Origin of the sequence: Bradyrhizobium sp. IC4060 (genome assembly GCF_020193715.1) — a bacterium.
Lineage (GTDB): Bacteria > Pseudomonadota > Alphaproteobacteria > Rhizobiales > Xanthobacteraceae > Bradyrhizobium > Bradyrhizobium yuanmingense.
Map to the genome: position 1 here is coordinate 224,522 of NZ_JADYVJ010000007.1, position 57,671 is coordinate 282,192.

General features: G+C 58.6%; 42 protein-coding genes and 1 pseudogene (2 of these 43 running past the window's edge). 15 read left to right on the top strand and 28 right to left on the bottom strand.

Annotated elements, in window-relative coordinates; all coding sequences use genetic code 11:
- The 3 genes in view from I6F16_RS23480 to I6F16_RS23490 are tightly spaced (at most 37 nt apart) and all read left to right on the top strand, a layout consistent with a single transcriptional unit that may run on beyond the window.
- A protein-coding gene (locus tag I6F16_RS23480; RefSeq protein ID WP_225174015.1) for a polysaccharide biosynthesis tyrosine autokinase crosses the window boundary here: on the top strand, window positions 1–2,225 show its 3' portion. Its footprint begins 31 nt before the window's first position; the window shows 2,225 of its 2,256 coding nt (coding positions 32–2,256); its start codon lies beyond the left edge, outside the window; its stop codon occupies window positions 2,223–2,225.
- A 37-nt stretch (window positions 2,226–2,262) separates the two neighbouring features.
- Complete coding sequence (locus I6F16_RS23485) at window positions 2,263–2,982, top strand: hypothetical protein (protein ID WP_225174016.1); 720 nt, start codon at window positions 2,263–2,265, stop codon at window positions 2,980–2,982.
- A complete protein-coding gene (locus I6F16_RS23490; protein ID WP_141697671.1) occupies window positions 2,979–3,386 on the top strand; it encodes a hypothetical protein in 408 nt (135 codons plus the stop codon). The genes I6F16_RS23485 and I6F16_RS23490 overlap by 4 nt, the downstream gene beginning before the upstream one ends.
- Window positions 3,387–3,401: 15 nt before the next feature.
- Here I6F16_RS23490 and I6F16_RS23495 read toward each other — a convergent pair whose 3' ends face one another.
- The 6 genes from I6F16_RS23495 to I6F16_RS23520 all read right to left on the bottom strand — a co-directional run bounded on the left by I6F16_RS23495 (window position 3,402) and on the right by I6F16_RS23520 (window position 11,047).
- A complete protein-coding gene (locus I6F16_RS23495) occupies window positions 3,402–4,448 on the bottom strand; it encodes a glycosyltransferase family 2 protein (RefSeq protein WP_225174017.1) in 1,047 nt (348 codons plus the stop codon).
- A gap of 81 nt (window positions 4,449–4,529) precedes the next feature.
- Window positions 4,530–5,579 (bottom strand): glycosyltransferase family 2 protein, encoded by a 1,050-nt coding sequence (locus tag I6F16_RS23500; RefSeq protein WP_225174018.1) that lies wholly within the window; start codon window positions 5,577–5,579, stop codon window positions 4,530–4,532.
- Between the two features lie 122 nt (window positions 5,580–5,701).
- Window positions 5,702–7,144 (bottom strand): oligosaccharide flippase family protein, encoded by a 1,443-nt coding sequence (locus I6F16_RS23505; RefSeq protein WP_036011231.1) that lies wholly within the window; start codon window positions 7,142–7,144, stop codon window positions 5,702–5,704.
- 268 nt (window positions 7,145–7,412) lie between these two features.
- Window positions 7,413–8,720: a hypothetical protein gene (locus tag I6F16_RS23510; protein ID WP_225174019.1), complete on the bottom strand. Its 1,308-nt coding sequence runs from the start codon at window positions 8,718–8,720 to the stop codon at window positions 7,413–7,415.
- A 74-nt stretch (window positions 8,721–8,794) separates the two neighbouring features.
- Entirely contained in the window at window positions 8,795–9,967 is a 1,173-nt protein-coding gene (locus tag I6F16_RS23515; RefSeq protein ID WP_225174020.1) for a glycosyltransferase, read from the bottom strand.
- Between the two features lie 18 nt (window positions 9,968–9,985).
- Window positions 9,986–11,047, bottom strand: coding sequence for a glycosyltransferase (locus I6F16_RS23520; RefSeq protein WP_074448108.1), 1,062 nt, complete (start codon window positions 11,045–11,047; stop codon window positions 9,986–9,988).
- Between the two features lie 322 nt (window positions 11,048–11,369).
- Here I6F16_RS23520 and I6F16_RS23525 point away from each other — a divergent pair, with 322 nt between their 5' ends.
- Window positions 11,370–12,620, top strand: coding sequence for a glycoside hydrolase family 16 protein (locus tag I6F16_RS23525; RefSeq protein WP_074448109.1), 1,251 nt, complete (start codon window positions 11,370–11,372; stop codon window positions 12,618–12,620).
- 41 nt (window positions 12,621–12,661) lie between these two features.
- On the opposite strand, the gene I6F16_RS23530 is transcribed toward I6F16_RS23525, so the two are convergent.
- Window positions 12,662–14,161, bottom strand: coding sequence for an undecaprenyl-phosphate glucose phosphotransferase (locus I6F16_RS23530; RefSeq protein WP_225174021.1), 1,500 nt, complete (start codon window positions 14,159–14,161; stop codon window positions 12,662–12,664).
- Window positions 14,162–14,412: 251 nt separating this feature from the next.
- Here I6F16_RS23530 and I6F16_RS23535 point away from each other — a divergent pair, with 251 nt between their 5' ends.
- The 4 genes from I6F16_RS23535 to I6F16_RS23550 all read left to right on the top strand — a co-directional run bounded on the left by I6F16_RS23535 (window position 14,413) and on the right by I6F16_RS23550 (window position 19,407).
- Window positions 14,413–15,414 carry an ABC transporter substrate-binding protein gene (locus I6F16_RS23535; protein WP_225174022.1) on the top strand — a complete coding sequence of 334 codons (1,002 nt, stop codon included), beginning with the start codon at window positions 14,413–14,415 and terminating at the stop codon, window positions 15,412–15,414.
- Window positions 15,415–16,188: 774 nt separating this feature from the next.
- Complete coding sequence (locus I6F16_RS23540) at window positions 16,189–17,163, top strand: GDP-L-fucose synthase (protein WP_225174023.1); 975 nt, start codon at window positions 16,189–16,191, stop codon at window positions 17,161–17,163.
- A gap of 32 nt (window positions 17,164–17,195) precedes the next feature.
- Window positions 17,196–18,392: a glycosyltransferase family 4 protein gene (locus tag I6F16_RS23545; RefSeq protein WP_225174024.1), complete on the top strand. Its 1,197-nt coding sequence runs from the start codon at window positions 17,196–17,198 to the stop codon at window positions 18,390–18,392.
- Between the two features lie 25 nt (window positions 18,393–18,417).
- Complete coding sequence (locus I6F16_RS23550; protein ID WP_036011210.1) at window positions 18,418–19,407, top strand: NAD-dependent epimerase/dehydratase family protein; 990 nt, start codon at window positions 18,418–18,420, stop codon at window positions 19,405–19,407.
- A gap of 225 nt (window positions 19,408–19,632) precedes the next feature.
- Here I6F16_RS23550 and I6F16_RS23555 read toward each other — a convergent pair.
- A pseudogene (locus I6F16_RS23555) lies at window positions 19,633–20,186 on the bottom strand (GDP-mannose 4,6-dehydratase); the annotation flags it as partial.
- Window positions 20,187–20,646: 460 nt separating this feature from the next.
- Here I6F16_RS23555 and I6F16_RS23560 point away from each other — a divergent pair.
- Window positions 20,647–24,843: a cadherin-like domain-containing protein gene (locus I6F16_RS23560; RefSeq protein ID WP_225174025.1), complete on the top strand. Its 4,197-nt coding sequence runs from the start codon at window positions 20,647–20,649 to the stop codon at window positions 24,841–24,843.
- A 305-nt stretch (window positions 24,844–25,148) separates the two neighbouring features.
- Here I6F16_RS23560 and I6F16_RS23565 read toward each other — a convergent pair whose 3' ends face one another.
- Both I6F16_RS23565 and gmd read right to left on the bottom strand, forming a co-directional pair.
- Window positions 25,149–25,388 (bottom strand): hypothetical protein, encoded by a 240-nt coding sequence (locus I6F16_RS23565; RefSeq protein WP_225174026.1) that lies wholly within the window; start codon window positions 25,386–25,388, stop codon window positions 25,149–25,151.
- Window positions 25,389–25,460: 72 nt separating this feature from the next.
- Window positions 25,461–26,552 carry a GDP-mannose 4,6-dehydratase gene (gene gmd, locus I6F16_RS23570; protein ID WP_225174027.1) on the bottom strand — a complete coding sequence of 364 codons (1,092 nt, stop codon included), beginning with the start codon at window positions 26,550–26,552 and terminating at the stop codon, window positions 25,461–25,463.
- Window positions 26,553–26,778: 226 nt separating this feature from the next.
- On the opposite strand from gmd, the gene I6F16_RS23575 reads away from it, so the two are divergent.
- Entirely contained in the window at window positions 26,779–28,191 is a 1,413-nt protein-coding gene (locus I6F16_RS23575) for a mannose-1-phosphate guanylyltransferase/mannose-6-phosphate isomerase (RefSeq protein WP_225174028.1), read from the top strand.
- Window positions 28,192–28,265: 74 nt separating this feature from the next.
- Here the strand turns inward: I6F16_RS23575 and I6F16_RS23580 are convergent, their stop codons facing one another.
- Complete coding sequence (locus I6F16_RS23580) at window positions 28,266–28,811, bottom strand: transglutaminase-like cysteine peptidase (RefSeq protein WP_225174029.1); 546 nt, start codon at window positions 28,809–28,811, stop codon at window positions 28,266–28,268.
- Window positions 28,812–30,149: 1,338 nt separating this feature from the next.
- On the opposite strand from I6F16_RS23580, the gene I6F16_RS23585 reads away from it, so the two are divergent.
- Entirely contained in the window at window positions 30,150–30,872 is a 723-nt protein-coding gene (locus I6F16_RS23585) for a hypothetical protein (RefSeq protein WP_225174030.1), read from the top strand.
- A gap of 73 nt (window positions 30,873–30,945) precedes the next feature.
- Here I6F16_RS23585 and I6F16_RS23590 read toward each other — a convergent pair whose 3' ends face one another.
- The 3 genes from I6F16_RS23590 to I6F16_RS23600 are packed head-to-tail and all read right to left on the bottom strand — an operon-like array spanning window position 30,946 to window position 33,516.
- Complete coding sequence (locus tag I6F16_RS23590) at window positions 30,946–31,521, bottom strand: hypothetical protein (RefSeq protein WP_225174031.1); 576 nt, start codon at window positions 31,519–31,521, stop codon at window positions 30,946–30,948.
- Window positions 31,518–32,672 carry an ERF family protein gene (locus I6F16_RS23595; protein WP_225174032.1) on the bottom strand — a complete coding sequence of 385 codons (1,155 nt, stop codon included), beginning with the start codon at window positions 32,670–32,672 and terminating at the stop codon, window positions 31,518–31,520. The genes I6F16_RS23590 and I6F16_RS23595 overlap by 4 nt, the downstream gene beginning before the upstream one ends.
- Entirely contained in the window at window positions 32,656–33,516 is an 861-nt protein-coding gene (locus I6F16_RS23600; protein WP_225174033.1) for a YqaJ viral recombinase family protein, read from the bottom strand. The genes I6F16_RS23595 and I6F16_RS23600 overlap by 17 nt, the downstream gene beginning before the upstream one ends.
- Before the next feature lie 240 nt (window positions 33,517–33,756).
- On the opposite strand from I6F16_RS23600, the gene I6F16_RS23605 reads away from it, so the two are divergent.
- A complete protein-coding gene (locus I6F16_RS23605) occupies window positions 33,757–34,152 on the top strand; it encodes a hypothetical protein (protein ID WP_225174034.1) in 396 nt (131 codons plus the stop codon).
- A gap of 64 nt (window positions 34,153–34,216) precedes the next feature.
- Here I6F16_RS23605 and terL read toward each other — a convergent pair whose 3' ends face one another.
- The 10 genes from terL to I6F16_RS23655 all read right to left on the bottom strand — a co-directional run bounded on the left by terL (window position 34,217) and on the right by I6F16_RS23655 (window position 50,099).
- The gene (gene terL / locus I6F16_RS23610; protein ID WP_225174035.1) at window positions 34,217–35,647 is read right to left on the bottom strand and encodes a phage terminase large subunit; all 1,431 of its coding nucleotides are present in this window, start codon (window positions 35,645–35,647) and stop codon (window positions 34,217–34,219) included.
- A gap of 8 nt (window positions 35,648–35,655) precedes the next feature.
- A complete protein-coding gene (locus I6F16_RS23615; protein WP_225174036.1) occupies window positions 35,656–36,072 on the bottom strand; it encodes a DUF5681 domain-containing protein in 417 nt (138 codons plus the stop codon).
- Complete coding sequence (locus I6F16_RS23620) at window positions 36,065–37,423, bottom strand: DNA methyltransferase (protein WP_225174037.1); 1,359 nt, start codon at window positions 37,421–37,423, stop codon at window positions 36,065–36,067. Before I6F16_RS23620 ends, I6F16_RS23615 begins: the two co-directional genes overlap by 8 nt.
- A gap of 343 nt (window positions 37,424–37,766) precedes the next feature.
- The gene (locus tag I6F16_RS23625) at window positions 37,767–38,075 is read right to left on the bottom strand and encodes a hypothetical protein (RefSeq protein WP_225174038.1); all 309 of its coding nucleotides are present in this window, start codon (window positions 38,073–38,075) and stop codon (window positions 37,767–37,769) included.
- A gap of 53 nt (window positions 38,076–38,128) precedes the next feature.
- Window positions 38,129–38,428, bottom strand: a complete 300-nt coding sequence (locus tag I6F16_RS23630; protein WP_225174039.1) for a hypothetical protein — start codon at window positions 38,426–38,428, stop codon at window positions 38,129–38,131.
- A gap of 634 nt (window positions 38,429–39,062) precedes the next feature.
- Window positions 39,063–39,518 carry a nuclear transport factor 2 family protein gene (locus I6F16_RS23635; RefSeq protein ID WP_225174040.1) on the bottom strand — a complete coding sequence of 152 codons (456 nt, stop codon included), beginning with the start codon at window positions 39,516–39,518 and terminating at the stop codon, window positions 39,063–39,065.
- A gap of 262 nt (window positions 39,519–39,780) precedes the next feature.
- Complete coding sequence (locus I6F16_RS23640) at window positions 39,781–45,813, bottom strand: FG-GAP-like repeat-containing protein (protein ID WP_225174041.1); 6,033 nt, start codon at window positions 45,811–45,813, stop codon at window positions 39,781–39,783.
- Between the two features lie 599 nt (window positions 45,814–46,412).
- Window positions 46,413–47,591, bottom strand: a complete 1,179-nt coding sequence (locus tag I6F16_RS23645) for a helix-turn-helix transcriptional regulator (protein WP_225174042.1) — start codon at window positions 47,589–47,591, stop codon at window positions 46,413–46,415.
- A 17-nt stretch (window positions 47,592–47,608) separates the two neighbouring features.
- Window positions 47,609–48,757, bottom strand: a complete 1,149-nt coding sequence (locus tag I6F16_RS23650; protein WP_225174043.1) for a LuxR C-terminal-related transcriptional regulator — start codon at window positions 48,755–48,757, stop codon at window positions 47,609–47,611.
- A gap of 670 nt (window positions 48,758–49,427) precedes the next feature.
- Window positions 49,428–50,099 (bottom strand): hypothetical protein, encoded by a 672-nt coding sequence (locus I6F16_RS23655; RefSeq protein ID WP_225112403.1) that lies wholly within the window; start codon window positions 50,097–50,099, stop codon window positions 49,428–49,430.
- Between the two features lie 357 nt (window positions 50,100–50,456).
- On the opposite strand from I6F16_RS23655, the gene I6F16_RS23660 reads away from it, so the two are divergent.
- Window positions 50,457–50,876 carry an excalibur calcium-binding domain-containing protein gene (locus tag I6F16_RS23660; RefSeq protein WP_225112404.1) on the top strand — a complete coding sequence of 140 codons (420 nt, stop codon included), beginning with the start codon at window positions 50,457–50,459 and terminating at the stop codon, window positions 50,874–50,876.
- 613 nt (window positions 50,877–51,489) lie between these two features.
- On the opposite strand, the gene I6F16_RS23665 is transcribed toward I6F16_RS23660, so the two are convergent.
- Window positions 51,490–51,753: a hypothetical protein gene (locus I6F16_RS23665; RefSeq protein WP_225112405.1), complete on the bottom strand. Its 264-nt coding sequence runs from the start codon at window positions 51,751–51,753 to the stop codon at window positions 51,490–51,492.
- Between the two features lie 634 nt (window positions 51,754–52,387).
- On the opposite strand from I6F16_RS23665, the gene I6F16_RS23670 reads away from it, so the two are divergent.
- On the top strand, window positions 52,388–52,663 hold the full coding sequence (locus I6F16_RS23670) for a hypothetical protein (protein ID WP_225112406.1): 276 nt from the start codon (window positions 52,388–52,390) through the stop codon (window positions 52,661–52,663).
- A 66-nt stretch (window positions 52,664–52,729) separates the two neighbouring features.
- Here I6F16_RS23670 and I6F16_RS23675 read toward each other — a convergent pair whose 3' ends face one another.
- Window positions 52,730–53,467: a metallophosphoesterase gene (locus I6F16_RS23675; RefSeq protein WP_225112407.1), complete on the bottom strand. Its 738-nt coding sequence runs from the start codon at window positions 53,465–53,467 to the stop codon at window positions 52,730–52,732.
- A gap of 613 nt (window positions 53,468–54,080) precedes the next feature.
- Here I6F16_RS23675 and I6F16_RS23680 point away from each other — a divergent pair.
- A complete protein-coding gene (locus tag I6F16_RS23680) occupies window positions 54,081–55,511 on the top strand; it encodes an undecaprenyl-phosphate glucose phosphotransferase (protein ID WP_225112408.1) in 1,431 nt (476 codons plus the stop codon).
- Between the two features lie 42 nt (window positions 55,512–55,553).
- Here I6F16_RS23680 and I6F16_RS23685 read toward each other — a convergent pair whose 3' ends face one another.
- Together I6F16_RS23685 and I6F16_RS23690 are read right to left on the bottom strand one after the other, a co-directional pair.
- A complete protein-coding gene (locus I6F16_RS23685) occupies window positions 55,554–55,841 on the bottom strand; it encodes a hypothetical protein (RefSeq protein ID WP_225112409.1) in 288 nt (95 codons plus the stop codon).
- Between the two features lie 392 nt (window positions 55,842–56,233).
- On the bottom strand, window positions 56,234–57,671 hold the 3' portion of the coding sequence (locus I6F16_RS23690; protein WP_225112410.1) for a Wzz/FepE/Etk N-terminal domain-containing protein. Its footprint extends 794 nt past the window's final position; the window shows 1,438 of its 2,232 coding nt (coding positions 795–2,232); the start codon falls outside the window, past its right edge; its stop codon occupies window positions 56,234–56,236.

Sequence of the window (57,671 nt, forward strand, 5' to 3'; positions counted from 1 at the left end):
TCAACCGTGATTTCGCCGAGGCTGACGGCTCTCCGTCGCAGACGCTGACTTTCTATCTCGACATTGTCAGGCGCCAGTTCCCGACCATCGTCGCGATCGTCTCGGCCTGCGTGATCCTGGCGCTGCTCTATCTCTTCACCGCCGCGCCGCTGTTCACCTCCACGGCCTCGATGGTCATCGACACCCGCAAGGTGCAGCTGTTTCAGCAGCAATCGATGCTCGGCGATGTTGCGATCGATTCCGCGACGGTAGAAACCCAAGTTGAAATTCTTAAATCCGAGAACATCAGCCTCGCCGTAATTCGCGACCTGCACCTTACGGAAGATCCGGAGTTCACCGGCAGCGGCGCTGGCTTGCTCGGGGCCATCATGAGCTCGGTCACGGGCCTGTTCTCCTCGGCCAGCGCACCATCGGAATTCGAGCTGAGGCGCAAGGCGCTGGAGCGGTTCGCCAGCAACCGCACCATCAGGCGGCTTGGCCTCACCTATGTGATGGAGATCAGCTTTACTTCGCGTGATCCGCAAAAGGCCGAGCGCATCGCGAACGCTATCGCCGACGCCTACATCGTTGATCAGCTCGAGGCGAAATATCAGGCCACTCGTCGCGCCAGCGTCTGGCTCCAGGACCGGATTAAGGAATTGCGGACGCAAGCCTCAGTCGCTCAGAAGGCGGTGGTGGATTTCAAGATCGCCAACAACATTGTCGATAGCGGCGGGCGCCTGATGAACGAGCAGCAACTCGCGGAGGTCAACAGTCAGTTGGTTATGGCGCATGCGGCGACGGCTGAGGCTAAGGCGCGTCTCGACCGCATGAATGACATCGTTAAGCAAGGAATTCCGGATGCTAACGTCGGCGACGCGCTAAAGAACGACACTATCGTCAAGCTGCGGGGGCAATACGTCGACATGGCATCGAAGGAATCGATCTGGGCCATGAAATATGGCGCGGATCACTTGGCTGCAGTCAATCTTCGCCGACAGATGGCAGAAATCAAGAAAAACATTCAAGACGAGCTCAAGCGTATCCAAGAATCCTACAAGAGTGACTACGATATTGCGCAGACTCGCGAGGATGCAATCAAGTCGAGTCTCGCCAGCGTCGTTTCGGAATCGCAGCTCACGAACCAGGCGCAGATCCAGTTGCGCGAGCTCGAGAGCAACGCTCAGTCGTACCAGGCGATGTACGACAACTTCCTACAGCGCTATATGGAATCAGTGCAGCAGCAATCCTTTCCTATAACGGAAGCACGTATCATCAGCGCGGCGACGCCGCCACTGGCGAAGAGCTCTCCAAAGTCCTCAATCATTCTTATTGCGGCACTGGTGGCAGGCCTGGTGCTCGGCTTCGGCGCTGCGATAGCGCGCGAGATCACTGACAATGTGTTCCGAACCACGCGGCAGGTGGAGGAAACGCTTGGTACGAGTTGCATTGCAATGCTCCCGGCCCTTCGCAACGCTGCGCTACTCTCGAGCGTCCCATATAAGTTCGCTAGAAAGACAGATGATCCGCAGTCTGACCTGTTGCGCTACGTCGTGGACAATCCCTTGTCCCGCTTCTCTGAAGCCATACGCTCCCTCAAGGTGGCAGTGGACTTTAATTCTATCGTGCGCGAGAATCGCATACTGGCGGTGACTTCCACACTGCCGAATGAAGGGAAGAGCACTCTTTCTACAAATCTCGCGCAGCTTATGGCGCATGGGGGTGCCCGAGTTATCTTGATCGATGCGGATCTTCGCAATCCGTCGCTGTCGCGTGAGTTGGTGCCGGACGCGCGAGCGGGACTGGTCGATGTTGTAGCGCAGCGGGAGCAACTCGAAAATGTCTTAGTAATCGACCCGGAAACCAAGCTCGCGATTCTACCAGCCGGCGCAACTTCGAAGTTGCTCCATACCAATGAAGTCTTAGGTTCTAAGCCAATGCGCGAGCTCATGGGCTTTCTGCGCTCGAAGTTTGATTATGTGGTACTCGACATGCCGCCAATGGCGCCTGTTGTCGACGCGCGCGTCACCTCCCCCTATGTCGATGGTTATATTTACGTGGTCGAGTGGGGGAAGACGAACAAGAACGTCGTGCTCCATAACCTGCGAAACGCACCAGAGGTCAAGAATAAGCTTCTCGGCGTGGTGTTGAACAAGGCTGATACCAAGCTGCTCGCTCGCTACGAGTCTTATCAAGGACGCTACTACTACCAGAAGTACTACGCTCGGTACGGGTATGGCGAGTAGCGGTCGATACGTCACGCAAGTTGGCGTCCGCGGGGCCTTGCTGCTGCTCGGCTTTGCCGGTTCGCTTTGGTCGTTCTTCGCTTTCCCGTCCTTCTGGCGAGCAGTTCCTGCCCGCAGTGTGATTGAGTCGATCATCGCTGGGCAGCACTTCAAACCAGGGGTTCTAACCAGTGTATTGGTTAATATTGATCGCGACGCTAGACAGACCCTGAATCACCCTGCTCTTGAACGCGCGGAAGCACTTATCAAGCTTCGTATCGCGGAGAAGACAATACAATCACAAAGCCTGGAAGAATCTGAAAGAGAGCTGACGGCTGCCGAGCAGAAGATGAAACTCTCGCTCTGCCTTAACCCTTCCGACGCTTATCTGTGGCTCATGCTCTATTGGGGTAGCAACCTTCAGAACGGTTTTGAGAAGAGGAGCCTGGCCTACCTCCACCAATCATATGATTTGGCTGCGACGGAGGGCTGGATTGCACTACGGCGCAACAAGCTGGCTCTAGCTATTTTCGCGCAATTGAATGAATCATTGCAGGAAAAGGTAGTGTCGGAATTTGCGGCGCTGGTCAATAGCGGCTTCACGGACAGCGCCTCGGCCAACATAGCAACCGTGGGCTGGGCCCACAGGGATCGGCTGCTGGCAAGCCTTTCGCAGGTCGATATCAACTCGCGCGAGACATTTGCCAGAGCGCTTGCCTACGACGGGATCAGCGTGAGTGTGCCGGGCGTCGAAATCAGCGGATTTTCGCGGCGATGACTTTCAATCTCAGTTTGAGAATTGCAGCTTGTATCTTCACTGTTGCGCTTATCATTGCCACGGAAAAACGTGAGGTTCTTGCTCAGACAAGCGGCTCAACCACGCCCAGGTTGACGATGCAGGGCGGTGCCGATCCATCCAACTCACCGATCGCTCGCGATGCACTCGGTCGGCCCTGTTTGAATGTCGAAGCTGCAGCGCGAGCGCATATTGTCAATTCGAGTCTCATCGATCACGTCGTCAGCGTGAAGAACAACTGTTCCAGGACGATCAAGATCAAGGTCTGTTACACCAACTCAGAGCGGTGCACGGATGCAGTTCTCGGCAGCTATGGTAGATCCGACGTGATTTTGGGGACGATGACGGGAGTAAAGATATTTCGATATTCGATTTTGCAGAAATAGCCTGTCAGGCGAGCATTAGGCCGATCGAATAAGCTCCTGAAGCCATCGTGGGCGGGAAAGCGGAGCAAACCTCCAAGAGACGAGATTACGAGCGAACGATCTCGGCAGCAGCGCAACCGAAAAAAGCCAGAGAACCATCCCGACCTGCCTGGCTGCGCTCAATCCCTGAGCCCTTACGCCGGATCTTATCCCATCGGCCAGACATCTGCCGATGCTATCCTTGGCAATCGGATGTTGATCGGGGCCGAGCCGCAGTGACGCCACTCGCATCGCCAAGTTGTAGAAGCCAAACCTCCATCGATTTGAATCCAGTGGGACGCCATACTTGTGAGCAATTCTCGTTGCGTATTCGCAGCGTGTGAGATGTCTCTTGAGGTCACGTCTGATCCTTGACAGATCAAGATCAGTTTGAGCGCCGTCATTCGCACCGTGAACCCGATACGAGACCAGCGGCATGCTAAGGCTAATGACGTCGCCCAGAAACGGAGCTGTAGAGAGGAAATAGCTATCCACCCATCTATCAACGCCTTCTTCCAGTGGGAACAGCCTTGCTAGAAATTTTCGAGACAGAAGATTCCCTGAATTGGGCGGCGTAGGGTAAGAATCTGTTTGCGAGGCCCAATGACGAATCCGATCTGGCGTCGTGCTTGCTAGGTATTTTGGAAAACCAATTCCGAGAGCATTTCCATCTTTGTCGATGACCCTCATTTGGCATTGGATCATTGACCAACCCGGCGTCATGATCTTGGCAGCTTCTTGAGCTATTGACGGATCCAGCAGATCATCCGAATCAAGAAATATGATCCAATCGCCGGAGCTGCACAGGAATCCTTCTTCGGCGGCCCGCGCCTGACCTCTATTGGGGCGCAGGAGAACCTTCACCTCGTCTTCGGCAAACTGCTTAATGATTTCGGGAGAGTCGTCGGTCGAGCCATCATCGACAACTATGACTTCTACGCGAGGCCAATCTATAGCAAGGGCGCTGCGAATTGCGCTCGCTACAAATTGAGCATAGTTGTAGTTGCAGATGATTACCGAAAGCTGCGCACTATCCTTTGACATAGCATCCTGCCCGGCATCAGTAATTCCGAATTGACCGTTGCGCTAGCCTCTTCTTGGTCGATGTTTCGCCGAAGGCCGGCGCTAAGCGGCCTGCATTAATCGGCGCAATAGGTTTGGTCTCGATGATGGGACAAACCGCCAAGAGACGATACGACGTGCAAGAGGTTTGGGAAATAAGGCAACAGCAACAAGCCATATGAAAATTCCAATATGCCGAAATAGAGTTAATCCTTGTGGCGTAATTAACGCAAGAACTGCGTCCCTAAGGCACTTTGCAATTGTATCGTTCGGTATTGGATGATCTGATGGATCTAGTCGCAGAGACGTCAGCCTCATGGCCAAATTGTAGAACCCGTAACGCCATCGATCCGCTGCGATCACTACCCCAAACTTTGCAGCCACTCTCGTCGCATAGTTGCACCGAGTGATGTGCCTTTGCAAATCGGTCGCAACCTTCTTCAAGCTGAGAGTTGTCGACTGAGCTCCCAAATTTCTGCCGTGGATTCTGTATGAGGCGAGCGGCTTACGTACTGTAAGCACGTCCCCCAAGATTGGTGCAGTAGAAAGAAAGTAGCTGTCTGTGGCGCGATCCATGCCTTTCTCTAATGGGAAAATTTTCTCCAAGAAGTCTCGCGCTAAGAAATTTCCTGAATTCGGAGGGGTGGGATAACTGTCAGTATGCGAAACCCAATAGCGAATAAGGTCAGGCGTCACGTCACTCCGGTACTTTGGGAAAATAGTGCCTAAAGAGCGACCGGCTTCATCGATTGTCGACATTTGAAACTGGATCATCGACCAGCCAGGTTTCATCACTCCTACGGCTTCTCGGACGATTGCCGGATGTACTGTATCATCCGCATCGAGGAATAAGATCCAAGCGCCGCGGCTTTCGTTATACGCCCGCTCTGCAGAAGCCGTTTGGCCCTGCTTTGAGCCAAAGATAGCTCGCACTCCGAGCGGAACATACTTTTCGATCACGCGTTGCGAGTTATCGGTGGAGCCATCGTCAATAACGATAACTTCTACATTCGGCCAATCAATCGCAAGGGCGCTAGCGATCGCCTCCCCTACATAATCCGCGTAATTGTAGTTGCAGATGATGACCGTTACGAGCTTGGGTTCAACGCTCATTTAAGCTTGGCTCCCGGCAGCGACATGGCCGATAGCGATCTTAGTCTGCGCTTCATTCCGGGCTCGAAGGCAACTCGAATTTGGTTCAAACATAGGGGCCATTTCGGGTAGAACGCCGGATGCTATTTGGCTCGGACCATCAGGATCGTCCTAGCCAGTTGAAGCGTCGACTTCCTTCCGAATACAGCCAACGATAGGAGATTGGCAAGGAATCCCGCGCAACAGAGCAGGGCTAATACGAGTAGCGGACCGCTTTCCGGTATTTGCGCGCGTGCAGCTTTGACCGCGATGATCATGAGGCATGCAGCGATCGACGATGGCGCAACGTCTGCAACGAACCGAGTGAGCGATATGCCGAAGCGACGGTTCGCGAAGTATTGTAGCAGGAGAAAGTTCAGCACCTCGCTGCTGCACCACGTTGCCAAGGCCCAGGGAATAGAGGGCAAACGAGTCAGGCTAATTGCCAGCGCCATGTAGATGAGAGTAGCAAGGTTTACTGCACTTACAGTCTTTACCTGCCCGCCTACATTCAACAGCGATGTGCAAAATATTCTAGGGCACTGGACGAAAACCAGCAGGCCCAGCCAGAACGCTGGTTCTGCGGCAGGCAACCACTTGGTGCCAAACAGCGCGAGGACAAGTTCAGGTGCAATCAGGCCTATTCCGCAAAAGATCGGAAATAGGGCCAAACATCCTAGCCCCAAAGCCGTCTCGTATGCTTGCAGCATCCTCCGTGCATCTTGTTGCAGATGTGCCATCGTTGGCAGCAGGACTTGGGAAACAGCTGTGGCTGAAATTGCCCAAACCGTATCCACAAGCCTGAAAGCCAAGCTCAAGAATCCAGCTTGCTCGACTCCGAGAAACGTCCCAGCAAAAAATATGAAGGCGCGCTTTGTTAAAAAGTTCGACGCTAGCGAAACTACTGCGCCAAAGCTGTATTCGAGCAGGTCAAAAATTGGCGACAGTTTAGTGGTTAATCGCGGTCGCCAGTCGCTGAACGCGACCAGCGTGATGGTTCCCAGGATCGTCATCGATAAGAATTGGGCAACTAGGGCCCATATCCCAAAATCGAGAAAAGCCGCGAGGATGCCTAGAGTCGCCCCTGCAATGCGGCCCAACAAGCTACGCAGCGCTAAGAGCCTAAAACCGAACTGACGAGCCTGTCGAGCACTCAAGATTGCTGCAGGTGCCGAAAATAGCAATCCTGCGGCCATCATGCGTCCAACTGCTACAATGCGGTGGTCATCGATAAGGAGGGTACAGAATGGGAATGCTGCATAGAGAAGAACAAAAGAGAAGATGCTTATCACGATTGAGAAAGTGAAGGCGCTATTGAAGTGCTCGTCCGTGGCATTGACTTGCCGAACCAGCGCGTCGTGAAAGAACATATTTGTAAAAATGCCGACAACTTCAATAACGGCGAGAGCGATCGAATACACTCCGAAATCGCTCGGACTGAGCAGCTTCGCGAAAATTATCAGTGATAGGAAGGAGACGAGGGCAATACTTCCATTCTCAAGCGCGCTCCATAGGACTGAGCTAATAGCGGCCCGTCGAAGAGACAATTAGAACTCCTATCGCAGCAATCTTCGCAATTCTTCAATATCACGATAGCCGATCAACTAAAGGTTTGCATCTTGTTTTGCGAAATGTAAGTCGCGGCTCTTAGATCAAGGAGGTTAACGTGGACGCTGCCTATGTTGCTGAAGGTGCCAAGACGGTGCGCCGTGACCTCGGACTGTTGGCTTTCGGAGGGAAAATGAGCAGGTGGTGCACTCCTCGATTCCATCGCGGGCCTCAGCTGACTGTGAAATGTGAGACCGCGGCTGCTTCTTAGGAGGCGGTATACGGAGCTCGGCTCGGATCGGGTACGGGAATTTGTCGTTTGACGCTGGTCTTTCTGTCATTTTGAGGAAGCGAGATTAAAGTCAATATCCAGGTCATGAAAACAAAGTCAGGCTTCAGGAGGCTGCCGGCGCTCATCCAGGCATAAAACAGCGCCGCACAGACCTCTCTCCGGAGAGCGCTCGAATAGAGCCGGAGGATGAAGATAATCGAAAAGAAGAAAAAACCGCTGATTCCGTACTCGTAAATCAGCTTGGCCCAAGTGGGATCATTGATCTCATACTTCAGCTGTAGCACAGCTACGGTGCGAAGATAGGTGCCTGCGCCAGCTCCAAGCCAGGTTGATGCTCCATCACCGAGGTTGCGTTCCAACATTTGGAAAGGTGCGACGAAACGCGCGTACCCACTCGATCCAGGAGTTTCAAACTCTGATGTTCGGTCCAACCAAAGGTTTAATACCGGGATCTCGGAGCCGTAAATGAGAACTAAGAATACGAAGAGCAGCCCCAGTACGAACAACGGCAGCTGACGAACACTCGTGGGAAGTAGAAAACCAAAGAGGACGATGAGCAATCCGGAGCCTGAAACCGAAGCGAGCAGGCCTGCTATTAGGATGCAAAGAACAAGCCGTCGCCTTCTAGAGAAGAACTCCAGCATTAGTGCAATGGCGGTCATTACTGATAAAGTAGACGATTCTCGAAGAAAGAATCCGTTCGCTTTGATAATGCCGCCGCCCTCTCGAACGAAAGCATAGTTTCCGGCACCGCGAATTTCTTCCGGCAAAACAAGAGCAATATTCGAAAAGTATGTTGTCCCTCGAAACAGATTAACCAGGACGAGCTGCACGTCTGCGATCACTGCAATGATACAGACGACCAGAATGAACTTAGCTTGAATAACCTTCCCTACCTCCTCGATGCCACTCCTGGATTGTAGGCGCAGACAAAATGGCGCGTAGAGTACAAACAAAAGCGATAAAGACGACCACGATGTGAGACTGTTCGGCGAGAGCATTCGGAAGCAAGCAAGTATTGCCGCGACAAGGAGTAAAAGGAAGGTCTTCGTGCTTATGGTCGCAAATCCTGAGAGGGGCAGATAGGCGGCGAAAAGCAAGTAGCCAATAAAATCGACCGATACAGGAAACTCACCGATGTTGACCGCAATCTGCGAGCAGAACATAATAGATACGATTGAGGCGTTAAGGGCAAAGCCACCAACAATATCTAGTTGGACTTCACGCGCTTCAATCGAACCCCGATTAATCGAGCCATGAGAGGCGGATTGGTTCTCTATCATTGTCAAAGGCAGATGCCGAGCTCGGTTGGAGAATACTAACGTCCGCGATGCTTCGTAGCTTAAGATTGGTCCTTTCAAGCTTTCGCAAAAAAGGCGTCCCTTAAGCGCCGCGTGCCCATTTCCAAGCCATAGCGATTGGAAGCCAGTTCGTGCAGTTTACGTTGGCTGCGGTTCAATCGATCAGTGTTATCGATATTTTCGACGATCCTTGCGCCGAGATCGTCCAAGCTGTCGGCTAGAAACATGCAAGACTGTTCCTCTGCAGTCGTGCCGGCAAGCGCTCCTCGCAGCCCGAATATAGGCAGACCCTGAAACGCATAGTCTAGTACTTTGAGTTTGAAGCCGCCCCCGAGCGTTTCGGCGACAAGGCCGCCGCGAGCGCATTGAAACAATTCTCGAACGTCGTCCACCTGCCCGTGGAACGTCACCATTGAAGCCGTGGAAGAAACGTGCTGCGTCACCTCACGCGGCACTGCGCCCACAACGTCCAGGTGAATATCGCTCTTCTTTAGTTGTGGCCCGACCGTTTTTATTATGCTTTCCAAGTTTCGTTGCTTGGCACGCCATTCGAAGGATCCCAGCAGAAGCAATCTCCTCGGACGAGAGGTGCCAATGGTTATAGAAGGAGTTGATTGGCCCAAATAGACCGGAGGGACGACTTGAACGTTCTTTGCCAACGAGAAATAACCAACGTCAGCATCGGAAATGCAGATGATGGAATCTGCCGCCGAGACTACCGCATTCTCGAGTCTCCGATATTTCTCGGCATCGAGACGCATGGTTGTGCGGACCAGCAAGCCGGTCGCGCTGGCTGCAATCTCGGGGCGAATTTTTCCTTCAGCGTTGTGAGCAATGTAGCAGAGCCGTGCTTTTCCTCGCCTGGCCAGAATTGTTGGAAGGAGCCCGGCCGAGTTAGCGTGATCGACTATTATCCAGTCCCAGTCGCGGGCCAACAGTTCGATAAGTCCCGCTTGCAGATCTGGGGTAGCCAGTTTGAACGCATCTTTTGGAAGGCCGGATAATATGCTCCACGCGTCGGAGCCAAGCGGCGGCGGAAAGTCCACGAACGTAACGCGCTGAGAACCGATTGCCTTCGTAAAATCCGAGGTGCTGTCTCTTCGATTCCCAAGAACGCAAAGCGTTACGTCTTCCATCTTCGCGAGCGCTTTGATCAGGCCAGCAGAGTATAGCGCATCGCCGCTGAAGAGCGGACCCGGTAAGCGGCCGGAGATCCAGAGAATGTTCATTTGTGGTCGGACCCAAGCTTAGGGCGAGGTTGACATGCGGGCAAAGCTAAGAAGCGTGCGAAGATTTGAAAGCGGGTGGGCTCGACTGTAGCGCGCCAGGATCAGGAGTCGCGCTAAACGGTTTGGGAGTGACATCAGTGAGCAGATCCAAACCAAATGCTTCATAGCGGTCCCGTATCCATATGGGCCGTGCCATATTACTAAGATTGCATTCCACCAAAGCTCCATAAGAGGGCGATCTGCGTCTGTCCCATCTTCGCGGTCTAGCTTCCGGGCCATGATTCGGTAGTTCACGAACACCAGTTCATGATCGAGCAAGTCCTTCTGTGGCAGCGGCTTTCCAATCCGGCGTGCGTGTTCGCGCAGCAAGTCAAACTCCTGCTTCCTGATTCGTATGCGCGACGCAAAATCTGGAATGATGTTGATATGCCCAGTGTCGTCGATTCGACTGATGTTGCGATTGTGAAGCCGATATTGGCCAAGTGGCTCGATGATTGTCTCAACCCGTCCATAGAGGGGCGCGATCGTGTTGAGTGCGCCATCGTGGGAAACTGGTGGAGTAAGTGGCATCACTTCTTCCAGAAACGATCGAGAGTAGGCGTTTCCGGACGTGACGGGCCAAGTGTAGGTGCCAAATCGTTCAAAGTATGCAGCGGTCTCAGCCGCGCTTATTGGTCTCGGGAAATTGCAGTAGCGCCGGCCCAGAAATGAGCCATTTTGATCGATCAGATCGAGATCGAATTGAATTTTTGCGACCCCGGGGCTATACATTTTCTCAACTTGCTCGAGGGCATTTGGGTACAGGACGTCATCTGCGTCGAGATAGATGATCAGCATTCCATTCGAGTGGCCGTAGCCAGTGTTTGAAATCGATTTGATACCTTCGTTCGCCTGAAAAATGGGCGTTATCCGGTCTCCATAAGAGCAAATAACCCGGCGGGATCCGTCTGTTGAACCGTCGTCTAAGACGATGATCTCATCAGCGGGTCGCGTCTGGTGAAGAGCGCTCTCAATCGCTTGACCAACGTAGCGCTCATAATTGTAGTTCGTAATTATGATGCTAATTGAAATTCTAGACAATATGACCTCGGTCTACTTTCGTCCGTTGTCGAACCGGATGATTGCGCAGGCTGCGTTGTGCACATCCTTCCTGCAACTCACGCGCCAACCATTGGCGGCTTCGCGACGTAGCTGTCAATGCAAACGCTTGGACAGTTGGGCACGTTAGCATAGTATAGTAAGAACCAGTCGGCAGAGCTAGCTATCGAAGCGTTTCGCTTGTGTCTGGTTGGCCATCGATCGGGGGGCATCTTTGTTAGATTGGGCTAGACGAGCTACCTTCTTTTCTGTCTCGCTTGCATTCTTGGTAAATTCTGCGTCGTCAGCTTTCGGCGGCGGTTGGATGCTCGTGTTTGCGGATGAGTTCGACCGTGACGGTTTGGACCGTACCAAATGGGCCACCAGATACATCTATCAGAACGAGACATTGGATCATTTCAACGACGAGAAGCAACGGTACCGGGACAACAACAACCACATCTTCTCCGCAGGAGTGCTGGATCTGGTGGCGCGGCAAGTCGGCGACGGCTCGTATGAGTCCGGAATGATTCGAAGCCGCCAGACGTTCTACTATGGTTACTTCGAAGCTCGGGTATTTCTGCCAAAGGGACGTGGAATCTGGCCGGCCTTCTGGTTGGTCGGAGATTATGATCGGGATGGGCGGACGTGGCATCCACCGGAAGTTGACATCTTCGAATTTGTGATAAATGGCAAAGATGACACGGAAAAGATGCTGCACTCGGGGCCACAGAAACCAGCTTCAGATACATTCAATTTTGTCGACAACACATTTGAGACTAGGCACGGGGAAATGCGAAGTTCTGCCCCCCTGAATGAAGGGTGGCATGTGGCGGGGTTGGTCTGGGCTCCAACAGAAATTACTTTCTTTTGGGACGGTCGCCCGATTTATAGCCGTCCCTATAGGTGGTTACGCAAAGATGGACATTTAGGACCGCCGGCTCAAGTCGTTCTGAATTTCGCTGTTGGCGGAGGTTGGGCTGGCCGGTATGGAATCGAAGATCGGGCGTTCCCGCAGTCTTTCAAGATTGATTACGTTCGCGTGTGCCAATTCACTAGCTCCGACGAGGGCAAAAGTCGATGCGGCGATAGCGAGTTGACGCCGGACCCAACTCGTTACGGATACTCTTCTGACATTGGAGATATGCAAAAGCCGGTGCTTCTTGCTCCGGACCTGATCCGAGGCGCATCAACAAGCGATAGCCAGGTTCTCACGGAGCCAAATGGACATAGAGAGATACGGCTGCGCCTGCCAATCCAATTTCCGCCTTCCTACCCGACTCAGAATCGAACCCTTCAGGTTTCAATTACGGATCAGTTGACCGGAGCGCGTGAATCGACCGTGACAGCAGCCCTTCACGTAGCTCAAGATAAAGGGTCAAATGGGACGCGGACATTTGATGTTGTTCTTCCGGCGCCCAAGCACCCCGGCACCTTTGTCATAAAAGGGCAGATTGCAGCCGCCTTACAGGAGAACGGATCGCAAGTTGTATATAACGTGCCACTTACGTGTTCGACCGGTATTGTGCAGCCAGTCAAATCTTTAACCTGTGATCTTACTTTACTGAAAAACTAGCGCTCCCGCGAGCATCGTCTTGTTTGCCTGGATGACGTCGATCAGTATGCGGTCGGCTGGCCAAAACTAATTAAAGCAGTTCTCACCAAGATTGAGAGATCTAGCCAAATACTCCAATTATTGATGTACCAAAGGTCATACTCCACTCGCTTCTGCATCAGCTCGAGTGTGCGGGTTTCTCCGCGGTAACCATTAACTTGAGCCCAGCCCGTGATGCCGGGCTTAACGTGGTGGCGAAAGGCGTAATTGCCGATGATCTGCTCATATTCGGTGTTGTGGGCGGCCGCGTGCGGGCGGGGGCCGACCAGCGACATGTCGCCCTTGAGCACGTTGAGGAGCTGCGGTAGCTCGTCGATCGAGGTCTTGCGCAGCCATTTGCCGATTGGCGTGACACGCGGGTCGTTCTTCTGCGCCTGCTGAATCGTCGGGCCGTCCTCGAGCACGCGCATGGTGCGGAATTTGAAGATCTTGAACGTGCGCCCGCCAAAGCCGTGGCGGGTCTGGCGGAAGAACACCGGCCCCTTCGAAGTCAGCTTGATCAGGAGGGCGGTCACCATCATCACCGGCGCGAACACGAAAAGCGCAAAGCTCGCGCCGGCGAGGTCCAGCGCGCGCTTGAGCGCGCGTTCGCGGTAAGTGAGCGGGGCGCGGCGCAGCTCGGCGGTGAAGGTGTTGCTGGTGCCGGAAAGCGGATAGCGCAGGAAACGCGCCGTGTTGGGGTCCGGCACCAGGTGCACCGGCACGGGGAGAATCTTCAGCGCGTCCAGAATGCTGTCGATCGCATGCTGCCGGCTCCAGTTGATCAGCAGGAAGACGTGCTCGATCCGGTGCTCGCGCGCGTAATTGATCAGCTCCTCGAAGCGCGGCGCCAGCGAGGACAGCAGCAGGGGCGAGGCGATCTCCTTGGCCGGGATCTCTATCACGCGCATCAGGCGGTAGCCGTGCTGGCCGAGATCGTCGACCGCGTTGGAAGAGCTGGCAAGGCCGAACTCGGCGATCATGATCGCGCGGCCATTGGCGAAAGCTCCGCTGCGCAAGGCATGCGCGGTCCAGCGCGCCGCCACCGTCTTCCAGGCGAGCAGCAGGAAAAGGCCGACGAGATAGAACGAGATCGTGGCGCCGCGGGAGAAGCCCTCGCTGACCTTCATCGTGAAGGCGATCGCCAAAAGCGCGCCGAACAGGCCGGTCCAGGTCGTCAGCGTCATGCGGAACGTGCGCGGCCGGTCGGTGATTGTTTTGATTTGGTAGCCCTGCTGCACAATAGTGAGAAGGACGAAATTAATGGCAACCAGAATGCTAGCCGCCGCATAGATTTCGGGCTTCCCGACGACACCCGCGGTCGCCAAGAGATAGCCGACCGCGCAGCCAATCCCGCTGACCACGATCAGCGTCGCATCGACTACCATCATCAAGCGTTCAGCAACTACAGGACGTAGCCAGCTAGGTGCAAAGCCTGCAGCTGTGAATCCAGCTGGCTCGACCACGCTAATTTCCGTTCTAGAATCAGGGACGGGTACCGGCCGAGTGGAAAGAATCGTCATCCTGCCAAATCCATTGACGCAAAATTCACTACGCGAACAATCCGTGCTATCAGTCGAAACCGCTGTTACAACAAGGAGAAGGGAAAATTAACCTTACCCGATAAGCTGCATTGTAGCTCATTTCGCGTAGACTGATATGTTAAATTTCGTGACCCGCTAGGAAGTTCTCGTTGCCTCGAACTCAGTACCGAAGTCGCAATCGGCCAAGAGGAAAGCCTTACTTCGCGGTTGGCCTTTCCGTCGCGGCTTTGGTGGGAGCTGTGCTTCTCCTTTGTCGTCCCGATGAGGCCGCCATACGCGCTCCCACAGCTGCCAAGTCCATCACGCTCAAGCTCCTCCTGGACGGGCCATATAGCGCGCGGTTTGCCGGCGAACTCGCGGCATCGACGCAGGGATATTTTTCCTCCCGGATTGAGGTGTCGGCGCAGCCCGAAGACCCTGACTTCGTCCAAAACATTGCACGCCAACACGCCATCGGTGTGACGAGCGGCCAGAATTTCCTGCTGGCAAGCTGGCGTGGCGTTCCCGTAACAGCCTTCGCTGCAAGCTTCCTCGATACCTCCGTGGCGATCTTCACACTCGAAAACTCCGGCTTGCGGAAGCCGACTGATCTGGTCGGAAAACGGGTCGGGTATCGCAGGGCGAGTGAGGGAGACGTCGTTTTTGATGCCATGATGGCGCAGCTCGGGCTTCCTCGAAGCCAGATCGCGAAGATCCCAGACCGCGACAGCTTCGTGGCGCTGAGGGACGGGGAGGTGGATGCGATCATTGCCGCTATCGACGAACAGCCCGATCCCTCCAGCTCGACTTTCGTGAAGCTGAACGTCATCAAACCTCAGGACTACGGCATCCACGTCCCAGGCCAGGTCTATTTCGCGAGCAATGACCTGATTCATGACAAGCCTTCCCTTGTCGCTGATTTCCTTCAGGGCCTGATTCGCGGATGGCAATTTACCTACGCCGACTATGCACGAAGCGTGCCCGTTCTCGCCGGCGCCGGCCCAGCTTGGCTGAATTCCGAGCGGCTCAAGTTCGACCTGCAGCAGCAGCGCCCGCTGGTGGTGCCCATAGGCGGCCGCATCGGCGACTACGACGAAAGTCGCTGGCGGACGCTTCGGGATATCCTCCTCTTCGCCAAGCTTGGCGAGGAGGGGGTGCCCTTGGCCCAGGTGGTTAACTACCAGTTCCTACGGGATGTGTACCGCCGTTCGCCCCCCTTCGCGGCCCCGGGCGCCTGGGGCGAGCACAAATAGAACCAAGAAGCCACACTTGGGCGCCATATCGTTCCGAGACACCCACGGCTGCCTCAGGATCGGTTGCATTTTCGGGGGTGGGCTTGGTAAAGTTCGGTTGACTATTTGGGCTGGTCGCGGAGCGGCCTCACGACAGGGAACGTCGGTTGGCTCGGATCTGAGGAGCGCATTCGGGAATCAAATCCGCAGAGCGCGAGGAGCTTTTTGGGATGTTTAAGACGTTGACGCGAACAGGTCTTTTGGCTGCAACCGTTACCTTCTGCGCAGCGAGCGGAGCGAGCGCCGCAATGCAGATGCCAGCGCCGGCCGCCCTGCTCACAGGCGACAGCCAGGTGACGCCTGTTACATTCTGGGCGCAGCCCTACCCCTACCGGTATGTGCCGCGGCGCCACTGTCCGTTGGTGCGGGTCGAGACGCCCTATGGCTGGTACATGGATCGCGTTTGCGCGCCTGTCGGTCCGGTCCTGCGCCGGGCGTACTAAGATCGAGGTGAACCGAGCGGCGGCTGCCGCCTGTCACCGATCGTTCTCAAGGCAGTCGCGCAATTGATGCGGCTGCCTTGCTCGTTTTTGTTTCATTGTGTGCTGATCATTTGTGCGCGCAGCGCAGGTTCACCATGAATATCTTTGTCGGGCCGGGATAGGCTGTCGCATGGTGAAGATTGTGTTAGCAGTTCGGCGGGGCTGCATCGGCAGCGTGATTGCGTAAAGCGGCTGGTCGCCGGATCTCGCCATGTGGTGCGATCCAGGCGGCCGGGTGCTGATAGAGGATACGATGACAGGGGCTTCAACCTACGATCTCACGGGCAAACGTGTCTTCGTCGCGGGTCACCGCGGCATGGTTGGATCAGCTGTCGTCCGCCGGCTTGCCTCAGAGAATTGCACCGTGCTCACGGCTGACCGGCGTGAGCTGGACCTCACAAAGGAAGAACCCACGCTCAGATGGCTCGAGGCCAATCGCCCGGACGTCGTGGTTCATGCCGCTGCGAAGGTCGGCGGTATCGCAGCCAATAACAATTTCCCCGTCGACTTTCTCTGCGACAACCTTGCGCTGGAATTGAGCGTGATCCGCGCAAGTCACGCGGTGGGTGTGCGGCGCCTGCTGTTCCTCGGTTCGTCCTGCATCTATCCCAAGCACGCCAAGCAGCCGATGGCCGAAAGCGAATTGCTGACCGGGCCGCTAGAGCCCACCAACGAGTGGTACGCAATCGCCAAGATTGCTGGCCTCAAGATGTGTCAGGCGTATCGGCGGCAATTCGGCGACGATTTCATCTCGGTGATGCCGACCAATCTCTACGGCCGTGGCGACAATTATCATCCGGATCATAGTCACGTCCCGGCCGCGTTGATCCGACGCTTCCACGAAGCCAAGCTCGCCAATGCACCCAGCGTTTCGGTGTGGGGCACCGGGACGCCGCTCCGCGAATTCCTCAATGTCGATGATTTTGCGGATGCCTGCGTTTTCCTTCTGAAGCACTACTCAAGCGATCTTCCAATCAATGTCGGTAGTGGAGACGAGTTGTCGATTGCTGACTTTGCGACAACGGTTGCGGACGTTGTGGGCTACAGGGGCAAGCTGGTCTTCGACACGTCTAAACCCGATGGTACGCCACGCAAGCTGCTAGATAGCTCTAGGATTAGAGCGATCGGTTGGCGGCCGAACACCACTCTGGGGTCCGGTCTGGCGGCGACGTACAATGATTTCCTGCAGAGCGGAGGTCGCAGGCTGGATGCGATCGTCAGGTCGTAGGTTATAATTGCTGTTGGGCTGAGGTTTTTAAGTTGACGAAGACTATTCTTTATTTGTCTCCTTATTTTTGGCCGGAAGAGATAGGGTCCGCGCCGTATTGTACCGACCTTGCAAGGTATTTGCAGGGCGCGGGGCATCGGCTGCACACAATAGCTTTTCGACCGCATTATCCCACGGCAGAGAATTTCCGTGCATGGAGCGATGGCAGTCGCGACGAAGAGACGTTTGAAAACATCAAGGTGTCTCGAGTCGGGGTAAGTGAGAGAGGCGTCGGCGGCTTCAAGGAGCGCGTGAAGAACGACATTCGCTTTGTAATTTCAGTTTGTCGGAAAGCATTGCTCGGACGTTTCAGCAGACCGGACGTCGTTATCGCCTACGTCCCGAGTATTTTGACCGTCTTCGCTGCATTATTGGTAAAACTTATGAGTGGCGCACAGGTGCTAACCATCGTTCACGATATCGAAAGTGGGTTAGCGCGGTCACTTGGTATTGCTAAGAACCCTCTGATATTGCGAATGATGGAGCGAGTGGAGAGCTTCGTACTCAATCGGTCGGATCGGGTTGTCGTACTGACCGAAGGAATGAAGTGCGAGCTTGAGAAGATCGGGTGTACGAGCCCGATCGACGTCATTTCTATCTGGGCTTCACCTGCGTCTGAATCGCCCATTCCAGTCCACCCCCTAACATTGATGTATTCCGGAAACTTTGGAAAGAAGCAGAATCTGGATCAGCTTCTACCATTGATCAAACGCCTTTCACTCGAAAGGGCCGACATCAAAGTCGTGATGCAGGGAGACGGCTCAGAAAAAGAACGGATCGTTCGCCTGTTTCAGCAGGCAGGCGTGACTAATACCAGGTTTGCGCCGCTGGTGGATGTGGACAAGTTCGTTCCGAGCTTGCAGGCGGCTGCTCTCCACATGGTGCCACAAGCGCTGGACGTCGCAAACTACGCACTGCCATCCAAGCTTTTCTCAATTATGGCGGCTGGACGACCGTATGTCTGTATAGCGGAGGCCGGAAGTCCGCTTGACGTGCTCACGCAGCGCTCTGGAGCAGGAATTTGCGTTTCGCCGGGAGACGAGGATGGCTTGTTTGAAGCAGTGACCAGCCTTCTCGATAGAAAGGACGAGTTAGAGCGAAAAGGTGAGAACGGCCGCACTTTCGTGTCCGAGTGCATGAACAAACAAACCATTATGAACCAATATCTCGGGTTAATTGGCAAGGCATGACATTTCAGGGAAGCAGGGGCATCTAATGGAGATCGGTGGCAGAATTGCAGTGATATTCGGTGGCCACGGATTCATCGGCTCACATCTTGCTCGTGAGCTTGTGGCTTCAGGCAAATATGTTCGAGTCGTAAGCGCGGATATCGCGCCGCAGCCGAGATTCAGGTCCAAGGGTGTCGAATATATCTTTTGCGATGTGAGGTCGCCAATTCCGGCGGACCTGGCACCTGGGGTTACGGAGATTTACAACCTTGCGGCTGTGCACGTTACTCCGGGCCCGGAGGACTGGGAGTACTACTGGACCAACGTATCCGGCGCCTTGAACGTGACGCAATATGCCCGGCTTGCAAGAGTGAAGACGCTACTTTTTACAAGCTCGATCTCGGTCTATGGACCGAGTGAAGATGAGATCTCAGAATTCTCGGATCCTAACCCCGAGAGTTCGTATGGAAAATCGAAGCTTCTAGCCGAAGGTATTCATCAGAGTTGGCAACTAGAGGAGCCGAGGGACCGAAAGCTGGTGATTGTCCGGCCGGCCGTTGTATTTGGGTTTCAGGAACGAGGGAATTTCACCAGGTTAGCTCGATCACTGGAGAGAAGGGCGTTCTTCTATCCTGGCAGGAGAGACACCAAAAAAGCCTGCGGATACGTTAAAGATTTGGTCGCCTCATTGGAGTTCGCTCGTCGCAGCGAAGAGATGCTCACAATCTACAATTTTGCGTTCGACGAACCGGTGACGACGGAAGGCATTTGCGCGGCCTTTTGCCGGGTGGCCAATTTGCCAGAGCCGAAGTTTACAATTCCGATAAGCCTCATTCTTCTGGGAGGGCTAGCATTTGAACTGCTTTCCAAGCTCGGCTTGAAGACCCCGATCAATCGAGCGCGTGTCCTGAAGCTTTTTAGGTCTACCAATATCGTTCCGAAAAAATTGCAAAGCGACGGATTTGTTCGACAATTTGACCTTGTGGCTGCTCTGCGCGACTGGCGCTCGCAGTCGCCCGTCGGGCGGTTTGAGTAAAAGCCGCGTATCGGCCGCCCCGGACTGTCCAATCCTTGCCAGAAGGGCCGCAGCGCTCTTCTGGCCGTCCCGGCTTTAGAGCGAGCAGTCGAGCCTCGCGCCGCTATCACTCGTGTCGCGGATACTAGTTGGAATAGTCTCTGAATCCGTGCTGCTTGATCAGTTCGTCGCGCTCTGCGGGAATCGCGATCTTCCCTCATCAGAACTGGTCATGCCCCGACTTCGTTTGGCGGAGGCATTGACAGAATCTCGGACAGAAATGCTGCGCGCCCGTAGCAATCACGTCCGGCTTCTCCTGCTGTCGCATTAGCCATTGCATTTCGACGTGGTCACGCGCGTGTCCCGCAATCGCGGAGGGCTTCCAAATTGTCCTGATGAGCCGTTCCTGCAGGCCCAAATGGATGCGCGCCGAGGCACGCGTGATTCTTTCCGAGTGACGAATGTCTCGCCGCGGACGGGAGATTCATTGTCAAAGAGGATGCCGTTGAAGGCGTAAATCCCATAGGCTTCGCGGCAATTGACGTGATCCAGTAGCTCAGAGCTTGGTGACCGGGTACGGCGAGCGCGGAGGCGTTGGCCTCTTTTGCGGAATCTCCTGGACAAGACGATACAGTTCAGATGTTGCGTTTGGCGGAACGCTGGATTCAGCTCGTGAGGATCTAGATGAGGTGATCGATACGGCGCTGTGTTGAAGAGAGAGACGGCGCCTTGATCCCGTGGACTTTCTACCTCTTTGGCAGGAGCAATTCAGCGAAACAGGCGCCGTCTTGGCCCGTCACGCCAGTAACTAATCCACGTTCTTGTCATGAACAGTCTCTATTCGCCGCCATTCGTAGTCGGAAATGAAGTCCGTCCGAAAACTTCAATCTTAAATTAACAGTGGTTGGTTTCAGTTGGGCCAGAAACGTCGCGCTAACTTAACTTGACTCAAGTAGGCCGTCCTTTCCTCTTCTGAAGCAAGCAGGCGAACTCCAAGGTAAGCCTCGGTCATGGGGAGAAAGGAGGGCTAGTGCTCGCGCCAGCTGCGGCCAGATTGTGCCGAACGTTGTGTAGTCACCTAAGGCATACTGGTTTATGTGCCTCCAGCAAGGCATGAGGCGCAAGATTGTCCGAGAACCCCATAAGCTCAACGTTAAGTCAGCGAAGCGCAGGTGAGTTCTAGTTCAATTTGTTTGTATCTGGATAATCGAATGTTTGAGGAAAGTTCGGATCGTCCTGCATCAAACGGCGGGAACACTCATGGCAAAATCGGCAACACCGGCCACCTCGGCGAAGGCTCAGAAGGTCGACTACGCGAGCATTGTAACCGGTACTTCCGGCAACGACGTGCTTTTTGGTGGCAACGGCAACGACTTGTTGACTGGAGCAGCCGGAAGCGACACGTTTGTGATCTCCAAGGGATTTGGTTCCGACACCATTAGCGATCTCACCGGTGGTGCAGGTGGTGACGTACTGCGCGTCGAGAACTATGGCTTTGCAAGTTTCGCCGCCTTCAAAGCTGCAGCGAAGCAAGTCGGGTCTGACGTCGTTATCTCTCTGTCAACGAGCGAATCCCTTAGGCTCAGCAATGTAAAACTGAATTCACTGACCGCCGTGAATGTTCTCCTCCGCGATGACGCCATCAATCATGCGCCAGTGGCGAGCTCCGTGACCTTGACGGCAGGTATCGAGGATGTCGCCTATACGATCAATGCTGCGATCTTGTTGGCTGGAGTCACGGATGTCGATAATTCTTCGCTATCGATCACCTCGGTCACCGTGGCGAACGGTGGTGGCAACATAGTCAACAATGGCAATGGTACTTGGACGTATACGCCGGCGGCGAACTACAATGGACCGGTCAGCTTCAACTACACGGCATCGGATGGATCGTTGACAACAACCTCGACCGCCAGCTTGAACCTTGCGGCGGTCAACGATGCGCCGGCGGCGAAGTCGGTGGCGCTCGCTGCAGGTATGGAGGATACCGCCTATACGATCAATGCTGCGGCCTTGTTGGCTGGAGTCACAGATGTCGACAATTCTTCGCTATCGATCACGTCGGTCACCGTGGCAAACGGCAGCGGCAACATAGTCAACAATGGCAATGGTACTTGGACGTATACGCCGGCGGCGAACTACAATGGACCGGTCAGCTTCAACTACACGGCATCGGATGGATCGTTGACAATGACCTCGACCGCCAGCTTGAACCTTGCGGCGGTCAACGATGCCCCGGCGGCGAAGTCGGTGACGCTCGCTGCAGGTATCGAGGATGTCGCCTATACGATCGATGCTGCGGCCTTGTTGGCTGGAGTCACGGATGTCGACAATTCTTCGCTATCGATCACGTCGGTCACTGTGGCAAACGGCGGCGGCGACATAGTCAACAATGGCAATGGTACTTGGACGTATACACCGGCTGCGAACTACAATGGACCCGTCAGCTTCAACTACACGGCATCAGATGGGTCGTTAACAACAACCTCGACCGCCAGTTTGACCCTCGCCGCGACACAACCGTCGGCTCCAACAAGCGAGATCCTATTTGGAAGCTCCGGCAACGACGTGTTGATTGGAGGCGGAGCCAGTGACCTCTTCGTGGTCGCTAAAGGGTTTGGCTCAGACGTCGTCAGCGATTTCCAAGCCGGCATCGGCGGTGATGTGCTGCGAGTGCAGAACTACGGATTCGCAACATATGCGAATTTGTTGGCGGCTGCCAGACAGGTTGGCCCTGATGCGGTGATAGCACTTTCCAGCACCGAAACCGTGACGCTAAAGAATGTTGCGGTCTCGTCGCTGGTTGCGGCGAATATCCAACTGGACAATCCTCTGCCCTTAAGTGCGACCGCCACCTATGCGCCAGCCGCTGCGGTGACCGGCACGATTTACGGAACCTCGGGAAATGACAAGCTCCAGGCTAGCGGCGCGGCAGTGACTCTCGTCGGTGGCGCCGCCGACGATACCTATATCGTCTACGACCGCAGCACGAGTGTCGTCGAACAAGCTGGCCAAGGTATCGATACGATCTCAGGTGCAAAGTATGACGGCTATAGCCTCGTTAACGCGCCGAACGTCGAAAATCTGACCCTCACCGGGAGCAACTCGGCGCCGGCCACCGGGAACGCGCTTGACAACATCATTATTGGTAACGCCGGCCACAACATGATCGATGGAGGCCTTGGCGACGACGTGCTTACAGGTGCGTACGGCACAGATAGGTTCGTGATCAAAGCCGGAAACGGTAATGATGTCATCACCGATTTTACCGCGGGAGCCGGCGGCGATATCCTTCAGATTAGCGGCGCGAATTTCAAGACTTTTGCCGACGTAAAGGCCGCGATGACGCAAGCTGGCACGGATGTCTACCTTGCGCTCGAGAATGGCGAGAGGATCACCCTTGAGCACGCCGATGTTCAAAACTTTGTACCAGCTAACGTCGATATTGTGATCCCGCTCTCGGGACTTGTGAAGACGTTTGGCGACAATTTCGATTCGTTGTCAGCCGGACAGGACCCCAGCTTGACTTGGCGTACTAGCTACGCGTGGAGCGGCTCAGCGAGCTACCTGCTGAGTGGGGAGCAGGGGGTTTACGTCGATAGCAGCTTCTCCGGTTTACCGGGAACGCAAGCATCAAGCTCGCTTGGTCTCAATCCCTTCTCCATCGAGAATGGTGAGCTGTTGATCACTGCTCAGCCGGTGCCTTCGACCGTCAGCTCATATGTCGGCGGAGCGCAATTCTACACTGGCATGATCTCGAGCGAAAACAGTTTCGTCCAAACTTACGGCTATTTCGAGATGTCAGCCACGTTGCCCAGCACGACGGGAGCCTGGCCTGCCTTTTGGCTGCTGCCGATCAATGGGCAGTACAGCGCCGAGCTCGACGTGTTTGAGGCATTCGGGCAGGATCCGGATCAGGTTCATTGGCAAGTCCACTCGTCGACTGGATCGGCGGCCGCTCCCGGCGCTTGGGCAAATACGACTGATCTTACGTCGGGAATGCATACTTTTGCTGTTAAATGGACGCCGTATGATCTGACGTTCTTTGTCGATGGCGCTCAGATCGCCAAGGCTCCCACGCCTGCAGACATGAACACGGCGATGTACATGATCGCTAATCTCGCTATGGGTGGCTGGGCCGGAGCCGCTGCCGCCGGATCTACCGCGACCCTGACCATCGATTCGATTGAGGCCTACCAACTATCTGAGTACACACTGGCAAATTATACGCTTCTGTCGAGCGGCTCTTCAATTAGCACGATTGCCGGTGCAAGCAGCGCCGACACTCTCGCGGGGACCGGCGGCAACGATCTAATAGGAGAAAATGGTGGCGCCGACCTAATGACCGGTGGTCTTGGCGATGATACGTATATTGTCACGGATGCTAGCGCCCAAATCATTGAGGTTGCGGGGGGCGGGGTTGATACCGCGCGAGTATCGGTCTCCTACACGCTTTCCAACTACGTCGAAAATCTCATCCTGACCGGGGCCGCTACGATCAATGGGACCGGCAACAGCCAAGCTAACATCATCGTCGGGAATTCAGCTGCAAACGTCACCACTGGAGGACAAGGCAACGACATTCTTACGGGAGGTGGTGGTAGTGACAAGTTCGTGGTCAATCTGGGGGATGGATCTGACATCATCACTGATTTTGAAGTTGGGAGCGCAGGTGAGTATGATGTCGTTGCGCTAACGGGCTTCAGCTTTACCTCGTTCAGTGACATCAAATCATCGATGACCCAGGTCGGATTAGATGTCTACCTCGCGTTGACGCCGTATGAGACACTGGTCTTTCGCGGGGCAGCGATTTCCGATTTCGTGAGTGACAACTTCCAGCTTCCGGTAACTCTGCCAAGTAGCGGTACAGCCGCTAGCTACTGGAGCGGCACCCGGGCTGATCAGTACGTCTATGGCACCGCCATGAACGACAATCTCAAGACGGGTGGGACGGGCAACACTCTTGTCGGCGGTGCGGGCGACGACACCTATGTCGTCGGTTCTGCAAATACCATCATTGTTGAGAAACCGGGCGAAGGTGTCGATACAGTTCAGGTGTGGGGTGTTTCGCAGACGCTCGCGCCAAATGTCGAAAATCTAAGCCTGATGCAAGGAGGCTTGAACGGAACGGGGAACGATCTTGCAAATCGAATGGCAGGGTCAAGTGGCAATGACATTCTCGACGGCGCAGGTGGCGATGATTGGCTGTTCGGAGGCGCAGGCAACGATACCTTTGTCTATATCAAGGGCAACGGGCACGATACGATTGCCGACTTCCATGTATATACAAGCTCTGTAGCCGAGCACGACAAACTACTCTTCAAGGGGTATGACGCTAGCGCGTATCTAACCGTTGAAGGAGATGAATGGGCCATTCATTATGCTGGAGGAATTGATAAGTTCACGGTTGCGGGCGTCACGCATCTGGGTGCTCTGGATTATTCATTTGTTACATGAGCGCGCGGTGGATAGATACTGTCGAACGGTTCGTCTCAGTTCGTCCGCTCTCGGCCGGAGACGGGGCCGGTTGTATCTTAGCCGCCGAATGCCTTAACCAGCGTGACAGATCACGAGCCTAGTGCTGAGCCAGCGATCATCTTCGGTTTCAAAGCCTTGAGCGCGCGTCCATTCTGGGCCGATGGCAGTAGTCCTCAAGAGTTCGTAATGATGGCGGCTCCAAAGCTAGGCTGCGGTAAGAACGGTATCAGAACGACAAGCTTCCAAATGGTATAACAGCGTGCCTGGTGGGCCCGATCGCTCGCTCACGCCGAACTCGACATGATCTCAGCACGCGCGGGTGCGGTGTTGTGCTTCCGCCCGGAGGTTCGGCCGCTCTTGAGCTTGCCGTCTGCCAACTCAGCGTGGCACCGGCTCTCCGCGAACATTTCGACGCAGAAGGAGGAAGGCGCGCCGTTGAGCGTCCGGATCGACGCACAATTGAGGCCACGGCACAGGGCAATACGATAGCGCAAAAGAATACCGGCCTGAAAGGCGCTGCTCACGACTGGGTTCTCGTCGGTCGTGAGGCATTCCGGCTAGGTTCCGCTTGGATCGCTCGCCTTGGTCCGCGAAAACTACTCGTGGCGCGGGTAATATCTAAACCCGTGCTGCTTGATGAGCTCGTCGCGCTTCGCGGATTCGAGATCTTCCTTCATCATTTCTCGAACGAGGCTTTCGAACGACGTCTTGGGCTGCCAGCCAAGCTTCTGCTTGGCCTTTGACGGGTCACCAAGAAGCGTCGCGACCTCGGTAGGGCGGAAATAGCGGGGATCGACCGAAACGACACACTTGCCGGTCTTGGCGTCATATCCTTTTTCTTCGACGCCGCTTCCTTCCCAGCGGACCGCCATGCCCACTTCGTTGGCAGCGACATCGACAAAATCTCGGACCGAATGTTGCACGCCGGTAGCGATCACGAAATCCTCAGGCTTGCCCTGCTGCAGCATCAGCCATTGCATTTCGACGTAGTCACGCGCATGTCCCCAATCGCGCAATGCGTCGAGATTGCCGAGATAAAGCCTCTCCTGCAGACCCAAATGGATACGCGCCAAAGCGCGCGTGATCTTTCGGGTTACGAAGGTCTCGCCGCGGACGGGAGATTCGTGGTTGAAGAGGATGCCGTTACAGGCATACATCCCATAGGCTTCGCGGTAGTTGACCGTGATCCAATATGCGTAGAGCTTGGCTACGGCGTACGGCGAACGCGGGTAGAAAGGCGTAGTCTCCTTTTGCGGGATTTCCTGAACCAGACCATACAGCTCGGACGTCGATGCTTGGTAGAACCGGGTCGCCTTTTCCAATCCGACGATCCGCATCGCCTCGAGAATTCGAAGGGTGCCAAGGCCGTCGGAGTTCGCTGTGTACTCGGGTTCCTCGAAGGAAACGGCCACGTGGCTTTGTGCCGCGAGGTTGTAGATCTCGTGGGGCTGCACCTGGCCAACAATCCGGATCAGGCTCGAAGAGTCTGTCAGGTCGCCGTAGTGCAGGCGGAACGGCGGATTGGGTTCGTGCGGATCGAGGTAAAGATGGTCGATACGATCGGTATTGAACAGCGAAGTCCGGCGCTTGATGCCGTGGACTTCATATCCCTTCTCCAGCAGCAATTCAGCGAGATAGGCGCCGTCTTGGCCAGTTACGCCAGTAATAAGTGCACGTTTCTTTGTCATAATAATCTCTAGGTTGGGTACCCGTACGTACTCGAAAGCGGAGGCAATAGGGAGATGGGCTGGACCAAAAAAGCAAGCTTAGATTAACGGCTTGCGAGGTCTGCGGAATAGGCAACAGGCTGTCGTGATAAGGTTATTTCGAATTCACATCCCCCAGTGCGAGTTTGTGCCTCTATAAATGCGATCTCTAATTTATTGAACTGGAATTTGGCGAGGAGCTTGAGATTTGGACAAACGCATAATCCCCCTGATCATGTGCGGCGGTGCCGGCACGCGGCTGTGGCCCGCTTCGCGCGAGGTTCGGCCCAAGCAGTTCCTGCCGCTGTTCGGCACGCGCTCGACGTTCCAGGACACGCTGCTGCGCGTGTCCGATCCCTCTTTGTTCGACCGGCCGATCGTCATCACCAACGCCTCCTACCGCTTCATGGTGCTGGAGCAGCTCGCCGAGATCGGCATCGAGGCCGACGTGATCCTCGAGCCGATGCGGCGCGATTCCGGGCCTGCGATCGCGGCCGGCGCGGTGTTCGCGCAGAACCGCGCCAGCGAGGCGATCGTGCTCGCGCTCGCGGCCGATCACGTCGTGCAGAATAATGCCGCCTTCGTCGCCGCCTGTCGCGAGGGCCTCACCGCCGCGAATGCCGGGCGCATCGTCACCTTCGGCGTCAAGCCGGAACGGCCGGCAACGGAATATGGCTACATCAATCCGGGCGAGGTGATCGCGGACGAGGTGCAGGCGGTTGCGCGCTTCGTAGAGAAGCCGGACGCGGTGAAGGCCTCCGACTACGTCAATTCCGGCCATCTCTGGAACAGCGGCAACTTCATGTTCCCGGCGAGCGTGCTGCTCGACGAATATCGCAGAGTCGATGCGGCAAGCGTCGAGGCCGTCACCAATGCGGTCAACAATGCCGGCCGCGATCTCGGCTTCGTCACGCTGGAGCCCGAGGCGTTCGGCGCGGCCAAGGCGATCTCGATCGACTATGCGGTGATGGAGAAGACCTCGCGCGCGGCGGTCGTGCCGGTGTCGTGCGGCTGGTCCGACGTCGGCTCCTGGCATGCGGTGTGGGAGCTGTCGGAGAAGGACGCGCAAGGCAATGCCGCGCACGGCACCGCCGTGTTCGAGGATTCCCGCAATTGCAACGTCACCACGGATTCCGCGCTGGTCGCGCTCGAAGGCGTCGACGATCTCGTCGTGGTCGCCACCGCGGACGCCGTGCTGGTCTCTCGGCAGAAGGATGCCAACGGGCTGAAGCGCCTGGTGACGAAATTGAAATCGGTCGCGCCGAAGGTCACCGAGGAGCATCTCAAGGTGCACCGGCCCTGGGGCAGCTATCAATCCGTCGACAATGGCGAGCGCCACCAGGTCAAGCGCATCGTTGTGAAGCCGGGCGGGCGGCTGTCGCTGCAGAAGCACCATCATCGTGCCGAGCACTGGATCGTGGTCCGCGGCACGGCGCAGGTCACCGTCAACGAGACGGTGAAGACGGTGCACGAGAACGAGTCGATCTACATCCCGATGGGCGCCGTCCACCGGATGGAGAATCCCGGCAAGATCCAGCTGGAGCTGATCGAGGTCCAGACCGGCTCTTATCTCGGGGAAGACGACATCATCCGGATTGAAGACGACTATCGGCGGGCATGAGAGTTTCTAAAGATCAACAGAGCTGCTCCTTATTCCTACGATGAGAGCGCCAACAACCATGCGGTTGAGGTATGCTAGAAGGCCGCGACCTCCCGCGTCCAACGCTTCGGATCCGTGCCTGACTCGGCACGGACGATAGTGAATCGATTCAACGCATCGACCAGCGGCGTAACCACCGGGCTTAGATTATCAAGCACAAGAATGGCTTTTCCCTCCCGCACAAGTAGCACCAGGTGGTGCTCTCCAGTTGCTTGGATGACGACCTCTGCGAGAAGGAGTGCTGAACTAGGCCAGCCGGATCGTAGCAGCAGTTGGCGCTTGGTGACGGCATAGTCGCCGCAATTGCCTTCGTATGGGAATATCCGCCACTCCGCGTCACGCCGACTTGCGCGCGGATCTTTCGGCGCTATGCCGAAATTCACCATTGAATTGATCTGCGCGAGTTCTCGCCAACGCTGGATTGAGGAGCGGAAATCTCTGATCCTCCGATCATCGTGGTGCTGACAGTCCTCGGGATATTGCATGCAGAACTGCGAGAATGACAGCGGTGGCGTCAGCGCCAGGGACTCATAGCTCGAATAGGCGGGCTGGCTGTAAACGCAATACATTATGGCCAGCATGCGAGTCGCATGTCTGATCATCGAAAGTTCGCCTGACATCCTTGATTGTTAGGCGAAGTATATTGCGGTGCAAAGGAAGCGCTATGACAATTGTGAGGCAATTTATGCCCATTCGTGCATCAGGGGGGCGCGCTCGATCTCAACGGGGTAAAGGTGACCACGGTGCAGTCCGTGGCCTTGAACACTGCAAGATCCAAAGACATGTAAGCCGTCTGCTCCGGCTCTATCACGCCGCCGCTAGAGGCCGCTCACCGAATGAAGCGTCGCCAGCGCGATTCGGCAAAAGGGAAATGGTGGATGACGAAAGCAAAGCACATCTTCATACGCATGCGCGGACGCCAAGCGTGGGTACGAACGCACCAAGAGAGGGCGCGCTGCTTTCATTGCGAGCACGTTCGAGTTGGCAGCCGCCTTCTGTCGTGCTCGCGGCAAGTTGCCGAGCGATCAAGACTTCCATCTGTGGAGCGAACAAGCTGGTCTGCGGTCGATCAGCAAGGATAATCGCGCTCGCTGGTTACTATTGGTCGGCACGTCAAAGCGGCTCGCCGTTTCTTCATGGATAACAAGGACCGGTGGTCATGGCGTAGGTGCGCGGCTCATTTGGTGGGCGGGCCGGTTTCGCAGCCTGCGACACCAGTGGCCCGTCCGGCAACGACAGTCAGGTTGCAAGTTACCGAAGAAACCGTTCGCCTCGTTGCACCTTATTATCGTTACCCTTCCGAAACGAAGAGTTCGCTGCACCATTCAAATTGATCACGCGCGAGCCTGAGCAACGAGCATCCCTGCCGCAGCCTCGACCAGGTAAGACAGCGGGGTTGCTTGATGCGATCGGGGCGATGCAAGCAGTGATCGAGGCATCATCGCTGTCGACGAGTAGGGTCGCGCTCTACTGGCGGGTGGAGCCGGGGAAGCGACCTGCACCCGACCAAGTCCGAGACGCAGCGCATTGGCTGGAAATGCTTGCAGAAGCCCTGGAGAGGGACATTGTGAGCAAGCAGCAGCCTCACTGACAGACGGGCCGAAGGTTGCGAGTGCGATGCTGCTGCTCCGGTGTTGCCTCGCAACCTGCTCGGGACGGGTCTACACCACAGCCACTCGCATGCTGGCACTCGCATGCTTGACGATGGCACTAACTTAGGCCATGCTGGGCATGGTCGTGCGTATGGGTGTCCCTCACCGTTCCGAGCGATAAGATCCGAGACCTGCGCCCAAGGGGCCAACGGTCCAGCATCGAAGCCAGCACAGAGTAGGGCCACGACCATTTCACCTGACATCACAGTTACGTCTCGAGACAGCCTGTCGGCTGTCGCGCAGCGCGTTCAGCGAAGGGAAATGGTCGTGACGAAGACAATAAATGCACAACTTTCCACGCTCGCGCGGAGCGCAAGAAATGCATACGCGCGCACCAAGGAAGCACGGTCGGGCTTCATCTCCGGCACGTTCGAGTTGGCGGCTGCATTCTCTGCAGCGCGCAAGAAATTGCCTAGTGATCAAGCTTTCCACGAATGGATCGACAAAGCTCGTCTCCGATGCGTCAGCCGGGACGATCGTGCCGCGCTGATTTATATCGGCAATCACGCCAAGGCGGCCCGCCAGTACTTCATGCAAAACCCTGACCGCTGGTCGTGGCGGATGTGCATGGCCCATTTGTCGATCCGCGCGCCGGTTTCGCAGCCTGCGAAACCGCTCCCTAGTCCGGCAAGGACCATCAATGTGCAGGTCACTCACGAAACGCTCCGACTAGCTTCGCCGTATTATCGCGGCACATCCGAAGTAAAGCGCCTGCCCGCACCGTTTCGTCTGGTCACCAACGAGACGCATGAACAAGAATACATGACGCCGGCAAAGGCACTTCAGACACACCGGCCGGATAAGGCAATCGGCGCTGTGCAGGCTGTCATCGAGGCGTCATCGCTACCGACGCGTGACATCGCACTGTACTGGCAGATGAAGCGAGGCGAGCCACCATCATCCGAGCAGCTGCGGAAAGCGGCTCAATGGCTGGACCTACTCGCGGATGCCCTTGAAGCGGACCCTGACTGCAAGCAGCGACATCACTGATCGTCGCCCATTGCTATATCTTGGCAGGAGTTGACGCGCCGAAAAGCAAGCGGGGCGCTCGGCAGCGCGATGTTTAGCGCGGCCGGCGCATCGGTGCACTTAGAAGGCGCTGATTCCTGATCTCACGAAGCAGCAACATTCGTTTGGTCTGGGCGGCATTGAGCAAGCCTTCGAACAGACCCAGGACTTCGCGCGCCTGCACGTAGACTTCGGCGGTGATGGCGTCTTGATCGAAGCCGTAGGCGGCAAGCCGCGCGTCGATCTCGGTCGCAGCGATGGGGTCAATCCGCCAGCTCAGCGCATTTTGCTGCGTGTAGGACGCAGCCTTCTCTTCGAAGTCGGGATCGATCCCGGTCATGTCGATGCGCAGCAGTGCCGCCTCGATGGCCTTTTGGCGAGAGGTCTCGAGCAATTTGTGCCTCAACATGCGGTAGCGCTGGATCTCCCAGGACAGTTCGGCAACATCAATGGCGAGCAGCCACTCGATGGCGGATCGGGGCGCAAGGTCAGCGAAGATTGCCTGCCGCAGTGCCAGGTAATGGTCGAGATGCTCACCGGGCAGCAGCAGCGGCGGCGGTGCCAAGGCCGCAAACTCAGCCGGTAGCGTCGTGGCGGTCAGCTCGCGCGCGGTTTGGAAGGGACCGTTCATCGGGATGCGGCCTCCGCGCCCAGGTTTGCGAGGACGGCTGGGGCGCCGACCGCGCTGCCGGTCGGACCGTGGATCGGGCTCGTCGCCCACAGGTCCTGCGCGACCGGCAACGGCGCGATCTGCAGGTTCGCCCACCACGTCCGTTCGTTGCCGTGCCGATGCAGCTCCTCGTGATGGGCGCGGCACAGCGGCACCGTGAACTCATCGCTGACCTTGCGGCCGAGCGCCCGCGGTTGGGCGAATTTCAGATGATGGGCGTCGCATGGGGTTTCCCGGCACACCAGGCAGGGCTGCTCCCGGACAAACAGCAGGTGCGCCTTGCTGCGCTTGCGGGGCGGCTCCTTGGGGAGGGCGAGCCCGGCCTCGGGTGGCGCGGGCTGCAGCGCGGTTTCGGCGTCCGCGGGAGCCGCCGCTGGTGGGCTCGGGGCGCTGTCCAGGACGGCCGGTTGGTCGGTCTGGCTTTCGGCGGGACGCGCGGCGTCCTCAAGCTTGGCCTGATAGGCGGCCTCGACGCGCCGGGCATCCGGCTCCTGCAGGCTGTTCTTCAGCGGGAGGCTCGTCATGGCCCAGCCGAGCAGATCGGTGCTGGCGGGCAGCGCTTCGAGCTGGCGCAACAGCTGCTCCCGGAGTGCGGCGGACTCGCCCGGCCGCAGCACCGGGGGACGGTTGAGAGCGCCCTTGCCGGGCGAGGCCTTGAGGTTGGGGGGTGCGGGTGGACCGGCGACCGTATCCGGGGCGTCCAGATCATCCTCGCCGGCAATCCCGACCAGCGCGAACAGAGCGTAGCGTCGGGCGTAGGTCAGCGCTGCGCCCATGCGATGCGGCGCCTCGATGTCCCGTGCGGCGCAGACCGGCCAGTCCGAGGAGATCCACTCGCCGGAGGAATGGGCGAGCAGGGTGGTGAGGTGGATCTGGCCGGTGGTCTCCTCGACCCGGGTGGTCTGGATGGTGGCGATTTCCTGCTGGCTCAAGGTCTTGCGCACGATGTCGAGGCCGTTCGCCAGCGAGGCGTAGCGAAAGGTGCGGTCGTCATCGCGCAGGAACGGCGAGCGGATCTGAGCGGTCAGGGTCTTTTCCGGGTTGGTCAGTGCGGCTTGCGCGCGGGCCAGCGCCGCCGCGATCGCGCCGATATGCTCACTGGCCTGGTGCATGGACGCGCTCCATCTCAACCGGATCAAAACTGACGGCGCCGGCTTTGGAGCGCTTGGCGCGAACGCCGTGGCCAAACGCCTCCTTGGCATCCTCCGGCAGCAGCTTCTTGAGCTCGGCCTTGGCCAGCTCGTGCTCGGCATGGGCCTCGCGGGTGCGCAGATAGATCGCCGCACATTCGGCCCAGACATTGGACGCGGTCATGTCGACGACCTTGACGGCGGCAAGCCGCGGCCGTGGGGTCTCGATCCCGAACAGCAGCGGTGGCTCGCCGCTCTGCACGCAGCGCCAAAACTTCTTCTCCGCGGTCAGCAGCAGGTGCTGGTAGAGCGGGTCGGCATGCACAGTGATTTCGATCCATTTGCCGCCACCGGTGATGATCGAGAGCACGGCCGCGCGGGCCGCGACCACCCACATGTTGTGCTGCAGCTGCGCCATGTGCTTCTCGGCCGCGGCCTCTTCGGTAAAGGCCCAGGGCAGCATGAACTTGGCCTCGAACACCGCGCCGGTCTGGGCGACGATGCCGTCCAAGGTGGCCGCCATCCAGGAATGGACGGAATGCCGCACCCGCTTCTGGATGTCGGTGATCGCGTGCCCGGTGGCGGCCTGGTACCAGGCGCGGTTGAGCGCCTCGGTGGCAACGCCGAGCTGAACGACCAGGTTGCGGGACAAATCTTGCGGCGCGATCTCGCCGCGCTTTTCCCGCCACAGGCGCAGCAGCGCGTCCTGGTCGTCGCCCATGATGATGCGCGCGTCCGAGCCGCCAATGAAGGCGCGGCGGTCGTGGCGGTTCAAGGTGGTAACGGAGCGGGGCGCCGCGGCGCCGTCGGTTGCAATCGTGGTCACCGGTCTCTCCTGGGTTGACGCGGCTTGCCGCCGCACCGCCAAAACCCCCGCCGCCGCGAGGGGAAAGACCGGGGCCAAGGACCGAAAGGCCGGTCCGGTGATTAACGCTCCTTTCGCGCGGGGATGCCAGTCCTTTCTGCAGTAATTTTGCGGTTCGTTTGGCGACAAAAGCCTTGATGGTTCAGGAGGTTGGAGCGAGCTTTCGGGGACGCAACCCGCCCCCGGCCGAGGAGCTCGGACATGGCCTCAGTTCGACAAATCGAAGCCAATCGCCGCAACGCGGCGCGCAGCACCGGCCCGAAAACGGCGGATGGAAAGACGAGGTCTAGCCGCAACGCGCTGCGCCATGGACTCGCCAGGACTTACAAGCCGGGTGACCCGGCGTTGGCGACGCTGATGGTCGCCATTCTCGCGGGTCTCGGCTGCGAGATTGGATCAGATACCGCAGCGGCTGTTGCGCATGCCAAATGCGAACTATGGCACGTGCGATTGGTCCGCCAGGCGATGTTGGCCGATCTATTGGATGGTCCGGTCGAAGCCATCGGGAGACGGCTCAACGGGCTGGAGCGTTATGAGCGCAACGCACTTGCGATGCAGAAGCGCGCGCTTCGGTCTCTGAAGTCAAAGCAACACTAAGCTTGCGGACCGTACGCGATTGGCTTCGTTCTGCGAAAATAGGCGAAGGCGTGCGAAAAAGACCTCAAATGGCTATGGGAAGCCGTACTCCCCCTCGGCCGACCGAAATGATGTTCAGCTCAAGATCGTCGAAGATGGGGTGATTGGCCGCCCACTTCAGAAATTGCGAGGTGCTGTCGACCTGGTCGTCGTGCTTGCCGTGGGGAAACGCCAGCAACTCCAGCAAATAGTCATCAAGCCAAGGGGCGTCTGCGGGCAGATGGACTTGTCCGGCCTCAATCCTGAACGATTGTGCCGCCATCCGATCGGCCTTGCTGCCTTCCGGCTTGATGCCAAGCGGGCGCGGCATGCCGTTTGGCGTATCGCGTTGCAGGTCCTGTAGCATCGCCATGCCGGGGCCGGCGTCCTCGACTAGAACCGCGTCCGCATTATATCTTGCGGCCAGCGCGGCCACGGCGCGCCGCAGATCGGGATATTGGTGTCGGCCGCGGTAGAGATCTACGAGGTAATAGTCGTTCTTGATCACCCGCCAGGTGGTGCAGACCGAGTAGTCGTTGGCCTGTCCGGTCATCATCGCGGTGTCCCAGCTCTGTACGACATAGCCGGCTGCGGCCGCGGCCGGGAGCTGATCGAAAAAGCGAAACCAGTCGCGCCTGATCAGATTGCCTTCGAGCGGCACCGGCCGTTGCTGGTATTGCGCCGAGAATTGCAGGCTGCCGATTTCGGCCTTGATCCGCTCCAGCACCAGCTTGCTTTCGCGCTGCGGGTGCAACAGATCGCCGGCGCGACGGCGAACGACGCGATGTTTGCCGATAGGGATGTCGCTATCTTCGACCGCGGTGGCCGGCAGGTCGAGGTGCTGCCAGGCGCCCGCTTGCAGCAGATGACCGGCGAGATCGTCTTGGTGCAGGCGCTGCATCACCACGATGATGCGGCCGGTGTCCTTGTCGTTGAGGCGCGAGACCAAGGTGCCGCCAAACCAGTCGGTGACGCGCTTGCGCGCGGTCTCCGATTGCGCCTCCTCCGCCTTGTGTGGATCATCGACGATGATGAGGTCGGCGCCGCGACCGGTCAGCGTCCCTCCGACCGTGGTTGCGTAGCGGCTGCCGCCCGCCGTGGTCACGAGTTCGGTGCCGGTATCCTTAGCCGGGCGCATGGCCGGAAACAGCGCTTGGTACCAGCCCGACTCGATCACCATTCTGAATTGGCGGTGCAACTCGGCGGAAAGTTCGCTCGCGTAGCTGACCACGATGATGCGCCGGCTCGGGTCGTGGCCCAGCAGCCACGCGACGAAAGATACCGAGACCGAAAGAGATTTGAGCGAACGCGGCGGTTGGTTGACGAGAAGACGGCTACATTCGCCATCGTGGACGCGCATGAGCTGATGGGCGATCGCATCGATATGCCAGTTCGACAGATATTCGCTGCCCAGAAAGACGGTGGTGAAGGTCTTGTGGATGAAATACCGCAACTCAGTTCGGAGCAGCGCCGCCACAACAGGCCTCATGTGTTGTCCTCCTCATCGCGTTGGCTTGCAGCCGCAGCATTGGCGTTCGCCAAGACGTCTCGGCGATATGCCTGGAGGATGGCCTGATCTTCGGGCGGTAGGCTTGTCGCGGTCTCCACCGCGGAGCCGACAGTCATTGCCATCGCGAGGGAGAGGAGTTTGTCGAGAGCCCGCGCGTCCCCTTTGAGCGCCTTTTCCCGCAAGCGAAGCAATGCTGCCTTTTGCGTGGTGACGCGTCGTGCCCTGCCAGCGTCGTTCAGCGCGACTGTGGCCAGCAGGATGTTTTTCAGGTCGGTGGTGAAATTCAAGGCGCCTTTCGGCCGCCCGCGCGGGTTTCCGGATTGCCCCGGCGCGAAACGGGTATGCAGGGGCGGGCTGCCGTAGCCGACGCGGTTGTTCGGTTTCTTAGCCACCGCTGCGCTCCAGGCTAGCGGTGTTGGTCTGATCGAACGGCGCGCCGGTCACGGCGTTCACGGCTGCCTTGCCGGTTACATGCTGCCAGCGCCGGATCGTGACATCCACATAGCGAGGTTCGATTTCGATCAGCCGCGACCGGCGCCGAGTGCGCTCCGCGGCGATCAATGTCGTGCCGGCGCCACCGAACGGATCGAGCACGATGTCGTGCTCTTTGGTGCAGTCGCGGATCGCGTCGGCGACAAGCGCAACCGGCTTAGGCGTCGGATGAAGGCCTAATTTTGATTTCGGGGAATTTGCCCAGCTGTTTGAACCTGGGTAGTCCCAGACATTGGTACGGGCTCTGCCATGCTTGCCGAGTTGAACATTGTTGATGTGGGCGGCCTTTCCGTGCTTATAGATAAACACCAGCTCATGCTTCGATCTATAGAGCGACCCCATCCCGCCGTTTCGTTTGTTCCAAATGCAGAGATTGATCATTTCTGTGTAGATCGCGCCGGCGGCGGATAGGAGCGGCCCCAAGCCGCGCCAGTCCATGCATAAATAATGCAATGATCCATCCACGCTGAAGACGGCAGTATGTGAGAGCATTTTGGTCAGGAATGCCTCGAATTCGGCTGCGGACAGCTCGCCCGACGCCATCCGGAACTCGGGATGTGTGATCCTGCCGCGGCCTGAGACGTGACCCGCGATTGGGACGTTATACGGCGGGTCCGCAAACACCATTTGCGCCAGCTCACGCTGCATCAGGAGCTGATAGCTCTCGGCGAACGTTGCATCGGCGCAGAGGATGCGGTGCTCGCCAAGTTTCCAGAGATCACCCGGTTGGGCGACCGGTGGCCGAGCCTCGACAGGCGGCAGTTCATCCTCATCGGTGTCCGGAGCTGCCAGTAGTGAGTCGATTTGGCCCATGGCAAACCCGGTGATCTGCAAGTCGAGCTCTGGATCGAGGTCGCTAAGCTCCGACAGCTCAAGCTGCAAAGCCCTCTCGTCCCAGTCACTATCTTCAGCCAGGCGGTTCAGCGCTAGTCGGAGGCTGCGAAGCTGTGCATCCGTAAGATCGCGGAGCTGGACCACTGGGACCTGGTGAAGACCGAGTTCGTCGGCCGCCTGGACAAGCGCTGCCCCGGCCACGATGCGGCGGTCACGATCGGCGACGACCGGTAAAACGAAGCCGAACTGCTGCAGGCTCGCGGCCAATTTTTTGAGTCGGCTCTTGGGATGCCGCCGCGTTTCATGTCCGAGCTGTTTGAGCTCGCCAATCGGCACTAGAATCGGGGTGAGGTCGTGGCGGAGCGGGCAACCATTGCTCCCCACGGTCTGATTCGACAGGCGGGCACGCTGGATCATCACTGTGTCTCCAAGCATCGCGTTGCGCAGAGATCCCACTAGAGTCGCCTTTACGAAAAATGAATCGATTCGCGAGGCCTTGCGCATTCCTGTGAATAACTCGGGGAAATCTCCTCCCCCGCGTGCCGCACGATCGACGGCTGGCAGGCGATACGAACGTTCGAGAGCGTCATTCACCCGACCCAGCGACCCGTCGGTTCGAGTCGGCCAGTACCAAGCTCCGGCACGTGCGCTATGCAAGCTGGCGAAGTAATTCCTGGCATCGATTGAGCGCTCTGGCCGCGGGAGCTCTCGGTGGTGCGCGGCGTCGCTCGTTTTGGCGAGGCCTCGAATTCGCATTGTTCTACTTGCGGATGAATTTGAAGTTTGCCGTTGAATGTGATGCGGCGCTCATGTCCGTCTCTTTTTTAAGACGACAGTCAAATTGGCCGAATTGGAAGCGCGCCTCCGGTCCGTCACCAGGATGCTGGTGCGTCGCCATCGAGGTGCTATCGAGCGTGTAGCCCAAGCGTTGCTTGCGAAGAGCCGATTGAGCAAGCGAGAGGTCGATCGAATCGCCGGTAGGACCATTGACGACGTTGTCACCAACGCTCCGCTCGTGCTCGCAATGCACCGACAATCGGGCACCGCCGCGCGCTATTGCGAGCATCACGACGCTTACGCGCTTTTCCTTTTTGGAAAGCGTCCATTTCTTGCGCTGTGGCGTCAGTTGACGTGGTTGTTGGCCGCCATTCCAGGGTAAGAGGTCGTCGAGGCGGCTGATGGGTGCCCGTTGGGCATGCGCTGGAGCACGTCATCAGGATAGGCGAGGGGCCCGAAGTCGCTGCGCTTCGCAGTGGCTGTGAGGAGCGGACGGTCTCCCAGCGGGTCGCCGCCGTCGGATCCGGCGAACGGATCGTGCCGCAGCACGCCCGGCACCAGCATGGCGAGATCATCGAGGCCTTTGCGCATGTCGATGAAGTCCAAGGCGGCGTGAACCTTCGCGCGCCGAGGAAGCCGCGTCATGGTACCTGGCTCCTCGGCCGACATCACCGCCATCGACCACCTTGACGGCAAGGAACACCGGCGCTGCCACAGTCAGCGCCTGCTTTCCCGCGGAACAGCAGGCGTCCCGCGATGCCAGAGTGTCGGGCGACCTCCGACAGGCTGACACCCGGCCGCATTGCGCCCTCCTTGTTTGAGGCTGTGCCCGGTCGATTTGCGCCTGTCGGTTGACAATGAAAGTGGCCATTTGCCGGCCTCAACGTTGTGGTCGATCGCCTGAATTGCGATTATTCAGGGTCGGCGCGCGTGCGCAGCGAGGCCAGTTCGGCTTCATGTTCTCCAAAGTGATTTTCGTCGAAGGAACGGCGACATCCTTCCGAGCCTACGGAGAGCGTAGCGAGTTGCGAAGCATGCACTAATGGTGTGCGCCACAGGGCGTTGCCATAAGAGGGCATACCTGTGGCGTGGCCCAATGATCGCCAGATGGATCCCCCGTCTGCCTGTCCTCAACAGCGGCGGCATAGCGAACCTTGCTCAACGGCCGCTGGGGCTTTCCTAAAGTCGCTTCCTGCAAGCATATCAAGTGCTAATTGCAAAACGGCGGTGTTGGTTAGCCACCGCCGCTTTGATCGCGCGCTCCCAAGTTCTCCTCGAGTTACCTTGCTGCTTGTGGCGGCTGCGGCTTAGGAACCGATGTCAGCATACGGATCTTCCATTGCCCGTTCTCACGAACATCAAGGGTCGTCCAGACAATATTCAAGTTAATAGGATCACCCTTTTCGGTCTTGCCGGTGACGTGCGCTTCGCCGGTGCGGATGACCATGTTCTCTGATAAAGGCTGAATAGCGTTGGTCGTGATTGCCAGATGATCCGCCCCTCTCTTGAACGCGCCTTCATAATATTTGGTGTTATCCGGCTCAATCCCATTCTGGGTCACTCGCAGGTAGTTCTTGGTGAAAAGCGACGTGATCCCTGCAGCATCCTTCTTGTTGAAGTGCTGCTCGTACGCTGTCGTCAACCTGCGGAATTCCTCCTTGAGATTGTGATCTGATGCAGTCGCAGGAATCGTTGATAGCAACAGTGAAAGACATACAGCTCCCAATGTGCGCATGAGTGTTACTCCCTACTGTTGATGCCTCCCTCGAATAGGGGATGGAGACGAGGCCTACCTCCGTCCTCCTTAACAACATCGATCGCGCGGTCGCGGGTTTGGGGTGCGCAAGTAATGACCAGTTGCTGTTCGTACACGCTGCCGCCGACATCCTTGTTGTTCATCGATGATCGGCAAAGGCTCTCGGCCAATAACTAGCAAGCCCGTTCCCGTCTCTAGAAGACCCCCTCGTTTCCGTTAGCACGAACGACAACGGCGCACGTCAGAGTACGAAGTCACTTACCGAGAGCGTGTGCCGGCCGACCAGGTCGATCTGGAATTCCGCGCTCGGGTCAGAGTCGACACTCCCCTCCACGATGGTATGCTCGGTGCCGTTTGCGTCGGTCTCATAGTGGTAGCCGAGTTGGCCACGCCCGAGTTGGCCCACTCCGCCGACCACGTTGGTGATTTCGCCAACAAACACGAACTCGGGATTGCCAGCTTGGCCTCCGTTTGCGTCGATCCCACCGACATCGATGCGATCTGCTGCCGCCGTAAAATCGATGATCAGATCTCGATTGGTGCCAAAGCCGGCGGCCGCGGTGCTCGCGAATGTGAATGTGTCGTTGCCTGCTCCGCCAAAAAGCTCGCTCCTCGCATTGCTGGCCGTGATCGTGTCTTGGCCGGAGCCCCCCACCACGTTCTCGACGGATGTCAGACTATCGGTGCCGATCTCGCTGCTCGTTGCCGTCCCCGCAGTCAGGTTGATGACTGCATCGGCGCTGAGTCCGGCGAGGCTGTAGGTGTCGTTCCCGCCATTGCCGGTATAGTTATCGTTGCCATCGCCTGCCGTGGCAACGAACATGTCATCGCCCGCTCCTCCGCTGATCGTGTCATTCCCACCGGCGCCAATGATCGTGTCGTTGCCGCCAGCGCCCGACAGCGTGTCAGCACTGCTGCCGCCGGTGATCGTGTTGGCCAAACCGTTGCCGGTACCATTGAAGCTGCCGGTGCCGCCATAGGTCAGGTTCTCGATATTTGCGGACAAAGAATAGGTCGTGCTGGTCGTCACAACGGTGTCCGCGCCAGCATCCGCGGCTTCCACGACAACGTCCGACGAGTTGTCGACAAGGTAGGTGTCGTTGCCGGCCAGGCCGGCCAGCCGGTCGGCGCCTCCTGCGCCATCGAGCGTGTCATTGCCGGCGCCGCCCGTGATGATGTTGGCCAGCGCGTTGCCGGTACCTGCGAAATCGCCGGTGCCGCCGAATGTGAGATTTTCGACATTGGCGATTCCGGAAAGCGTGAACACCGCGAGTGCCGTCCGGATCGTGTCGGTCCCTTCGCCGGCATTCTCGACGACGACGTCCTCAGAACTGTCCACCACGTAAGCGTCGTTACCCGCGCCGCCGGCCATGCTGTCGTTGCCCGCACCGCCATCGAGCAGGTCGCCGCCAGCGCCGCCATCGAGCTCGTCATTGCCCGCGAGCCCCAGCAGCGTATCGCTGCCGCCCTGGCCGCTGAGTGTGTCTTCCTCGCCGGTCCCGGTCAGAGTATTGGCGGCACCGTTGCCGGTCAGGGATATGCCGGCCACATTCTGGACCGTAGCCGCAATCGCCTGCATATCCGTTCCGCCATTGCCGTCGGAGACCTGGACGTTGACGTCGTAGACGTTGTTCGCGTCGGCGTCGATTGGCGTCTCAAAGTCAGGTGCGGCGTTGAAAGACAGCACGCCGGTGTTGGCATCAATCGTGAAGAGGTTCGCGTCTGATCCGCCAGCGATCGTATAGGTGAGCGTCTGTCCATCATCCGGATCGGCGGCGGTCACAGTCGTGACTGCCGTCGTATTCTCGGCGATCGCAATACCTGCCGCCGTCCCCCCGCCATCGGAGGTTATGGCTGGCGTATCATTCTTGTCGATGGCATAGGCATCCCCCACAATGGTCGGCGGGCTGGCTTGCAGAATGGAGATCGAATTCGAACCGAAGTTTGCGACTGCAATATCTAGCCGCCCACCACCGGTGAAGTCGTCGACTGCTATCCAGCCGGGTTGGGTCCCGCCAGTCGCAAATAGCTGTTGGCTCTGGAACGTACCATCACCATTGCCGAGCAGAACCGAAACGGAATTCAACAACGGGTTGGCGCACACAAGATCCAATGCGGTATCGCCATTGACATGGGCGAGTGTCACGGTGCCAGGTGCAACACCGTCACTTGCTATGCCGAGCGTATAGGAGAACGGCGCCTGGAAACTTCCATCGCCATTTCCTAGCGCCACCGATACGGTCCCGTCGTAGCTACTGAACACCAAGTCCGTGTCGGTATCGCCGTCGAGGTCCTCGAGCGCGACGGAAGCTGTGTGTGTGGCGGCGGGAACATTGGGAGCCGCCGTGAACGTGCCATCGCCGGTCCCGAGGTAGATTTGAATGCCGAATGCTCCTGGAACGTTTGAAAAGGCGACATCTACGATGCCGTCGCCATTGAGATCGGCGGCCGCAACGCCGAGAGGATCCGCGTTCGAGGCCAGCACGGTGGAGAGACTGAAGCTACCGTCTCCGTTTCCAAGGAGCACGGAAACGCCGCCATTCTCGCCGGTGTTCGCAACGAGAACGTCGAGTCGACCGTCTCCATTGAGGTCCGCCAGCGCGGAATCCGATGAGTGGGCGCGGTTAGTCGGGGACGAAATCGCCGATTGGAATGTTCCGTCGCCATTGCCCAGGAGTACGGCAATGGCTCCGTTGGCGCCTGCGTTCGATATAGCGAGATCGAGCAGGCCGTCGTTGTCGACATCGGCGATCGAAACGCCGTTGAGATCATGGCCTGCAGCGTAATTCACCGGCTCCCGGAAGGTGCCGTCACCATTGCCCAGCATAACCGAAATCTCGCCCGAGGTGGATTCGGACACGAGATCTTGCTTGCCATCGCCGCTCAAGTCACCGCTCGCGACATGCCCAGCGATCCCTGAAATGGACGAAATGACCTGGAAGGTGCCTCCCGCCAGGGGATTGCCGGCGAGGTCGCGCACCTCCGCGCCGGTGACACCGAGTGCCACCGTGCCATCACCAGAACCCGTATCGACGATCACTACGTATTGTGCGCCATCGCTGCCCGTGACGGGCGTCACGCTGGCAATGCCGGCGCCGATCAGGGCGCCAGTCGTCGTCAGAGAAAACTGGCTCGCATCCACGCCGGTCACGGCCTCGGAGAACGTGACGGTGTAGTGCACTGTTTGCGCATTCGTCGGCGTATCGTCGCTGCGCGTGACGCTCATGACCGTCGGCGCGATGTCGTCGACATCGGTCACGGTCACTGCAACTGCCTGCGTATTCGTTGCATCACTACCGTCGGAAACCTGCACGGTCACCCTGTATACGTTGTCGCCATCGGCGTCGGTGGGTGCCTCGAAGTTTGGGGCGGAGGCAAAAGAGAGCGCGCCAGTATCGGCATTGATCACGAACTTGCTGGCGTCTTCACCGCCTGTGATCGTATAGGTGAGGGCCGGCCCGGCCTCCGGATCGGTTGCGGCGAGGGTCGCCACGGCCGTGATATTTTCTGCAATCGAGATCGACAGCAGGTCGGGCGCGCCGAAAGTGGTGTCGAGGCTGCCGTCAGCGTTGTAGCGAAGGAGCGCGAAATCGGCATTCGACCCGTTGCTGCTATATCCCGCAATCAGGATCTTGCCGTCGGGCTGCAATTTGACGCTGTATCCTTCGTCCGAGCCGAGGCCCATCTGCGTCGTGACCACTCCGCCAATGCCAAAGGCCGTATCGAGGCTGCCGTCAACATTGTAGCGGACAAGGGTAACATCCGTGTTCGATCCGTTGAAGCTATTGCCTGCGACCAGAATCTTGCCGTCGGGCTGGATCGCGACGCTGCTCCCGACGTCGCTGCCCGGCACAACGCTAGTCCTGACCGTGCCGTCGCCGGCAAACGACGTATCGAGGCTGCCGTCGGCGTTGTACCGCACGACGGCGATGTCGGCATTCGGGCCCGTTTGGCTAATGCCCGCAATTACGATCTTGCCGTTGGCCTGAACGGCGACGCTTTGACCAACGTCATTAGTGCCGCCAAAGTCCGTGGTGACCGTGCCGTCGCCACCGAAGCTCGTGTCGAGACTACCGTCCGGGTTGTAGCGAACGATTGCGAAGTCGTTCGGCCCGTTCCCGGTAAAACTATGGCCCGCGGCGATGATCTTGCCGTCCGGTTGCAAGGCGACGCTGTAGCTGGCGTCGTGAAACGCGACTGCCGTGGTAACTCTTCCATCGCCATTGAAGGTGGTGTCGAGACTGCCATCCGCGCTGTATCGCACGATCGCGAAGTCGAAGCTCGAGCCATTAAAGCTGTAACCTGAAACGACGATGCTTCCGTCGGATTGCAGCGCTACACTCTGGCCAAAGTCATCGACCAGCAGATCTGTAATGACCTTGCCGCCGTCGCCGAAACCGGTGTCCAGACTGCCGTCGGCGTTGAATTGCACGATGGCAAAATCGGAGTCCGCGCCCGACCCGGTATAGCCTGCAACCAGAATTTTGCCGTTAGGGTCTACGACAACACTATAGCCATTGTCATCGGCACCGCCGAAATCGGTGACTACCTTTCCATTACTGCCCAAACTCGTGTCAAGGCGGCCATCTACGTCATAGCGAACCACGGCGAAGTCGACACCCGTGCCGTTGAAGCTACTGCCAGCCACCAAGATCTTCCCGTCAGGCTGCACGGCCACGCCTCGACCAAAGTCATCAGCCGGACCGATGGTCGTCGTCGTCATGCCGTCGCCGACGAACGTCGGCGCCTCATTGACGTTGCCGACCGTCACGGCAATCGCCTGCGTATCCGTTCCACCGTTGCCGTCGGAGACTTGCACCGTGACGTCGTAGACGTTATCGTTGCCAGCGTCGATCGGCGCCTCGAAGTCCGGCGCAGTGTTGAAGGAAAGTGCCCCCGTGCTGTGATCGACGTTGAAAAGGCTCGCATCCACTCCACCGGCGATCGCATAAGTCAGGGTCTGCCCGGCGTCCGGGTCGGTGGCTGTCACCGTCGTGACCGCCGTCATGTTTTCCGCAACCGAGACGCCCGCCGTGTCGCCGCCGCCGTTCGAGGTGATGGCTGGTGCCTGGTTGTCGGGCACGACCTCGAAGATTTGTGCGCGCACGGCGTTGCCGGAAGTGTCGCTGCCCGTCTGGCTGGCATCAGTCCACGTGACGACAAAACGCCCATCGGGCAGGGCGGTGATTGCCGGCTCAACTTGGTTACCTGCCGTTGTGGTGTTGACCAGCAACTCGGAGCCGGACGGCACGCCATCGGCGTCGAACACCTGCGCCCGCACGGCCCACGAGGACGTGTCGCCGCTCGTCTGGCTGTCATCGGCCCACGCGATCACAAAATGCCCGTCGGCCAACGCGGTGATGGTTGGGTCGGACTGATTGCCTGCCGCCGTGCTGTTGACCAGGAGCTCGAATCCGGACCGCGCGCCATCGGCGTTGAGTATCTGCGCCCGCACGGCGAGCCCGGACGTGTCGCCGCCCGTCCGGCTGTCGTCGGTCCACGCGACGACAAAGCGCCCGTCGGTCAACGCGGTGATGGTTGGCAGGTACTGAAAGCTTGCCGTCGTGGTGTTGACCAGGAACTCGGAGCCGGCCGGCGTGCCATCGGCGTTGAACACCTGCGCCCGCACCGCCCACGAGGACGTGTCGCCGCCCGTCTCACTGACATCCATCCACGCGACGACGAAACGCCCGTCGGCCAGGGCGGTGACTACGGGCTCAACTTGGTTACTTGCCGTTGTGGTGTTGACCAGGAACTCGGAGCCGGCCGGCGTGCCATCGGCGTTGAATATCTGTGCCCGCACTTCGTACTCGCCCACGTCGAAATCGTCCCACGCGATCACGAAACGCCCGTCGGCCAGAGCGGTTATGGCGGGCCTGACCTGGCTGGTCGTCACGGTGTTGACCAGGAACTCGGACCCGGACGGCGTGCCGTCGGCGTTGAAGACCTGCGCTCGCACGGCAGCGCCGCTCGTCGGACTGTCATCAGTCCACGCGACGACAAAACGCCCGTCGGCCAGGGCGGTAATGGTGGGTTCGATCTGATCGCTTGCCGTCGTCGTGTTGACCAGGAACTCGGAGCCGGCCGGCGTGCCATCGGCGTTGAACACCTGCGCCCGCACCGCCCACGAGGACGTGTCGCCGCCCGTCTGACTGAAATCAGCCCACGCGACGACAAAACGCCCGTCGGCCAGCCCGGTGATGATTGGCTGGGACTGATTGTTTGCCGTCGTGGCGTTGACGAGGAATTCAGATCCGATGGCCTGAATAGTCATTGTCGTCTTCCCTCCGTGGCCGCGCCTTATTTCTTGTTTTCTTGGGCGCCTGGGCGCTCGAATTCTGAACAGGCTGCGAGCGGCGCGAATGATGCAAATGTACCAATCGCCATGTACCTCGTTCGAGGTAGGGAATGCTTGCCGTCGCCAAGCCTCTGCTCACCCTAGCGACGTTGCGCCGGACTGCCGTGACCGAAGTGTGTCTAGCGAGGATCGCGTAACCCTGTAAATCCCGCACACCCTTCCTATCTCGAAGTCCCAGAGGTTTGCTTGGAAGGGGCAACCGCCATTGAACGTCGGGACGAACCACGACGATCAACAGGCACAAGGTCCCGTGAAATCACCAGGCCATCTGCCCAGGTTACTCAGCAGGACGCGAAACGCCACAAGTCCGCGAACCGTGGAGAACACTCGCTTGAGCACATTTCGTACGGTCTCGTTCGCGATTCCGAGCTTCTCGGCCGGCTCCCTTGGAAGCGCTGCAGGCCAGCGAGCTGGAAAGGGAGCAGCGTCGTAGATCGCCTCGGTTGCCGTTAACTCTGGCTCGTGGCAGCTCCGCATCGCACGTTCTCATCACTCGTTCGGGTCTCCAGATGCGTTCACCGAGATCCGAATATGCCCAGCGTTCCGACGATCGCGGTCACGAGCTCGGCTTGCCGCCGCGTGTCGGTCTTCTCGAGCGCGGATGCGAGCTGGTTGCGCACGGTGTTGCGCGAGTGGCTGCTGGCGCGCGCATACTCCGCCAGCGTCCGGCCCGCGATCAGCGCGCTGACGAGCCGCGCCTCGGCGGCGGACAATTTGAATGCCGCCTGGATCGCCCCTGGGGGAATAGATAACGCACACTCGGCCGCGACCACGAGCACGAGAACGGTCGTCGCCTCGGCGCGGAGACCGAGCATGAATTCCGAGCGATGGTTCGGTCCGTTTGGCTGCTCCGACCGCATGGGCACGGCCCAGGCAACGAACGCCCGTCCGGAGGCGCTTGAGGTCAAACGCACGGGCTGGGTTGCGAGCGCCGTCGGCGGGCGCAAGGCGCGCATCATGGCGACCTCGAATGCAGCGTTGTCGGCGCAGTTGGCGACGCGCAGCCGCTTGGAGCGATCGGTGCATAGCACGCTGTCTCGCCGTAACAGGTCTTCCGCCTTTTGATTGGCGAGCAGGAGCCGCCCGGTCCCATCAACCAGGAACGCGGCCAGCCTCAGCGCATCAAGACCGGTTCCGAGCGCTCGCTGGGCTGTGCGCGCAGCCGTCGTAACGCGATTGATCTCGATGGCGCGCATCAGGTGCGGCACCAGCAGCGCCAATTGACGTCTGTAGGTCTCTCGGTTGCTGCGGTACACGGACTCGTGCGGAGCGATGCTTAGCAGCGTCACGCCATAACCGTCATTGTGGAGCGATACACCCAGATGATCGGTGGTGATGCCCTGCGGTCTCATGAAATCGGCGTAAAACTCGGTGCGTTCAGCGATCTCAGGGTCAAGAAGATCGCTTGCGTAAATTACCTTGCCGACAGGGATGGTTTCGAGGCGTGCCGGTGGATACGGATTGATGCTGTGGAAATGCTTGGCATAAGACGAGTTGAGTCCGGGATCGTCGCCGAAATGTCGGAATACAGGTGTGGTTGCCGTAGCCACATCATAGAAATGCAAGATGCCGCGCGCGCCGCCAAAGGGGCCCGGCAGCGCATTGAGGAACGCCTGCCATCGTTCGGGATCAAGCGCCGAGTCGTAGAGCATATCTAGCAGTCGGGGGAACTCTTTCTCGTAGAAGATACGCATGGCGCCGCCCCCTCCGGTCACTCGTCCGGACCGAGGTCCAGACATGGCGCCAGTGCCGTCACGACGCCAACCAGCTCCGCTTGCCGGTGAACACCGAGCTTGGCCATCGCGGCTGCCAGCTGGTTGCGCGCGGTGGCGCGGCATATGCCAAGCCGATCGGCAGTTGTCTGCAGGCTGTCACCCTCGGTGATACTCAGGACTACACTCGCTTCGGCTTGCGACAGCCTATAGAGGTTCTTGAGCACCTCGCTCGGGGGACTTGGCGCACGTCGCCGGTCGTTGATCAATACGAGGGCAAACCCTGGATCCGCGCCCAGAGTCGCGTGCGTCTTCGAGATCCTGAACGGCAACACGAGAACCTGATAGCGCCCGTTGCCCTCATTCGTCACCATAAAGCTCGCCGGAGGCGGCGCCTTCGCCGTCACGAAACCACTCTGGAGCGCGCGATGAAACGCTTCGTCGGCCCGACACGCGACGAACGTCAGCTCCGATGCCAGCGACATGCGCACGAGCCGACGTTGCTCCAGAAAAACGACGGCCCGTCGATTGGCAGCCACCACCTTGCGCGGCGGGCGCACCAAGAACGCGGTCCCGGAGATTCGATCGAGCAGCCCTTGCAATCCCCCCTCGGTAGCCCGCGCCGCGCGCAGGCGGGAGGTCACTTCCAGCGCCCGCGCAAAGTGCCGACCGACGCTGTGCAAGAATTGCGCGGCGGGCGCTTCGAGATGCGACAGGCGCTCGGGGATATCGCAGCTGAGCCGCGTCAAGGAGCCGGGCGATCGCTTGAACGTCAGGTTGGCGCCGTGCGTATAGTCGCCGGCCGGTTTCAGCCATTCGTGATAGAAGGGCTGCCGGTCAAGCCATTGCCGGCCGAACATCTGGGACGCTCGCGCCACCTGTCCCGGCGCAACGCATCGCAACAGGTCGTTGTACGGGTTCAGCTTATAATAGTGCGCGACGTATTGCCTGATCGAGTCCGGATCCCAGCCGGCTGTCGTTGTCGGCGGAAGATGGCCAATGCCGTCCATACAGATGAACAGACTGAAGGCTGTCCCTGGAAACAGACTGTGGCAGCTCGCGACCGCCTCCGGCCAGTGTGCAGGATCACAGCCCGCCTGGTAGATCTGATCGACTGTTTCAAGCAAAGCTCTGGTGGAAACAGACATGCCCCGGCCATCATCAATTTAAAAAAGAGCAACCGCACTTTTGCGCCGATCTGGCTTAGAATCGCGAGCATGTCGAAGCAGCGCAAAGTGACAACCAATTTCGTCAGCTCGTAAAACCGCTGCTCCGCATTCGTCACTTCCTCTATGTCGCCGGGGTCGAATTCCGACGGCTGTCGCCACGTTGGTGCATTACGATCTGGATTGCCATAACCCCTCTCTCCTCCGAGTTGCTGCGGTCCCAAGATCCGTGCGCAACGCTCTGGCTCAGAAACCGCGAACCACATTCGAACGGAACGTGCTTGCCTTCTGCAGAACGGCGGCAACGTACGCTCGGTGCATCGTCGAGGCCTCGTGCGAGACCCGCTGTGAGTTGCCGGAACGGTTGATGCTCAGTCGCTAATTAAATAGATATTTAATAACCAATTTAATCGAGCGGCAAGAGGAATTCGCTACATAGCGCGAAGTTCCGGGCTTGAGTAATTTAGCTTTATAATCGACTACGTCGCCGCCGTGGATTAATTACTCGGACCCTCGAGTAGGTGCGCGACAATAGACACTTCCGACGCTCGGACTCACGGCCGTTCCCTGTTCGGGCGCCGCCGACTCGCTGATACGAGGTCTCGATGATGTCCTCGGTGCAGGACGCAACCATGCCGCCACTGCCGCGGGATCACAGGACGCATCCGCACCGAGCTGATTGGGCATAGGCCGACAGGCGCGGGTCGATTCCGGCATGCGCCTCGCAGAAGCGGTCGATGATTTGGGTGACTTTGTCGCTGTAGTCGCGGTGCCAGTGCCCAAGGCCGTGGAGAGCACTTTCCTGACAGGCGATCGATTCAAGCTGAAGGATACGGTCCATGGTTTGCAGCGCGCAATCGTGGATCGTCGGGAGGGCGGGGTCGCCAGGAAGAGCCAGGCACGGAAACGCATCCCACCACATATAGCAAACACCGTTTAGGGCTTTGCTGGCGGCTTCGCTCAGGTGGGACAGGCCAGGGTCGCAACGAGGCTCGAACAATTTCGCGAACAGCGCCGCGACAGAGGTGACGCAGCGAACACGGTCTTCGACCGGAACATCAGTTGAACAAAGCCATCCGCTATCGCCGCCGGCATTGGTATTCACAAGGTAAGTTAGGCCCTGTGCGATTTGGCTGTCAGCAAATCCCTGTAACGCTGGCTCCGGGTCTTCAAACAGTCGGGTGAGATAAGACACGGCTTCTACCGCCGGCGGATCCCACCTATCATGCTCAGGATCGAAGTACCAAGGTGCCCGCCGAAAGCGAACCTCCCGTCCAAACGCGTGCTCCAGCCAATCATCAAAGCTGAGGTTCTGAAGACGCATCGCAAGTGCCTGCGGCTCATCCAAAGCAAGTCGATGGCCCAAACGACATCGCGGCCACTATAAGCCCCATCGCTATGAAGGTCGCTAGCCGATGCGGTTTCGCCTTAACCTAGCCAATGCTAGGCTAGATGTCGGATGAAGCCAAGCCGCGAAACTTTCCGGATCAGGCCCAATCATGTTCTTCTATGCCGCAATGCTGACGCCGCGCTCGAGCTTGTGCAGGAGACTGGCCGAAGCTGCGGCCGCTAGGATCAGTCCCGTTGCGCCCATTCGCCCTCCCTGAGCCAGGCGTGACGGAGCAGGTCGGGCGCGATCCTGGTTCGTAATAGAAGATCTCAGTGATGTTGTTTTCATGTGATGCCCCACCTTCCCGACCCCAATCCGGTTCGTCCCGGTCGCGGTCCTGAACTGCGACTGCGCAATTTGCAGCGCCGCTTCCGTGCGGTGTCGGCGCGCCATGATCGAACTACCAAGCTGCGGTCTGGGCTGCGGTGGGCCATCACGGCATTGATCGCAATCGCTGCCTTGTTGGCCGCCTATCCGGCAATTTGGCTCCTTGTTTCGAGCCCGTGGTCGGTCACGACAACGCTCAAACACATCGCGTCCGCTCCCAATTGCGATTTTGAGCGCTTGGTCGGCTTAGCACCCGCGCGGCGCGGAGAGCCCGGCTATTGGCAGCACCACGATCGCGACGGGGATGGGGTTGCTTGCGAACTATGGCGGCCGCATCGGGGAGAGGTCCTGCAACGAACAATAGCAATCGCCAATTCGGATTGAGTTACGCAGGCGTTTGCGACGCGCCCAAATAGTGGTCGTGTTGGCCGTCGGTGAAGAGCGGCCGGCCGATCCGTGATCGCATGCGCTGCTGGGCTGGACCGGTCGGAGATGCGTCACTTCGAGACGTGGTCTTGCTTTGACTGCATCCTGGCCATGGTCGCGAATACCACCGAGCCAGCCCGATTCCCCTCCAATGATGAGAGCAAGAGGTCTTGCCTGTTTGACGCGAGCACATTCCCTGATCATCGGCGGAATTTCCCTGTTAAGATTTTGATGCATCGCGACGCAATGCCTGCGATTTCAACCCTCATTTCGCATTTTACGCCGGTTGGCGCTCCTGCGACGGGCACTTTTCCCTGCAAAATTCCCTGTAAGCAGGGAATTGATCGCCGGCGCCTTTGCACTCTTGGGCAGGCGCTTTTAATGTCGGGCGCACAGGGAAACTCGCGCCTCGGCGCGCCCATAGCCCAAGCTACGCCCGTCGGCCACGCTTGTTCGGCCGATCTCTAAAAGGCGCTCAAAGTGAGTCAAACAAAAACCGCCGCGGCCGTTTACTCGGCGCGGCGGTTGATGAGGACGGTTGGGTTGCGCTTAGCCTGTTGCTCCGGCGCGTCTACCGCACGTACCAATATCCCCACCAGCGCTGGGACACCGGCCGTGCCTGCGCCTTCATCGCTGCGACTTCTTCGGCCGGGCGAAGCTGCGGGCCATAGACCGCCGGTGGGTAGACGTTGTCCCAGAACACAAGCCCGCCCTGGACGGCGGCCGCCCGCTGTGACGGGGCAAGCGCGAGCTCGGCGGCTGATGTCGCGGATGCTGCCAAAGTGAGGCCGAGAGCGGCCAGGGCAATGGATGAAGCAACGGCGCGGAAGTTCATTGGATTGAATCCCTCATGAAATGCGATGGATGATAATGCGACGGGTTCCGGATGGTTGCAAGGGTACGGGCAGGCCGGCTGACGCCGAATTTCCGGTTGCAGGAGCGCATGGTCTCGCCGAGGCGCGTCGGATCGACCGTGACGGGCCTTGATGCATCGGACTGCGAGAACGTCTCTTAGATATGTGGTCGTCATATATAGAGAGTGTTCGATGATCACCTCCGGCCGAGACGAGATCAGGCAGAGGTCGGCAGCCTTGCCACGCGCGCGGCATGCATGGAAGCGATCGAACCTTGAACATTTTTTCGGCGCTCGTGAATCCTCGAGAACCATGATGTCGACACACTGCTCACTCTTGATAGGACGCGCACGATCCAGGACGACTCCCAGGACGACTCTCATGACTTCTGCGTTTGTCTCTGCTTCCATTTTCGGCGCTGGTCTCATTCTCGGATACGCGCTACGCGCCTGGCGCGTCCAACGAAGAGCCGTGAGCTCATCCAGCAGCGCCTCGCGCCGGGCCTCGCGGCCCGCTCCGACCTCGACGTTCGGCCACGCCCGGCGAGCCTTTTAGGCATCATCCCATTCGATGACGGTATCCAGCTTCACACTGAACCCGATGGGACATGACGACATGAGTGAGCCCAAGAAGGATGCGCCGCGACGCTACATCGTGGACGGCGCCGGACAGCGCGTGCTTGTCGGTCTGACGATCTCGGAAACGATCGAGTTCGAAGCGCTGGACAAGCCGGACGCCCGTCCCGGCGCCGACCTGCTCGGGGAGGCGGCCCGCGTCCGAGAGGCCAGGCTTGGCGAACGTTGGGTGGAGCTCTACGTCAAGCACGAGCGGGCGTGGAGTGACTGGATGGCCCAGACGCGTGCGCAGTCGCCGCTGCCGTGTCTCAACTGAAAATGGTGAACGTCCATTCCCTCCCCGAGACCGTCTCGCGCATCGGTGGCAAGAGGCTGAAGCTCATCACACCGCGAGCATGCGACTCCCCTGGATGCTCATCAGGGTGAGGTTGCCGGTCGCATAGGCGCCGGTGTCGATATTGGCGCGGTTGGCCAGCAATTCGGCGCTGCGGACCGGCGTATGGCCGTGGACGATATATTTGCCGAACTGCTCCTCACTGCGCAGGAATTCCTCGCGAATCCAGAGCAGATCGCGCTCGGTCTGCTGGGCGAGCGGCACGCCCGGGCGAACGCCGGCGTGGACGAAGAAGAAGTCTCCGCAGCTGAAGCTCAACCGCAGATTGTCCAGGAATTCCAGATGCTCGGTCGGCATGGCGCGAATCAAGTCGCGCAGAATCGATGCCGGCTCGTCGCGCTTGAGATCGGGGGGAGCAAGCCCGTAGGACATCAATGTCTGGGTCCCGCCGAAGGCGATCCAGTCCTCGAATAGGGAAGGATCTTCGAACACCCTCACCAGAAAGGCCTCGTGGTTGCCCTTGAGGAAGACCGCATTCCCCCGGCGGCTCCGCTCGACCAGGATGTCGAGGGTGGAACGCGTATCCGGGCCGCGATCGATGTAATCGCCCATAAAGACTTCGATGGCATAGCGCGGCCGGCTCCGCGCAACGTCGGCGTCGATCACCCGCAGCATGGGCTCGAGCAGATGCGCGCAGCCGTGAATATCCGAGATCGCATAGATGCGGACGCCGTCCGGCAATTGCGGTTTGGGAAGCGACGGCTGGGATCGCGAGAAAGATTTCATGGCGCTCATCGATCGGGTGGTCGGAAAAATATCCCCAAGTCACCGGCACCGGAGAGCGTCCATCCAACGCGAACAACGCGAGTTCCGTGGGGCCGCAGCTCGTTGTCGGTGCCGATCACGCCAAAAGAAGGGCACGGCATTTTTTGCCGACTTGTTTCATGGACTTCAGGAACGAGAGGGGTCCGCAGGAATTGCATCGCTGGCTCGAAGCATGCAGCAAGTCTGCATGACTCGTTGCAGATTCTCGCATACATCCGCAGATAGAAATCCCTGGAAACTCTCGCAAGTGATCCGATGTTTGCGTTCGTCGGCAGCAAGCAGCGCCTCAAACTTCAGCGAACAGCGGCCCGTGCAACGATGGCGTCGCATTGGATGCGGAACTTGATTCAAAATAGGGCAGTTCGCTCGCTCGTATGTCAGCACTGTGACGACATTTTCAGCGCACCGAATTTCGCCGCGCATCTCAACGCGACACATCGTCCGTGCGCCGCAAAAGTTTCGCGTGCAGCGCCACAATGTCGCTGCGATCGACCAACACTTTCCGTGCGGGGAATTGACGAGTCTTCAGCATCACGATGAGCGTCAGGCACTCTCTCGATACGCAGAGGTTCGAATGGCTGTTGCAACTTACGGTTCTGAAAGCGCTCATGCGCTGTCATCTGCGCGCGGCAGTGCGCTTCAGAGGCCCTTTCAGGTCGTCGTCATCGCTGCTGATTTTCTGTTGATCCTGCTGAGTTACGCGGCGGGGGCTTCGCTGTATGGCGTGGCGGTCGCGTCGCCGCCCGAGGGTGCATCGGTGGGAGCCGGATTGTTCGTCGGTGTGGTGTTCGTCGGGATCGCCTATTTCCGGGACGTCTATTCCACGCACCGCTTGCTCAATCTGGTTTGGCAGCTTCGAATGGCGGCGTTTATCTGGTTGACGTCGCTCACGATCCTCGCCGTTGCGGCCTTCCTGCTGAAATCGACGGACAATCTGTCGCGCGGCACCGTCATCGTCTTCGCCGTGATCGGCGGGCTCGGCCTGATCAGCCTGCGCTTCGTTTGGCAGGCCGTGTTCGGCACGAGCTTTGCCAGAAGCCGCCTGGTCGACCGCAAGGTGATCCTGCTCAGCCTGAAGCCGCTCGACTTCACCTCGAGCCGCTTCAAGGATTTGCGCAGGAACGGCTTCGACGTCATGCGCCATTTCGTGCTCGGAGAGGATCGGGATGACGGCCAATGGGAGCGGCAGATTCGCGACGTCATCCGTCAGTCGCGCGCGGCCGATGTCGACGAATATCTGCTCGCGATCGACTGGAACGAATTGCCGATGCTGCGCAAGCTCGGGCCATATTTGCGCGCCGTTCCGCAGCCCATTCGCCTGCTGCCGGACGATTCCGTCGCCGACCTCGTGACCCGCCCCTTCCTGCCGGTCAGCGGAACCGTCGCGGTCGAGATCCAGCGGCCGCCGCTCACCATCCTCGAGCGGCTGCAGAAGCGCTGTCTCGACGTCGGCGTCGCTCTGTTCGCGCTCGTGCTGCTGACGCCGCTGCTGCTGACGGTAGCCGTGCTGATCAAGCTGGATTCGCCGGGAAGCGTCATATTCCGGCAGTCGCGCCGCGGCTTCAACGGCAAGCCGTTCGAGATCTGGAAGTTCCGCACCATGACGGTTGCCGAGAACGGCGACACGGTGACCCAGGCGACCAAGGGGGATGCCCGGGTCACCAAGATCGGGCGCTTCCTGCGCATGACCAGCATCGACGAGCTGCCGCAGCTCTGGAACGTGCTACGGGGGGACATGTCGCTGGTGGGACCGCGTCCGCACGCGCTTGCCCATGACAATTATTACGACGAGCTGATCAGCAAGTATGTCTACCGCCATCACATGAAGCCGGGCCTGACGGGCTGGGCTCAGGTGAACGGATTCAGGGGCGAAACGCCAACGATCGATCTGATGGAAAAGCGGGTCGAGTACGACGTCTGGTACGTCAGCAATTGGAGCATCTGGCTCGACCTGAAGATCATGGCCCGCACCGCGTCCGCAGTGATGTTCCAGGAAGCCTATTAGCCGCTCGATCTCTCAATCGCCGGAAACCTCCGTCCCGGGGCCTCAGGTTCCACTTCGCGGCGGCCTGCGGAAGAGCCGCATGATCGCATCGCGCAGCGCGAGCAGCGGCGGCACGAGCACGAAGAAGGCTCCCATTGCGACGGAGACGATGACATGGCGGATCGAGAAAGGCTCGTCCTGCTCGATCTGGCGCCGGTTCGGGTCGATGGGCGCGGGTGAGAGCGTCGTCGCCATGGGGCGGCGGTGCGGCTTGCGTGGAGGGACCACGATCAACACGAACAGAATGTTGAGCAGGACCCAAATAGTCAAAATCGTCAGGACGATCAGCATCCGAGCCTACCGGAAAAATAACTGCGAGTAATGAACCGAGATTAGCCCCGGGGAACCGAGAAAGAAAGATGCCTAAAGTTTCGGCATTTTCAGGCATCAAGGCTCGGATCGTCTCGTCTTATTGACAGCTGATGGCACCGGCACAACTTTCCCGGCGACCACCGTATCCGTCAATCCTTGCTTTTGGCTAGAGCAATAACTGCAAGTTGTGGATTCCGGACGAATACGGAGCCCGCGAGCAGGTCCGGAGCGCTTGCCGCATCTCGGTCCGTGCGCGAGGGCGCACGGGATGCCCTTCAAGCGACCGCCAAGCACGAATAAGGCCCGCTGCCAATTGGCAACGGGCCCGAGCTCATTCCAGTTGTTCAGTGGGAGCGGCGCCTCGCCTCCGCCTAGGCGTGCTCGACGTAATAGCTGTTGTGGTGCTTGCCCTTGTAGGCCTCGATGCGCTTGAGCATCTTCGGGTTCGCGCGGTTGAGCACGGCGCCGATCAGCTTCTTCTGGAGGACTTCCGAACCCGAAACCGACTCCTGCAGAGCGGTTCGCGTGGTCTGGCCCCATTCGATCACGTAGACCATGGCGTCGATCAGGAAGCTAACGGCCTTGGAATCGGCCACCGGCATCACCGGGGCGAGATCGATCACGATGTACTCGTAGTGCTCCCTCAGCACCTTGAGCAGCTCGGCCATTGCCTTGGATCCGATGACGTCGGCCGAATTGACCATGCGCGAGGCCACTACGGAGGGCAGGAAATCCAGTCCCGTCTCCTTGCTTCGCTGCACGTGGTAGCCGAGGTTCGCGGGATCGTTGAGAGCCTCCACGAGGCCGGTCTTGGCGTTGGGCGCGAGCTCCCGCGTCAGCGAGCGCGTGTGCAGATCGCCGTCGATCAGAACCGTGCGATGCCCGGTGAGGGCGATCAGCTGCGCGAAATTGGCGGCCACCGTCGTCTTGCCCTCCTTTGGAAGCGAGGAGACGATGCCGATCACCTTGATCTCGCGGGTCAGACGCGCGACGTCGATCGAAACCTTGATGTTGCGCAAGGTCTCGGCAAAGCGTGAGAACGGATGATCGACGACGTAGCGGGAGAGATCGGGAGGGCCGGTCTTCGCTGACGTCGAGAGCAACGCGCCGGCCGTCGTCGGCGGACGTATGTCCGGCAGCACGCCGAGGCATTTCACGCCGAGCTCATCCTCGACCTCGCCGGGGGTCCGCAGCACGTCGCTCAGCAGTTCACGCGCAAATGCCGCGCCGAAGCCGAGGCAGAGGCCGCCGACCAGGCCGCCCACGAGGGCGAGGACCGTTCGCGGCGAGCTCTTGCGGTCCGGCTTGGTGGCGGTGCTGATGAGGCGGGCCTCGCTGAGGGGAAAGCTCTGGTTCTGCGTCGCGCTCTGCAGCTTTTCCAGGAAGTTGTTGTAGAGATTGCGGTAGGTGTCGGCGGCACTTTCGAGATCGCGCAGCTTGACCTCGGCCTGGCCCTTGTTGCCGGCCTGGGCGACGAGCTCCTTCACGTTCTTCTCGAGCGAGGCCTCCCGGCTCTTCGCGATCTCGTAGTCGCTGCGATAGGCGTCTGCGATCCGACGCAGTTCGTCGGCGATGTTCTTGCGCAGCTCCTCCATCTTGTTGGCCAGATTGACCGCCGCAAGGTGGGTCTTGCCGTAGCGCCTGGACCAGTCGGCATATTGCGCCTGGAGGTCGAGATATTGAGCGCGCAGACGGGTGATCACCGAATTGTTGAGGGCGTCCGTCACGGTCGACTGCGCAACATCCTGATCGGAGATCGTGTCGATCCGGTCAAGACGCGCCTTGGCTTCCGCGGTCGCAGCCCGCGCC

Coding starts and splice junctions, on each gene's coding strand:
- I6F16_RS23630 (WP_225174039.1), bottom strand. CDS start 38,428: ATGACGCGGCTTCCTCGGCGCGCGAAGGTTCACGCCGCCTTGGACTTC.
- I6F16_RS23605 (WP_225174034.1), top strand. CDS start 33,757: ATGGCCTCAGTTCGACAAATCGAAGCCAATCGCCGCAACGCGGCGCGC.
- I6F16_RS23685 (WP_225112409.1), bottom strand. CDS start 55,841: ATGCTGATCGTCCTGACGATTTTGACTATTTGGGTCCTGCTCAACATT.
- I6F16_RS23680 (WP_225112408.1), top strand. CDS start 54,081: ATGGCTGTTGCAACTTACGGTTCTGAAAGCGCTCATGCGCTGTCATCT.
- I6F16_RS23660 (WP_225112404.1), top strand. CDS start 50,457: ATGCCCCACCTTCCCGACCCCAATCCGGTTCGTCCCGGTCGCGGTCCT.
- I6F16_RS23595 (WP_225174032.1), bottom strand. CDS start 32,672: ATGCACCAGGCCAGTGAGCATATCGGCGCGATCGCGGCGGCGCTGGCC.
- I6F16_RS23495 (WP_225174017.1), bottom strand. CDS start 4,448: ATGTCAAAGGATAGTGCGCAGCTTTCGGTAATCATCTGCAACTACAAC.
- I6F16_RS23650 (WP_225174043.1), bottom strand. CDS start 48,757: ATGTCTGTTTCCACCAGAGCTTTGCTTGAAACAGTCGATCAGATCTAC.
- I6F16_RS23645 (WP_225174042.1), bottom strand. CDS start 47,591: ATGCGTATCTTCTACGAGAAAGAGTTCCCCCGACTGCTAGATATGCTC.
- I6F16_RS23540 (WP_225174023.1), top strand. CDS start 16,189: ATGACAGGGGCTTCAACCTACGATCTCACGGGCAAACGTGTCTTCGTC.
- I6F16_RS23580 (WP_225174029.1), bottom strand. CDS start 28,811: ATGCTGGCCATAATGTATTGCGTTTACAGCCAGCCCGCCTATTCGAGC.
- I6F16_RS23490 (WP_141697671.1), top strand. CDS start 2,979: ATGACTTTCAATCTCAGTTTGAGAATTGCAGCTTGTATCTTCACTGTT.
- I6F16_RS23635 (WP_225174040.1), bottom strand. CDS start 39,518: ATGCGCACATTGGGAGCTGTATGTCTTTCACTGTTGCTATCAACGATT.
- I6F16_RS23640 (WP_225174041.1), bottom strand. CDS start 45,813: ATGACTATTCAGGCCATCGGATCTGAATTCCTCGTCAACGCCACGACG.
- I6F16_RS23550 (WP_036011210.1), top strand. CDS start 18,418: ATGGAGATCGGTGGCAGAATTGCAGTGATATTCGGTGGCCACGGATTC.
- I6F16_RS23515 (WP_225174020.1), bottom strand. CDS start 9,967: ATGAACATTCTCTGGATCTCCGGCCGCTTACCGGGTCCGCTCTTCAGC.
- I6F16_RS23500 (WP_225174018.1), bottom strand. CDS start 5,579: ATGAGCGTTGAACCCAAGCTCGTAACGGTCATCATCTGCAACTACAAT.
- I6F16_RS23590 (WP_225174031.1), bottom strand. CDS start 31,521: ATGAACGGTCCCTTCCAAACCGCGCGCGAGCTGACCGCCACGACGCTA.
- I6F16_RS23560 (WP_225174025.1), top strand. CDS start 20,647: ATGGCAAAATCGGCAACACCGGCCACCTCGGCGAAGGCTCAGAAGGTC.
- gmd (WP_225174027.1), bottom strand. CDS start 26,552: ATGACAAAGAAACGTGCACTTATTACTGGCGTAACTGGCCAAGACGGC.
- I6F16_RS23530 (WP_225174021.1), bottom strand. CDS start 14,161: ATGACGATTCTTTCCACTCGGCCGGTACCCGTCCCTGATTCTAGAACG.
- I6F16_RS23675 (WP_225112407.1), bottom strand. CDS start 53,467: ATGAAATCTTTCTCGCGATCCCAGCCGTCGCTTCCCAAACCGCAATTG.
- I6F16_RS23655 (WP_225112403.1), bottom strand. CDS start 50,099: ATGCGTCTTCAGAACCTCAGCTTTGATGATTGGCTGGAGCACGCGTTT.
- I6F16_RS23510 (WP_225174019.1), bottom strand. CDS start 8,720: ATGATAGAGAACCAATCCGCCTCTCATGGCTCGATTAATCGGGGTTCG.
- I6F16_RS23670 (WP_225112406.1), top strand. CDS start 52,388: ATGAGTGAGCCCAAGAAGGATGCGCCGCGACGCTACATCGTGGACGGC.
- I6F16_RS23665 (WP_225112405.1), bottom strand. CDS start 51,753: ATGAACTTCCGCGCCGTTGCTTCATCCATTGCCCTGGCCGCTCTCGGC.
- I6F16_RS23525 (WP_074448109.1), top strand. CDS start 11,370: ATGCTCGTGTTTGCGGATGAGTTCGACCGTGACGGTTTGGACCGTACC.
- I6F16_RS23620 (WP_225174037.1), bottom strand. CDS start 37,423: ATGATCCAGCGTGCCCGCCTGTCGAATCAGACCGTGGGGAGCAATGGT.